The 42,910-nt window shown below is 50.4% G+C and carries 35 protein-coding genes and 2 tRNA genes (1 of these 37 running past the window's edge); 16 read left to right on the forward strand and 21 right to left on the reverse strand.

The genetic code is table 11. The features are described 5' to 3' along the window. The 6 genes from QUW60_RS10025 to QUW60_RS10050 all read right to left on the reverse strand — a co-directional run. Positions 1–265 carry the start of a 4-hydroxy-3-methylbut-2-en-1-yl diphosphate synthase gene (locus QUW60_RS10025; protein WP_289560201.1) on the reverse strand. 1,580 nt of this gene lie to the left of the window's left edge, so 265 of the gene's 1,845 nt are visible here — the first part of the coding sequence; its start codon is at positions 263–265; its stop codon lies off the left edge, out of view. Positions 266–273: 8 nt separating this feature from the next. Next, positions 274–783, reverse strand: coding sequence for a 5-(carboxyamino)imidazole ribonucleotide mutase (gene purE, locus QUW60_RS10030; protein ID WP_289560203.1), 510 nt, complete (start codon positions 781–783; stop codon positions 274–276). 19 nt (positions 784–802) lie between these two features. Next, positions 803–1,186, reverse strand: a complete 384-nt coding sequence (gcvH, locus tag QUW60_RS10035; protein WP_258337155.1) for a glycine cleavage system protein GcvH — start codon at positions 1,184–1,186, stop codon at positions 803–805. Positions 1,187–1,218: 32 nt separating this feature from the next. Further along, positions 1,219–1,815, reverse strand: a complete 597-nt coding sequence (locus tag QUW60_RS10040) for a hypothetical protein (RefSeq protein WP_289560248.1) — start codon at positions 1,813–1,815, stop codon at positions 1,219–1,221. Between the two features lie 100 nt (positions 1,816–1,915). Continuing rightward, positions 1,916–3,397: an RNA polymerase factor sigma-54 gene (gene rpoN / locus QUW60_RS10045; RefSeq protein ID WP_289560205.1), complete on the reverse strand. Its 1,482-nt coding sequence runs from the start codon at positions 3,395–3,397 to the stop codon at positions 1,916–1,918. A gap of 228 nt (positions 3,398–3,625) precedes the next feature. Next, positions 3,626–5,290, reverse strand: a complete 1,665-nt coding sequence (locus QUW60_RS10050) for a nucleoside kinase (RefSeq protein ID WP_289560207.1) — start codon at positions 5,288–5,290, stop codon at positions 3,626–3,628. A gap of 217 nt (positions 5,291–5,507) precedes the next feature. Between QUW60_RS10050 and QUW60_RS10055 the strand changes: the two genes are divergently transcribed. Both QUW60_RS10055 and QUW60_RS10060 read left to right on the forward strand, forming a co-directional pair. Continuing rightward, positions 5,508–7,415, forward strand: a complete 1,908-nt coding sequence (locus QUW60_RS10055; protein ID WP_289560209.1) for a tetratricopeptide repeat-containing sensor histidine kinase — start codon at positions 5,508–5,510, stop codon at positions 7,413–7,415. A 119-nt stretch (positions 7,416–7,534) separates the two neighbouring features. Then, entirely contained in the window at positions 7,535–8,947 is a 1,413-nt protein-coding gene (locus QUW60_RS10060; protein WP_289560211.1) for a BACON domain-containing protein, read from the forward strand. A 63-nt stretch (positions 8,948–9,010) separates the two neighbouring features. Here QUW60_RS10060 and fucP read toward each other — a convergent pair whose 3' ends face one another. The 4 genes from fucP to fucI form a co-directional block, all read right to left on the reverse strand. Continuing rightward, the gene (gene fucP / locus QUW60_RS10065) at positions 9,011–10,327 is read right to left on the reverse strand and encodes an L-fucose:H+ symporter permease (RefSeq protein WP_258337160.1); all 1,317 of its coding nucleotides are present in this window, start codon (positions 10,325–10,327) and stop codon (positions 9,011–9,013) included. Positions 10,328–10,432: 105 nt separating this feature from the next. Continuing rightward, on the reverse strand, positions 10,433–11,818 hold the full coding sequence (locus QUW60_RS10070; RefSeq protein ID WP_289560214.1) for a rhamnulokinase: 1,386 nt from the start codon (positions 11,816–11,818) through the stop codon (positions 10,433–10,435). Then, a complete protein-coding gene (locus QUW60_RS10075) occupies positions 11,815–12,450 on the reverse strand; it encodes a class II aldolase/adducin family protein (protein ID WP_258337240.1) in 636 nt (211 codons plus the stop codon). Before QUW60_RS10075 ends, QUW60_RS10070 begins: the two co-directional genes overlap by 4 nt. Positions 12,451–12,468: 18 nt before the next feature. Then, on the reverse strand, positions 12,469–14,241 hold the full coding sequence (gene fucI, locus QUW60_RS10080) for an L-fucose isomerase (RefSeq protein WP_258337162.1): 1,773 nt from the start codon (positions 14,239–14,241) through the stop codon (positions 12,469–12,471). A gap of 196 nt (positions 14,242–14,437) precedes the next feature. On the opposite strand from fucI, the gene QUW60_RS10085 reads away from it, so the two are divergent. Beyond that, complete coding sequence (locus tag QUW60_RS10085) at positions 14,438–15,301, forward strand: AraC family transcriptional regulator (protein WP_258337163.1); 864 nt, start codon at positions 14,438–14,440, stop codon at positions 15,299–15,301. Positions 15,302–15,382: 81 nt separating this feature from the next. Here the strand turns inward: QUW60_RS10085 and bamJ (QUW60_RS10090) are convergent, their stop codons facing one another. Both bamJ (QUW60_RS10090) and bamJ (QUW60_RS10095) read right to left on the reverse strand, forming a co-directional pair. Beyond that, positions 15,383–16,240, reverse strand: a complete 858-nt coding sequence (gene bamJ, locus QUW60_RS10090; RefSeq protein WP_258337164.1) for a BamJ family beta-barrel-assembly machinery protein — start codon at positions 16,238–16,240, stop codon at positions 15,383–15,385. Between the two features lie 20 nt (positions 16,241–16,260). Beyond that, positions 16,261–16,845, reverse strand: coding sequence for a BamJ family beta-barrel-assembly machinery protein (gene bamJ / locus QUW60_RS10095; RefSeq protein WP_258337165.1), 585 nt, complete (start codon positions 16,843–16,845; stop codon positions 16,261–16,263). Positions 16,846–17,075: 230 nt separating this feature from the next. On the opposite strand from bamJ (QUW60_RS10095), the gene QUW60_RS10100 reads away from it, so the two are divergent. Together QUW60_RS10100 and rd are read left to right on the forward strand one after the other, a co-directional pair. Further along, complete coding sequence (locus tag QUW60_RS10100) at positions 17,076–17,774, forward strand: SIR2 family NAD-dependent protein deacylase (RefSeq protein WP_258337166.1); 699 nt, start codon at positions 17,076–17,078, stop codon at positions 17,772–17,774. Between the two features lie 76 nt (positions 17,775–17,850). Next, positions 17,851–18,015: a rubredoxin gene (gene rd / locus QUW60_RS10105; protein ID WP_258337167.1), complete on the forward strand. Its 165-nt coding sequence runs from the start codon at positions 17,851–17,853 to the stop codon at positions 18,013–18,015. A 71-nt stretch (positions 18,016–18,086) separates the two neighbouring features. Here rd and QUW60_RS10110 read toward each other — a convergent pair whose 3' ends face one another. Next, on the reverse strand, positions 18,087–19,238 hold the full coding sequence (locus QUW60_RS10110; protein ID WP_289560218.1) for an acyltransferase family protein: 1,152 nt from the start codon (positions 19,236–19,238) through the stop codon (positions 18,087–18,089). A gap of 170 nt (positions 19,239–19,408) precedes the next feature. Further along, the gene (locus QUW60_RS10115; protein WP_289560220.1) at positions 19,409–21,250 is read right to left on the reverse strand and encodes a MutS-related protein; all 1,842 of its coding nucleotides are present in this window, start codon (positions 21,248–21,250) and stop codon (positions 19,409–19,411) included. A 191-nt stretch (positions 21,251–21,441) separates the two neighbouring features. On the opposite strand from QUW60_RS10115, the gene QUW60_RS10120 reads away from it, so the two are divergent. After that, complete coding sequence (locus QUW60_RS10120; RefSeq protein WP_258337170.1) at positions 21,442–22,257, forward strand: SDR family oxidoreductase; 816 nt, start codon at positions 21,442–21,444, stop codon at positions 22,255–22,257. 111 nt (positions 22,258–22,368) lie between these two features. Here the strand turns inward: QUW60_RS10120 and QUW60_RS10125 are convergent. The 5 genes from QUW60_RS10125 to QUW60_RS10145 all read right to left on the reverse strand — a co-directional run bounded on the left by QUW60_RS10125 (position 22,369) and on the right by QUW60_RS10145 (position 28,660). Continuing rightward, a tRNA-Leu gene (locus QUW60_RS10125) sits at positions 22,369–22,450 on the reverse strand. A 71-nt stretch (positions 22,451–22,521) separates the two neighbouring features. Then, positions 22,522–23,538, reverse strand: a complete 1,017-nt coding sequence (locus QUW60_RS10130) for a S41 family peptidase (protein WP_289560222.1) — start codon at positions 23,536–23,538, stop codon at positions 22,522–22,524. 13 nt (positions 23,539–23,551) lie between these two features. Beyond that, positions 23,552–24,406: a DUF3316 domain-containing protein gene (locus QUW60_RS10135; RefSeq protein ID WP_289560224.1), complete on the reverse strand. Its 855-nt coding sequence runs from the start codon at positions 24,404–24,406 to the stop codon at positions 23,552–23,554. 3 nt (positions 24,407–24,409) lie between these two features. Beyond that, on the reverse strand, positions 24,410–27,046 hold the full coding sequence (locus tag QUW60_RS10140) for a DNA gyrase/topoisomerase IV subunit A (RefSeq protein ID WP_289560226.1): 2,637 nt from the start codon (positions 27,044–27,046) through the stop codon (positions 24,410–24,412). Between the two features lie 243 nt (positions 27,047–27,289). Further along, positions 27,290–28,660: an MATE family efflux transporter gene (locus QUW60_RS10145; protein WP_289560228.1), complete on the reverse strand. Its 1,371-nt coding sequence runs from the start codon at positions 28,658–28,660 to the stop codon at positions 27,290–27,292. A gap of 240 nt (positions 28,661–28,900) precedes the next feature. On the opposite strand from QUW60_RS10145, the gene QUW60_RS10150 reads away from it, so the two are divergent. Together QUW60_RS10150 and bamJ (QUW60_RS10155) are read left to right on the forward strand one after the other, a co-directional pair. Beyond that, complete coding sequence (locus QUW60_RS10150) at positions 28,901–30,445, forward strand: glycine--tRNA ligase (protein ID WP_258337179.1); 1,545 nt, start codon at positions 28,901–28,903, stop codon at positions 30,443–30,445. A gap of 14 nt (positions 30,446–30,459) precedes the next feature. Continuing rightward, a complete protein-coding gene (bamJ, locus tag QUW60_RS10155) occupies positions 30,460–31,140 on the forward strand; it encodes a BamJ family beta-barrel-assembly machinery protein (RefSeq protein ID WP_289560230.1) in 681 nt (226 codons plus the stop codon). Positions 31,141–31,227: 87 nt separating this feature from the next. Here bamJ (QUW60_RS10155) and QUW60_RS10160 read toward each other — a convergent pair whose 3' ends face one another. After that, positions 31,228–31,989 carry a lytic transglycosylase domain-containing protein gene (locus QUW60_RS10160; protein WP_258337181.1) on the reverse strand — a complete coding sequence of 254 codons (762 nt, stop codon included), beginning with the start codon at positions 31,987–31,989 and terminating at the stop codon, positions 31,228–31,230. A 372-nt stretch (positions 31,990–32,361) separates the two neighbouring features. Between QUW60_RS10160 and QUW60_RS10165 the strand changes: the two genes are divergently transcribed. From QUW60_RS10165 to QUW60_RS10200, 8 genes are all read left to right on the forward strand, one after another. Beyond that, on the forward strand, positions 32,362–32,775 hold the full coding sequence (locus QUW60_RS10165; RefSeq protein WP_258337182.1) for a DUF6769 family protein: 414 nt from the start codon (positions 32,362–32,364) through the stop codon (positions 32,773–32,775). 113 nt (positions 32,776–32,888) lie between these two features. Continuing rightward, the gene (locus QUW60_RS10170; RefSeq protein WP_289560233.1) at positions 32,889–34,034 is read left to right on the forward strand and encodes an efflux RND transporter periplasmic adaptor subunit; all 1,146 of its coding nucleotides are present in this window, start codon (positions 32,889–32,891) and stop codon (positions 34,032–34,034) included. 26 nt (positions 34,035–34,060) lie between these two features. After that, positions 34,061–37,165: an efflux RND transporter permease subunit gene (locus QUW60_RS10175; RefSeq protein ID WP_289560235.1), complete on the forward strand. Its 3,105-nt coding sequence runs from the start codon at positions 34,061–34,063 to the stop codon at positions 37,163–37,165. Beyond that, positions 37,162–38,337: a TolC family protein gene (locus QUW60_RS10180; protein WP_289560237.1), complete on the forward strand. Its 1,176-nt coding sequence runs from the start codon at positions 37,162–37,164 to the stop codon at positions 38,335–38,337. The genes QUW60_RS10175 and QUW60_RS10180 overlap by 4 nt, the downstream gene beginning before the upstream one ends. Positions 38,338–38,540: 203 nt before the next feature. After that, complete coding sequence (gene metA, locus QUW60_RS10185) at positions 38,541–39,464, forward strand: homoserine O-acetyltransferase MetA (protein ID WP_258337186.1); 924 nt, start codon at positions 38,541–38,543, stop codon at positions 39,462–39,464. Next, a complete protein-coding gene (locus QUW60_RS10190; RefSeq protein ID WP_289560240.1) occupies positions 39,451–41,292 on the forward strand; it encodes a peptidase U32 family protein in 1,842 nt (613 codons plus the stop codon). The genes metA and QUW60_RS10190 overlap by 14 nt, the downstream gene beginning before the upstream one ends. Positions 41,293–41,306: 14 nt before the next feature. Beyond that, positions 41,307–42,251 (forward strand): hypothetical protein, encoded by a 945-nt coding sequence (locus QUW60_RS10195; RefSeq protein WP_258337188.1) that lies wholly within the window; start codon positions 41,307–41,309, stop codon positions 42,249–42,251. Positions 42,252–42,410: 159 nt separating this feature from the next. Beyond that, positions 42,411–42,486, forward strand: a tRNA-Lys gene (locus QUW60_RS10200). Positions 42,487–42,597: 111 nt separating this feature from the next. Here QUW60_RS10200 and QUW60_RS10205 read toward each other — a convergent pair. Further along, on the reverse strand, positions 42,598–42,910 hold a 313-nt coding region (locus QUW60_RS10205), incomplete at its 5' end, for a CatB-related O-acetyltransferase (protein ID WP_289560242.1).

The following is a 42,910-nucleotide window of genomic DNA, read 5'->3' on the forward strand; positions in this document are numbered from 1 at the left end:
CAATCAAAGGCGTGCTGTATCCCTGCGAACGGAGAGATATATTGATATTCCTCAGATTTTCAGCTTCGCGTACACCCTGAGTGGTAAGGCGCACATACTCGCCCCCCGCTTCGACAATGCGCTTGGCCTGTTCCACACAAGCATCCGTATCCATCGTAGACGTATTGGTCATGCTCTGCAGACGGATAGGGTTAGCGCCACCCAAAGGAGTGGCGCCAACATATACTTCAATCGCCTGACGGCGAAAATAATTGAAATAGTCCATCAATTGAATCAATTTGTCTTATAAGCGTATTTTACTTCCTTCAACTCTTCGTTGGCCTTTACGATCTTGTTTTTCAGCCCTTCCTTATAAGCCGCAAATTTCCCGGACAGTTCCTCGTCTGCCAAAGCCAGCATCTGGACAGCCAGAATAGCCGCGTTCATCGCTCCGTTGATGGCAACCGTAGCTACAGGTATTCCCGGAGGCATCTGCACTATCGAATAAAGCGCGTCCACTCCATCCAGCGCAGCTCCCTTCACAGGAACGCCGATAACCGGCAATGTCGTATTGGCTGCAATGACTCCCGGAAGTGCAGCTGCCATTCCGGCGGCCGCAATGATCACTTTGATGCCTCGTCCGGCAGCCTCTTTCGCAAACTTCTCCACCTCGACAGGAGTGCGGTGGGCCGAAAGAGCGTTCATCTCAAAAGGCACCCCCATTTCATCAAGCAGCTTGGCAGCCTTCTCCATAACCGGAAGATCCGACGTGCTGCCCATAATGATACTTACAATCGCTTTCATTCAGCAGTTTCTGTTTTTTTTATTGTTCGTTGATAATTCCTTTATATGCTTCCGCATCGAGCAATCCTTCCATTTCTGACACATCCGACGGACTGAGCTTGATCAGCCATCCTTCGCCATACGGATCTTTGTTCACGAGCTCCGGATGCTCTTCCAGTTCCGGATTCACTTCAAGCACCTCTCCTCCTACCGGAAGGAACAGGTCGGAAACCGTCTTTACAACTTCGATCGTTCCAAAGACCTCTCCTTTTTCCAAAGTTTCACCTTCGGTTGTTATGTCCACAAAAACAATGTCGCCCAACTGCTCCTGAGCATAATCTGTTATTCCGACATAGGCGACGTCACCGTCGATACGAATCCATTCATGTTCGCTGGTGTACTTGACATTGGTTGGAAATTCCATGATGATATAGTTTTTAAAGTTAATATTGACATTCAAATAAACAAAATTCCGATGACTCCACAAAACAATCCGATAAAAAATCCTCCGGCAACTTCATTCAGCGTATGCTGGCGCACGATAATCCGCGCCGAGCCAAGAAGCCCGGAAAGCAGAATGAAAAAGCAAAGCCAGCCGATGGGGTTGAAGCGGAAGATGAAGCTGTAAGACAGCAGTCCGCCCACCATCATGCCGCTGCTGGCCATGTGCGTGCTGATTTTCCAGCGGAAATTGACGGCCGAGCAGATAACCATGCAAATCAAGGTAGCCATCACAATCCCGCTCATGTAGCGCGGAAGATGAATCCTGTACATTGCTATAAGGCAGGCCACATAGCTGATTATCGTCATGAAGTAAGGCACGTAGCGTCTTTTCCGGGCGCCAAGCTCATACAAAGTCCATCCGTTGATCTTCTGGAACAGGTAGATGCCGAGCATCGGGACAAAAATGGTAAAACAATAGACAAGTCCCAAAACCGCCAGCTTATATTTCAGCGGCATGATGTTCAGGTATGTAAAGAAGAAGAGCAGCACAAAGGCAAGAAAAGGAACCATAAACGGCGTGAAAATGGCAGAAACAATCTGCGAAGCCATAACCAGCTTCCCGTCCGCTTCATGCCGTTCCCGCTCCCTGCCATGCTCATGATAGGTGAGTTCGTCAGGTATATTCGTTGTTACTCTTTCTTCCATAGGCTTATCTTCTCAACCGTGCCACCGGTATGTTCAGTTGCTGGCGATATTTAGCCACGGTACGCCGCGCGATAGGATATCCCTTTTCCTTCAGCATGTCTGCCAGTTCGTCGTCGGTATAAGGCTTCGCCTTGTTTTCTCCGTCCACGCATTCCTTCAAGATGCGCTTGATTTCGCGCACCGACAGTTCCTCGCCGCTTTCAGTCGTATACCCGTCGCTGAAGAAGAACTTCAGCGGATAGATTCCGAAGTTGGTCTGCACATACTTGCTGTTGCTCACCCGCGAAACGGTAGAAACGTCGAGTTTCGCCCTTTCTGCCACATCTTTCAGAATCATCGGCCTCAACAACGACTCGTCGCCTTCCTCGAAGAACGGCCTCTGCAAGTCGATGATCGCCTGCATGGTGCCCATCAATGTCTGCTGCCGTTGCTTCACCGCGTTGATGAACCCCTGGGCAGCGTCCACTTTCTGCTTGAGGAACATGAAGGCATCCTTCGACTCCTTGCTCTGGTTTGCCTTGTTGCGGGTATGCTCGTCAAGCATGTCTGCAAACTCCCGGCTCAGGCGCAGTTCAGGAACATTCCGGTTGTTCAGGCTTAAAGTGATCGAGCCGTCGTCCCCCGTTTCCACGATGAAGTCGGGCACAATCTGCTGCAGGTTTTTCCCTATAGCCTCTCCCATCGAGCTTCCCGGACGCGGATTCAGCTTGGTCAGTTCAGCGACCGCCTCGTTATATTGCTGCTCCGTAATGTTCAGCTTCTGAATGATTTTCTCCTTGTTCTTCTTGGTAAAGTCGTCACAGCACTTGCTGATGATGTCATACTCAATCTGCTTGAGCGGAGAATCCTCTTTCCGTTTGATCTGGAGCAGCAGGCACTCCTGCAGGCTGCGCGCTCCGATTCCCGCCGGGTCAAAATCCTGAATGACCGCAAGCACACGCTCCAACTGTTCCGGAGTTGTATAGACTCCCTGATAAATGGCCAGTTCGTCAGCAAGCGTATCGGTCGACTTGCGCAGCAGCCCGTCATCGTCCAGCGACCCGATGAGATACTCGCCCAACTGTTTCTCTTCCGGCGTGAGATGCTGCATGTCAAGCTGCTCTTTCAAGGTTTCATAAAAAGAAACCGTATCCGAGAAGGGTATGTCTTCTGCCTTGTCGTCCTTCGAGCGATTGTTCTCCTGAAGCTTGTAGTCCGGAATGTCATCTTCCGTGCGGTAATCGCCCAAAGAGATATCCTCGCCCATATCCGTATTGGGAGAGCCGTCTTCATCCTTCGTATTATAGTCTTCATCAAAATCGTCTTCCGTTCCGGATATTTCCTTGCCCTCTTCCAAAGCCGGATTGTCCAGCAATTCGGCATGTATGCGTTCTTCCAGCTCTACAGTGGGCAGCTCCAACAGCTTGACAGCCAGTATCTGCTGGGGTGAGAGTGTCTGCACCTGCTGCTGTGCCTGTGTCTGAATCTGACGTGAACTTTGTGCCATTTGGTTATTCCTGTTAGTTGGTAGTTGAATGCAAAAATAATAATTTAAAATGAATATCGGCATTCATGCGGACAAAAAGAAAAAAGCCCCCGTCATCGCAACCTCTTCACTGGAGTGATACGATCTCCTCACTGCAATGATACGATCTCTTCACTGGAGTGATGCGAACGTATCACTCCAGTGAAGAGATAAAAATGACGGGATATCGCCAAAGAAGTCCGGCAGAAGTCAATAATTGAAGCTGCTTCCGCCCAAAAACTCGCGCAACAGAGAGGTGGGAGGCAGCTCGCTGTCCTGCACAGAAACGAAGTAATCGAGGAAACGCAGCAAGCGATAAGCCTCCGAGTATTCCGGGCTGCGCTTGGGCACTTTCCGCAGCACCGGCTCCACATGGTCTTTCAGAACCGGAAGTTCGAAGAGCAGCGCCGAATTGAACATTGCGTCCGCATTTTCCTGGTAAGGGAATATCCATTTCTGCTCTCCGGCACGCACACTGGGCCAGCGGGCTATTGTGGCCTCGGCCGAGTAGTTGCGGTATTTATAGTCGCGGATGATGCGGCGCAGCAGGCGGTTGTCCGTCGTCGGTATGTAGTTGTGATTGTCCAGCAGAATGGTTGTCAGCGCCGACACATAGATCTTATACTTGTTTTCGGCCGGGATACGGGGAGTCAGGGCAGGATTCAGCGCATGAATCCCTTCCAGAATCAGAACCATGTTGTCGTCAACACGCAGCTTCTTTCCGCTCATCTCGCGCTTGCCCGTTGTGAAGTTGAAGCGCGGAAGTTCGATTTCCTTCCCTTCGATCAGCGCATTCATCTGCTCCTCAAAAAGAGGCAGGTCGAGGGCATAGAACGACTCAAAGTCGTGGTTCCCTTCTTCATCCAGCGGAGTGTCTTCGCGGTTCACGAAATAGTCGTCCAGCGAAATGGGATAAGGCCTCATGCCGTTCGTTATCAGCTGGATGCTGAGCCTCTTGCTGAACGTCGTCTTGCCGGAAGACGAAGGGCCTGATATGAGCACCAGCTTCACGCGCTTCCCGTTCTGGCTGCGGCCGGCTATCTCGTCCGCTATCTGAGCGATTTTCTTCTCCTGCAGCGCTTCCGAAACGTTGATAAGCTCGGTTGCCCGCCCCTCACGGCATACAACGTTCAAATCTCCCACGGTACTGATCCCCAGAATCTGGTTCCAGTGATGGTATTCCTGAAACACATCGAGCATCTTTTCCTGCTTCACCACGTCCTCCAGCTTTTCGGGGTCCGTCTTGTTGGGAATGCGCAGCAGCAGTCCGTCGTAATATTTCACGATATCGAAACGGCTGATAAAGCCCGTGCTCGGAACAAGGCTGCTGTAATAGCAGTCCACCGTATCGCCCAGACGGTAATAATAAGAGTAAAGCTGGCCCGAGGTGGCAAGCAGCTTCGCCTTGTCAAACATCCCCCGTTCTCCGAACAGACGGACAACATCGTCCGTATGGCATTCCGTGCGGACAAAAGGAATGTCGGCGTCAATAATCTCCTGCATCCGCTGCTTGATGCGGATGGCATCGTCCAGGCCGATGGAGCGGTCGATGTGAAGCTTGCAGAAATATCCCTTCGAAATGGGATGCTCCAGCGTAACGCTTCCGGCAGGATAGAGGTCGTCTACCGCCTTTGCCAGGATAAACACCAGCGAACGTACATACGTACGCATACCCGAATCGCTTGTGATGTCAAGAAACTCCACATCCTTATTGAAATAGACACGGAAAGTAAGGCTTTCCACTTTGTTGTTCACTTTCGCACTCACAGGCCCGTAAGGCATTTGCAGGCCGAATCCGTCATAGATGTCCAGCAGAGAGCTCCCTTCGGGGAATTCTTTGGTCTGACCGTTGTTTTTACAGTAAATCTGCAGCATAATTTTTTCCGTATTGCTATCAAGAGCACATTAATCGGGTGTCAAGTTAGTCATTTTTCTGCTGCCCGCATCAGCCTCCGCCCTCCTAATGGCACGCACGGCATCCATTTTATGTTTTTTTAGCGGAACGGGTTTTTCAGGCCGTCATTTGCACTTTGAAGAATCTTTCTTATTTTTGTCCCCGATACCATTCGAACACATTTTGTCAAGAGATATTATGAAAACAACATGCACCCTTTGCTGGCTATTGCTCTTTTTCTTGTCCGCCCGCGCCGACAATGCAAGCCTTGACCAGTTCCAAACACAGCTCAAACACGCGCTGGATGCCGGAAACAGCGACAGCATTGCCGCGGCATATTGCAGGATGAGCGAATATTATGTATACCGCAACTCCGACTCCGCGCATTTCTTCTGCAAGGAAGGACTGAAATATGCCGACAAGAACAAGCCCGAACCTTACCTGACACTGATAAACAATCTGGCAGACACCTACTTCTCTGCCGGAAAGATGGACATCGCCACCCAGCTCTTCCTTTCGGCAGACAAAGAAGCGGTGCGCCTCGCACACAGCCGCATGTTCCGCGTGTCTGTCCTCACATCAACCGGAGTGACCTACCGGAGGCGTGAAATGCCGGATTCCGCCCTGTTCTACTACAACAAGGCGCTCGGGCTGCTGGAAGGAGAGGAAAATTCCATTTCCGAAGAAATCCATCTGCTGACCAGCATCGCCGTGCTCTACGCCAACACATCCCGGCTTTCGGAAGCCGAAAACTATGTGCGCCGAGCCATGAAAAAGGCAGAGAAATGCGACGACATGGATATGACACTCTATGCGGCCGCAACCGCAGGAAGCATCTTCATCCTGCAAAAGAACTATGCGGAAGCGTCCCGGGTTATCCTTCCGGTTCTGGAGAAAGCCCGGCAGCAGCAGAAGCCGAAGTTCGAGCTGAAGTGCCTTACGTTCCTGCTGAGCATTTTCCGCCAGACAAACAATAAAGATTCGATCAATCACTACATGAAAGAAGCCGACAGGGCCGCGGCACTTCTCCCCGAAAATTCGACGGAGGTCATGGGATACCGTGAAACGCAGTTCCAGATTCTCTCTTCATTGGGAAAATATCGGGAAAGCCTGGCCATACAGCACCGCATCCTGAAAGAAGGAAGCCAGAACATACAGACTCCTGTCGACAACCTGTATAAGCTAATGGCACGCAACTATGCCAAACTGAACGAATACAGACAGGCCGCTGCATACTATGAGAAATGCATCGCCGCATCCGACAGCCTGCGGAAAGAAGCCATTGACGCAGAACTCTCGGAGCTGACCGTAAAATACGAAACACAAGAAAAAGAACTTGAAATAGCCCGGCTCAACGAAGAGCAGCTCAGCCAGAAAGCCCAAACGATGAGATGGACCCTCGCAGCCATCGGACTTTCCGGCATCTTGCTTTTACTCGCCTTATGGTATGCATTGAGCCGCCGGCACGCCAAAAGAAAAGAAGAGCTGAATGTGGCACGGAGCTATATCGAAGGACTGGAACAGGAACGGGCCAGACTTGCCAAGGAGCTGCACGACGGAGTGTGCAACGACCTGCTGGGCATAGGCCTCCAACTTCAGGCACTGCCCATACCCGAAGATTCCAGAAACTATCTGCTGAATCTTACCGAACAAATACGCGAAGACGTAAGGTCTGTGTCGCACGAACTTATGCCGCCCAAATTCCAGCACACAACACTCGATGAAATGGCGGAAGCCTATATTGCCCGGTTCCACATGCCTCATTCCATACAAGTAACGATGAACAAGGAATGCAAAGGAAAAGAATGGAACGAAATCCCGGAACGGACGGCTTACGAAACTTACCGCATCATGCAGGAACTGCTTTCGAACATCGTCCGCCACGCCAATGCCACCAAGATAGAAATCGGCCTGCTGCTTGAGGAGCATACGCTGACCCTTCGCATCAAAGACAACGGAAACAGAACCGGCAAATGCCCCGAAGCTGCAAATGCCGGCGGCATCGGACGGACAACGATTGCCGAGCGGATTAAAATTACCGGCGGAACGTTCGCGGAAGAAACGGATGCGGACATGCAGACTTTTACACTTACAATTCCCTTATAATCATCAAAATAAATCAAAGCCGACAAGCAAAATCACCGTTTTCCATGATTTCTGTTATAAGAAAATTAACGTTCTTTGCAATTGTATAAAAACCATTGTCTAACATAAAGAACAGAAACATGAAAAAGTTATTGCTACAGGGCATTTGCCTTATTTTAATGCTTGCCGGGGCAGGATGTTCGGAAGAAGAGGAAACAATCAAGAGTCTGATCCTTACAGAAGGAACGCAAACCACACAGACCGTCTATGCCGACCAGACATCCGGCACGGGAGGAGGAATAAGCTTTACGGCCACCACAGACTGGACGGCAACCGTAACTGACGTGACTTCAAGAGCAGAAACTGGTTCAGCAACGTGGCTTACATTGAGCCAATACAGCGGAGGACCGGGCGAGTATACACTGACGCTGACCCTCACAACGAATCTGACGGGAAGCACACGCAAGGCGCAGATTGAAATCCGTTGCGGCAACGATGTGATAACCATCACCGTAGAGCAGAGGGCGGAGAACGCTGACGGCAATATGCCGGAAGCACCCATCGAGAGCGTAACCTATCCGGCCAAAGTCAGCAAGATTTCCTACAGGCCGAGCTGCTGGAGCGAATACACAGGATCAGACGATGACCTTAATTTTGACCTTGAGTTCAAGTATGATTCAGAAGGACGCGTAGCTGAATACATCTATTCAATCAATGATTCGGACTATCTGGGAAAGATGACCACTTCTTTCGACTACAGCATCGTGGGAGAGATACGGGCAACAGAAAAGTTCAATGATAGCGATGAAGAGCATTACACGCTGGTATTGGGAAGCAACGGATATGTATCGAAAATGGAAACGAAAGCTACAGACTATAATCCGGCCATCACTTACAATTTCTCATACGATGATACTGACCATCTCTCGGAAATCACATGGGAAACATCGTATGGCTCTCAATACAGCTTGAAATATACTTACAAAAACGGAGCTGCCGAATACACCTACTTGTGGTATGATGACAGCACCAGCGGCCGTCGGGAAGAAAATGAGAACAAATACGGCACAACTCCAAACAACACGCTCAACATCGACCCGAACATCCTGTTTGAAAGTATGGAATATCCATCATACACTAGCGACGGGCCTGAATGCCTTGATTATCTGGCCTTGTTAAGATTCATCGGGAAACGGAGCGACTATTATGTATCTCACCACGAAGACGAAATAGCATATGAATCTGAAATGGCGCAAGGCTATCCGGCAGAAATGATCGGAAAAAAAATCCGTAAGACTTACAGTACATCCGATTTAGATACTGATGATCTGGCTTATGACTTAAGCGAAAACGGACGAATCAACTCCATTACAAAGACAGAGCATGTCACTAAGAAAGAATGGGAATACTATATAAAGGTATTAGACAGACTGCTCTATCCGGAAGATCCGGAAAGGGGATATGATTACGAAAGAGTAGAGGGAAGCGACAAGCTCATAAGCACCTCTAACGGAACGAACACCTATACCTATACATTCACTTACACCAACTAAAAAAATCCTTCTCCATCCTCTTCTTGAAAAGGGGATGGAGAAGAACAACTGCAGCCAATACTGCTATGACCATTTCTTCTGATAGGAACGGTGGCCATAAAAGACAACGATCACAAAGCAGATAAACGGCAATACAAACGACAAATTGACGGACGGCATCCCCCACAATTCATGCAAATCAATAATGGAAGCTTGAAGCGGAGGAAGTATTGACCCGCCCAAGATAGCCATAATCAGGCCAGCGGCCCCGAATTTGGCATCCTCTCCCAGTCCTTTCAAAGCAATCCCGTAGATTGTGGGAAACATCAAAGACATGCAGGCTGATACACCTACGATACAATACATGCCGAGAATGTTCTGAAAAAACATCACTCCAAGCGTAAACAGAGCCGCGCCAATACCCAACGCCCGCAACAGCTGCCCGGGATTGAAGAAACGCAGCAAAAAAGTGCAGACGAAACGGCTCACGCAGAATACCGCCATAGCAAGAATATTAAACTTCTGAGAACGCACCTCAGCCATCTGTTCGGCCATCCCCATATCCATAAACAAACGGGTTCCGTACTGAATGATAAACGTCCAGCACATAATCTGCGCACCCACGTAAAAGAATTGTACGATTACTCCCTCACGGTAACGCTGAACCTTGAAAAGACGTTTCAGCGTAGGGATGAAGTCTATCTTCCCCGAACCATCCCCATTCTTAGGCATTTTTATCAGACGGATCAGTATCAGCACGCAAAGCGTAGCCAACCCTATCACCAGATAAGGAGCAATAAGTGTAGACAAGTCTGCATCGCGTACGGCCTCAAATTCGCTGTCTGAAAGCAAGGCCCTTCCTTCCGTATCCAGCGGATGCAGCCGGCGCTGAATAAATTCCATCGCCACATACATGCCCAGCAAAGCCCCCATCGGATTAAACGCCTGAGCCAGATTAAGACGACGCATAGCCGTTTCTTCCGCCCCCATGGAAAGGATGTAGGGATTGCAACTGGTTTCAAGGAAAGACAGTCCGCAAGTCAATACAAAATAGGCTATAAGGAAAGGATAATAATCGCCGGTCATTTTGGCAGGGAAGAACAGGAACGCTCCCAAAGCATACAGCCCCAGTCCCAGCATGACACCGGCCTTATAAGAATAACGGCGTATGAACATGGCTGCCGGAAAGGCCATGGCAAAATAGCCTCCATAGAAGGCAACCTGCACGAGTGTACCTTCCGTGACGCTCATGCGAAAGATTTTGGAAAAAGCTTTCACCAAAGGGGTAGTAATGTCATTGGCAAATCCCCACAAGGCAAAACAGCTCGTGATGAGCACGAAAGGAATTATGGCTGCCCACGAGCCGTCCCCGACTACGGGTATTTTACGAGTGCTTTTCATGGTTTGTTTTCTTTTAGTTTAGATTTTATTTATAGAAAGAGGGGCTTCCCTGAGCCAGTTTGCCGGGAAACGACAGTCCTCAAAAGATATCCCTCCATCCGCCTGCTAATTTATCGCATGAACATCATTTTTGTTTTCAATCACTCCGCAGGCTTCAGCCTGTACCAGGATATTGCCTACAGCCGTCGCTTCTACCGGACCTGAAATGACCGGAATGCCCAACGCTTCTTCCGTAAGCCGGTTAAGCAAACGATTCCGGCACCCTCCGCCGATAATATGCAGGCATTCCACCGGACGGGGGAGCAACGCATTCAAACCGGCCAATCCCTCGCGATAGCGTACAGCCAGCGACTGCAACACGCAGCGCACATATTCTCCCTGCGTAACCGGCACCGTCAGGCCGTGCGACCGGCAATAAGAAACAATAGCAGCTTCCATATCATCCGGATGCCGGAAATCAGGAGCGTCTACATCAATACAAGGAACATCCGTCACTTTCTCTGCCTCAGCTATCAGAAAGTCATAATCAGCCTGCAATCCTTTGGCGGTCCATTGACGGACAAGACATTGCAAAATCCATAAGCCGGTAATATTCTGAAGGAAACAGATATTCCCGCCTACTCCGCCTTCATTGGTAAACCCTGCAACCCGAGCATTTTCGGTCAATAAAGGTTCATCCATTACGATGCCCAGCAACGACCATGTGCCGGAACTGAGAAACGCACTTACTTTCCCTTTCCGGAAAGGAACAGCATAAACCGCACTTGCCGTATCATGCGACCCCACCGATATGATCTTGACTGATGCAGGCAAGCCCACTTCTGCCGCGACATCCGGACATAAGGTGCCACGCACTGATCCAGGCATCAACAGTTTATCTTCGAAAAGATGAGCCGGAAGACCTAATCCTTCAACCAACGGACGGCTCCACTCACGCCGTTCAGCATCCAGCATTTCGGAAGTCGAGGCAATGGTATATTCATTCCCCGGAACTCCTGTCAGATAATAGGCGAACAAATCCGGCATAAACAAGAGGTGACGTGCTTCCTGCAGCCATGCCTTATTCTCCTTTTTGAGCGCATAAAGCTGGAACATTGTATTGATCGGCATCACTTGAATGCCCGTTTCCGCATAATGCGCTGCAACATCGATCCGACCAAACACCTCCTCCGGCACATGCTCCGTAAACGCATCCCGATAGCAAACCGGATTTCCCATCAGGTTACCGGCAGCATCTACCAGGCCGAAATCCACTCCCCACGTATCAATGCCTATGCTCAAGATATCCGTATATTTCGCGGCGGCCCGGCGCAAGCCTTCCTTCATTTCTTCAAATAGAGCCGGGAAATCCCAATACAAATGACGGCCGATGCGTATCTGACGGTTGGAAAAGCGATGCAGTTCGTCCAGCACCAGCTGACCGTCATTCACCACACCCGCAATCACGCGGCCACTCCCGGCTCCAAAATCAACTGCTAAAAAAGTACTCATTGCTTCTTGTTCAGAATGTAATTTTCCAAATCTTCGATTTCAGCCTGGTTCAGCACCTCATAAGAGCCTCCAGACAAAACGATGATACGGCAAGCCATCTCAAAGAACATGGCCCGTTCGAACACCTCGTCAAACCCTTTTCCGCATACAACCTGTCCATGCTTGCGCAACAGGCAAGAATTATGATTTGCCAAAGCTTTCTTTACATGCTCTGCCAGTTCGGGCGAACCCGGACGGAAATAAGGAATGACCGGTATTTCGCTGCCCACATGGCAAGGTATCTCCGCCGTGACATTGAAGTCTGCCGGCATGTCTTTCATACAAGCCACAGCCGTTGCATAAGGTGACTGAAAATGCAGCACTACGTCTACATCCGGACGTTCGCGCATGATTCCCAGGTGAAAGCCGCTTTCCATAGAAGGCCTCACGCCGTTCAGCACCTCTCCCGTAGACACATGGCACACAGACACCTGGTCTTTCCTCAATGAAGGCACCCACGAACCGGTTCCCGAAACGAGAGCCTCATCTCCAATGCGCCATGAAATATTGCCGCTGCTGCAAATTGTCAACCCTGCATCACCCACACGGTGTGCCTGCTGTATGAACTGTTCAATCTGTTCGTTAGAAATCATCTTCATCTCCTCCTTTCATTACTTGTAAATGGGTCCGTATGCAGCACATGCGCGATAATCAGCCCCTTCCTTATCCATTCCAAAAGCATTCCATGCAGCCGGACGGAAAATCTTGTCGTCCTCTACATTGTGCATACATACCGGTATACGAAGCATGGAAGCCAAGGTTATCAGATCCGCTCCGATATGTCCATAGCTGATAGCACCATGGTTAGCCCCCCAATTGTTCATTACAGAATAAACATCACGGAAAGCCGGCTTGCTGCACAAACGCGGAACAAACCAGGTTGTAGGCCACGTAGGATCTGTACGTTTGTTGAGCACCTCAAATATTTCAGGATCTACATCAGCCGTCCATCCCTCGGCTATTTGCAGCACCGGTCCAAGTCCCTTTATCAGATTCAGGCGCGACATGGTGACAGGCATTCCACCTTTCGACAAGAAATTGCTGGAGAAACCTCCTCCACGGAAATAGTCACGGTCGGCCGGAAGCCAGTTCGTTGCTTTCAGACAAGCCTCTGCGTCCTGTTCCGTCATCTCCCAGCAAGGCTTCATGCAAGGTTTCCCGGCTGCATCCGTACTTGCTCCTGTGGCGTCCAGCGTTGTGGCACCCGAATTGATCAGATGAATCATACCGTTCGAGGCAATACCCGTCAGTTCCTTTCCCGTTACGCGTTTCACGGCTTCCGGACTCCAATAGGTACGCACATCGCTGAACATCTGCCCGCATCCTGTCAGCAAATTGCCAAACAGCATTGCTACGGCATTGCAAGAATCATTCTCTGTAGCCAACACATAAGCCTTTCTTATGCCGTTCCAGTCAAACGTGCTGCACATCAAAGCCTCCGTAAAGTCACCGTTCGGCTTCCAGTCCGTCCACTGGCGCTGTCCCTGGAAACCGGCAGCAATGGCATGATGGCCGATAGCCTCCTCTTTAAATCCCAGTTCACGCAGTTTCGGATTGCCCTGCATCAGATCTCTGACAATCAGAGTCATTTTCACGACAAATTCCCAGTCGGCATCCTTCTGTTCCCGAGTCTTCTGCCGTTCAGGACGATTCTTGTCCCATCCTTCGTTCGACTTGCAGTACTTTTCAGTCCAGGCCATCGCCTTTTCAAACTCTTCATGATCATAAATGCCTTCGTCCATACGGCGCAGGATTTCCGTTTCATCCACGCTTTCGTTCCGCATGCCCAAATATTCCTGGAAGAAGTTCTGGTCTACAATACTTCCCGCAATGCCCATACACTGGCTTCCGACAGACAGATAGCTCTGGCCGCGCATTTGTGCAACGGCAATGGCTGCACGTGCCCAACGCAATATCTTCTCCGCCACATCATCCGGAATCGAATTGTCATCTGCATCCTGTACGTCATGTCCATAAATGCCAAATGCAGGAAGTCCCTTCTGGGCATGGCCAGCCAACACTGCCGCAAGGTATACAGCTCCCGGACGTTCCGTTCCGTTAAAACCCCACACGGCTTTCGGCCAGTAAGGATTCATATCCATCGTTTCTGATCCATAGCACCAGCAAGAAGTGACAGTAATCGTTGCACCGACACCCTCACGCTCAAACTTCTCGGCGCAAGCGGCACTTTCACCGACACGGCCTATCGTTCCATCGGCTATTACACACTCTACCGCCTTGCCATCGGCATACTTCACCTGAGATGAAATCAAATCAGCCACGGCCTGAGCCAACTTCATTGTCTTTTCTTCCAGACTCTCGCGGACACCTCCTTGCCGACCGTCTATGGTCGGGCGGATTCCAATTTTAGGATACTTGCTCATAATATAAGAGATTTGTTGTTAATTTTGAACTGTAATGCAAAATTAGACGTTCCAGCCATTTACGAATGACACGAATCCGACATTCAATAGGACAATATCGACTTCCTGCTTTTTCTTTGCCGAAAAAAAGCGCACCCGCTTATGCATGGGCAAAAGCCTTTTGACTATCTTTGCATATCACCAGCGGAGAAACAAAATGAACAACGACATAGACCAGATGCATTTTCTTGTTCTTCACATAGGAGAAGCCTACTGCCTGAACAACTGGAACTACAAAAACATATGCAGTCCCTTTACGCGCATGTATTACGTAACGGAAGGACATGCCCAGATCGTATTGCCCGACAAGACACAGGACTTGTATCCGGACTTCATGTATATTGTGCCGGCCTTCACTCCGCACAGCTATATCTGCCGGGAGGAATTCCGGCACTACTACATCCACATTTACAACGAATCGGGGCACGATATCCTTGAAGACTGGATACTGCCGACAGAAATAAAAGCCGAGAAAGGGATACTTTCCCGCATCAAGAAACTGCATGAGCTATGCCCGGAAATGGAACTTACGCAGACAGACCCGAAATTCTATGACAACAATTCCACACTGAACAAGAACATTCTGAAGAACAAGCAGAGGGAATTATACGCAAGAGTGGAGTCGCGCGGAATAATCTACCAGCTTCTGGCACAGTTCCTGCATCTTGCCCAGCCCAAACAATACGTAAGGGACGAGCGCATCACCAAAACGCTGGAGTATATCCGCATGAATCTGAACAGCCATCCCGACCTCGATGCGCTGGCAGCCGTTTCGTGCCTTTCGAAAGACCACTTGATCAGACTGTTCAAAAAAGAAATCAACATGACTCCACTGGCATACATCAATAAAAAGAGAATCGAAAATGCCCAGCTCAAACTGGTAACTGAAACCACACCGATAAAAGAAATCGCCTACCAGCTGGGATTTGAAGACCAGACCTATTTCAACCGCATGTTCAAGAAAATGACAGGACTGACACCCATGAACTACCGCAAAAGCTTCCATGACACCGGACTGTAAGAGCTGCTTCCGGGGGCAACATAAAAAAATCCTCCGCCCGTGAGGACGAAGGATTCTTGCATCTACAATATATCTGTCGGTTTATTTCTCGATGCTCACCAGTTCCACTTCAAAAATCAGCGTAGAGAACGGCTTGATCTTGCCAGTCTGACGAGTTCCGTAAGCCAGTTCCTGCGGAACATACAGTTCCCACTTAGATCCTACAGGCATCATCTTCAGCGCTTCCTGCCAGCCTTTGATCACACCTCTTACAGACATCGTTGCCGGTTTGTCCTTAGAGCTGTCGAACTCTGTTCCGTCAATCAGCGTACCTTTGTAGTTCACTTTCACTCTTGACTTTTCGGTCGGCTTTTCACCGTTGCCCATCTTGATCACTTTATACTGGAGTCCGCTCTCTGTAGTCTGGATTCCTTCCTTCGACTTGTTGCTTGCCAGGAAGTCTTCGTTCTGCTTCTTGTATTCGCCGAACTTTTCTTCCAGAGCCTTCACGCGGATAGCTTCAGACTTAACTTCCACATACGCATTGGCAGAGTCAGCTGTAGCCATACCGTGTCCCTTCACCGTTGCGATGAATCCTGCAAGGAAGTTATCCTTGTCAATAGTCTTAGTTGTGTCTTCGCCAAAGATACGTTTGTTGGTATAGTCAAACATTTCGTCGTTGCTGATCTGCTGGCCAATCTGAATACCTGCCAGATATGCCTTTTCTTTCGCGTCAGTTTCCTTGCAGCCCTGTTCCAGACCTTTGATGAAGTCTGCCACGTGAGCCGAGTCAATGCCCAGACGTCCGTGAACGAAATCCATCAGGCCGCGTGTGTTTGCTGCACCCAACATATAAGAAAGCGTGTCGACATCAGTTTTCAGGTTCGCTTTCGGACCCTGCGCACATGATGCAAGTCCCGCAGCAGCGGCAAGCACCATAAAGAATGTTCCTTTTTTCATTTGCTTTTTCTAATTTTTTATTATAAAACTTCGATTAATTCCACTTCAAAAATCAGTGTGCTGTAGGGAGGAATCATATCGCCTGCTCCCTGCACGCCGTATGCCAGTTCCGAAGGAATATAGAGTTTCCACTTCGCTCCTTCCGACATCAACTGCAGAGCTTCCACCCATCCCTTGATGACCTGGTTTACGCCGAACACGGCCGGTTCGCCGCGCTTGATGGAGCTGTCGAACAGTGTGCCGTCGAGTAGCGTGCCCTCATAATGGCAGCGCACGCGGTCAGTAGCTTTCGGCTTCTTCCCGTTTCCTTCCCTGATCACTTCATACTGCAATCCGCTGGGCAAAGTCACTACATTGGGATTGTTCCGGTTTGCATCGAGAAAAGCCTTTCCCTGCGCTATATTTTTTTCGTTGACGCTTTTTTCAAGCTCAGCAAAATAATTGTTCACAATCTCACGCGCCTCATTGTGCGTAATGGCTGTCTTGTTACCTTCCAGCACATCTTTTACAGCCTGGGCGAAATCATCGGCATTCAAGTCTTTCGCTCCCATACTTAACAAGTTCTGACCGATTCCAAGGCCAATGGCATAACTGAATTTGTCCATACGATAGATTTAAATCTTTACATTATTTTATTCTTGCGCGGCAAAGGTATCCTTTTTCCATGAATATGAGGAATTTTGACTGATAAAATTTCTTATTTCAGAAGATATGCATCCATCCCGCAGAAAAGAGCCTTCATCTTTTTTCCATAAACTGAAAGCACTTCCGGACACATGCATTCATTTTTATCGCTACATTTGTAAAGTCAAACAAAACATTAGGAGGAACTAAAATGAAGAATCTGGTTGTACTGACGGGAGCCGGAATGAGCGCTGAAAGCGGCATCAGCACGTTCCGCGATGCGGGAGGACTTTGGGAGAAATATCCTGTGGAACAAGTGGCCACACCCGAAGGCTATGCCGCCAACCCGGAACTGGTCATCAATTTCTACAATGAGCGGAGAAAGCAGCTGCTCGACGTGAAGCCCAACAGGGGACACATCCTGCTGGCCGAACTGGAGAAGGATTTCAACGTGACAATCATTACGCAGAATGTAGACAACCTGCACGAACGCGCCGGGAGCAGCCATGTCATCCATCTTCACGGAGAACTGACAAAAGTGACATCAAGCCTGCAACCGAACAATCCGAAGTGCATCAAGGAGCTGAAGCCGGACGAATACTGCGTGAAGATGGGCGACAAAGCCGCCGACGGATCCCAGCTGCGCCCGTTCATCGTATGGTTCGGCGAACCTGTCCCGATGATCGAAACGGCCATCGACCATGTGATGAAAGCCGACATCTTCGTCATCATCGGCACATCGCTGAACGTCTATCCGGCCGCAGGCCTGCTGAACTACGCTCCGGCCGATATACCTGTCTATCTGATCGACCCTAAAGAGGTGCATATCGGCTCCGGAAGAAGGGTGAACGTAATCCGCATGGGAGCTTCGGAAGGTGTTGAAGAATTAAAAAAAATGTTATTGCAATAATCAGTTGAACAAATTCTTTTTATATTTGTTTTTGATTTAAACGAACAATGATTACTAACTTAAAACAAAGCAGATTATGAAAAAATACGTTTGCACTGTTTGCGATTGGGTTTACGATCCTGAAATAGGCGATCCGGATGCAGGAATCGCTCCGGGAGTTGCTTTTGAAGACCTTCCCGAAGATTGGGTTTGCCCGGTTTGCGGCGTAGGAAAAGAAGATTTCCAACCGGTAGAAGAGTAAAAGAACGGAGTCTGGAACTCCACCTAAGCATAGGAGGATGCCGCGCTGCGGCATCCTCTTTTTTATTCCGGTCAACGGTAAAACCGTTTCAGCCACCTCCTTACCGGCTCGTCATAAAACTTCAGACAGAGATATGCCAGAAGAATATTCCCGATGAACAGGCCCGCGGCAGCCGGCCATACCTGTCCGAAGGTCAGACCATTGTTCCACACCCACGCATAGAACAGATACATCGAAGGATAATGCACGATATAGATGGGATAAGAAATATCTCCCAGAAACTTGCATATCCTCGAACTGGTCCTGTCGGTAGTACATCCGGACGCTCCCAGCCAGACAAGTACGGGAAAGACAAGAACCACGCATACGGTGTCATAAACGCCGTTCATCCAAGGCGCACCGCTTCCTCCCACATGAGGCACGGAGAGCAAAAGGGCAACAATGAGGCTGCACAGCCAGAAAGCGCCACGGATATGAACCGGCCTGAACACACGCGACATCAGCAACCCCATAGGAAATGCAAAAAGCAGGCGCAGCATTCCGCCCGGCAGATTGGTTCCGGCAAGCGTCCAGCCCACCCCGAGATGGCCGTAACCCGAACCGTTTCCCACAGCATATCCGGCCAGACCCAGCGCAGAGGCACCGACCAGCACGGCCAGCCAGCGGACAGAAAGACGGCGGATAAAAAGCGCATACAAAATATTACCTACATACTCAAAAAACAACGACCAACTCGGCCCGTTCAAGGGATACATCTCTCCGTTGCCTCTAACCTCCGGACCCGTACCCAGCAAAACAGGCAAAAGCAGACAGCCCATCACCAGAGCCACACCGACCCATGGAAGAGATACAGCCGTATGGTCCCACTTCTCGCATCCCTGCATACAGAAAGCAACAGCGCCCAGCACCGCTCCCATCACCACCATGGGATGAAGGCGGATCAGACGGCGCTTGAAAAAGCTTTTCAATGTCATCTTGCCGCTCGGCCAGCGGTCATCGTAGGCATACCCGATAACAAAACCGGAGAGAATGAAAAAGAAGTCAACGGCCAGATAGCCGTGATTGAACCGCTGGTCGTAAGGGCTCGTGGCGAATCCCTCGAACACGTGATACCAGATAACCAGCAATGCCGCCACTCCGCGCAGCCCGTCAAGCAGTTCATAGTGCGGCTTGGTATCCGCAAAAGCAGCAGAAGACGCCTTTTCTACAACAGTGTCTTTCATAATAACATCACAATATAATATTTCATAATAACATCACAATATAATAAATTAATAAAACTCGCCGGATCCCCGGATAAAGCATGTCTTCAGTTTGGAGATACACATCTTTAAGCTAGAAACAGCCATCTTTAGGCTGAAGATTTATATCTCCAGCCTAAAGATACAGTTTTTCACGAACAACCATACTTTTTTTGCCGGTCGTCCGCACTTTTTTCATCCGCTATGGTTATGCCCATCTTCTTCATCAGGAAGCAGGCGTTCATGTTCTGTGCCACCCCTTCACGCAACCTGTAGGAAAACGTGAGTTCATCATCCGTGATGTCAGCCTCAAAGCAATAGTTCCGTATATATTCGGGAAACTGGTCTTCCAGCTTTCCGAGAAGCAGGTCATGAGTAGCGATGATTCCGTTGGCGCGCAGACGCATGAACTGGCGGATCAGATCAAAAGACCCCTTCTGCTTGTCGGCCGAATTAGTTCCTTTCAGAATCTCGTCAAGAATGATGAAGAGTTCGTTCCCTTCGTCCAGCAGATCTATAATCCGCTTCAAACGCTTCAGTTCGGCAAAGAAATAAGATTCATTATCCGAAAGCGAATCGGAGGTGCGCAAGCTGGTGACCAACTGGCTGGGACAAAGAGTGAGCGACCTGCAACAGACAGGAGCGCCGATACATGCCAGCAAATAGTTCACGCCGATGGTGCGCAGATAGGTGCTCTTACCAGCCATGTTCGCGCCGGTTATAATAAGGAAATAAGGTCGGGAAGGTATGGCCGCATCATTCTTCACGCATTGCTGCTCCGGCATCAGAGGATGTCCCATTTCCGAAGCAAGGAAACAGAAGGGGGTGTCGGTCAGGACGGGATAAACATAATGAGGGCGGTTGTAGGCAAACGTACCCAACGAACACAGCGCATCAAGCTCTCCCACCGCTTCCAGCCAGTCCATCACATACCTTCCGTAACGCTCTTTCCAGCGTTCGATGCGCACAATCTGCTGCAACTGGAAGAATATGCTTCCTTCAAGAAGGACATAAAGCAACTGGTTGTTGCGCAAGTCCAGGCGGTCGAGTTCATTCGAGAGCTGTAGCAGTGCGTCCACCGGCGACTTCCCGTCCATATCCAAACGCTCCATCAGGCGGTTCATGCCTTCCGATTTCCACTCTTCCTTCTTGGCAAGCGCAATCAGCCGGGCATATCCGTTGAGTGTTTTCAACTGCTTGCCGTAGTCTTCCTGAATCCGTGTGGCACGCTTGATGATACCGAAGCTCACTATAACAAAACAGATGAATGACAGGCCGAACCATTGGACGGAAATCAGGCCGAACAAAGAAGTTATCAACAGGAGGCTGTTAATAAGTGGCACTCCCCAAATGCAGAGTTTCACCCAAAGGGCATTCACATATTGGCAGGGAGCCTGAATCCAGCTCTGTATATTTTCCTCGTCATCCGGATTGCCCTGATGCACAAGTCCCGTTATCCGGAACTGCTCACGAAAGTCCGCACGGACGCTCAAGTCCTTGACAATCTCCTGCCTGCACTCAATCTCAGCCTTTGTCTTGAGATGTGCCTGCATCCAGTGTGCCAGACGTTTCTTTCCGAAACAGGTGCAAGTGCGGCAAACGGCCTGAAACAAAGAGCGACGGCCGAAGAGGTCAAGGTCGAAAGAATAGAGATGCTCCGGATCAACAAATTCATCTCCCCTGTCAAAGCAACTGTAATCACCTTTCAGTCCGGCAAGTTCTTCCATATTGACACGCTTTTGAACTTCGAGCCAGGCCTTGCGGTAAAAAAGCCGGTTATGGATCTTTACCAGCACAAAGAAAGGAACAAACGTGCAGCATGCCCATAGCCACAAAATCCAACTGTCGGTCGGATACAGCCAAATGATTCCAACAATACCTGCAACAAACAATATCACACGCAGCATGCTCACCCGCATGATCCGTGCTTTCACTTTCCCCAATTCCAGCTCTGTGGACGAAATTCTCTGAGCGTAATGCTTTTCTGGCTCCATATCTGTTTTTTTGTTTGCGGCAAAGGTAAAGAAAAAGGTTTAAAATACTGTTAAATGGCAATGCATGTTTGCTTTTTTACCGATAAAATCGCTTCTTTGCAGCCAGTTAGATAGCGTGTACGACAACTCCGTGTTCGCACACAATATAATATAAGGACAGATATTCAATTCAATAAACAAATCTAATCATTATGGCAAACGAACTGTTTAACGTAAAAGACAAAGTAGTAGTAGTGACCGGTGGAACCGGTGTGTTGTGCAAGAACATTTCAAAGTACCTTGCTGAACAAGGTGCCATAATCATCGCGCTCGGGCGCAAAGAAGAAGTGGGGAACGCACTGGTAAGCGACATCAAGAGCCAAGGCGGTGAAGCCATGTTTCTGAAAACGGACGTGATGAGCAGAGAAGCTCTGGAAGCCGACAGAAAAACAATCCTGGACAAATACGGACGCATCGACGTGCTTCTGAACGGTGCGGGAGGCAACATGGCCGGAGCAATCATCCCGCCCGACAAGACTTTCTTTGACCTCGACATCGACGCTTTCAGAAAAGTTGTCGACCTGAATCTCTTCGGAACGGTATTGCCTACAACTGTATTCGCTTCTGCAATGGTTGAACAGAAGAAAGGTGTAATCGTAAACTTCTGCTCCGAATCGGCTTTCCGGCCCTTGACCCGTGTCGTAGGCTACAGCGCGGCAAAAGCTGCAATCGCCAACTACACCAAATACATGGCAATCGAAATGGCTACGAAGTTCGGCGAAGGCATCCGTGTCAATGCCATTGCTCCGGGATTCTTCCTCACGGAACAAAACCGCTCCCTAATGACTAACCCTGACGGCACGCCGACCCCACGCATGCAGTCTGTTATCGCGCATACGCCTTACGGCCGTTTCGGAAAGCCGGAAGAACTGTACGGCACCATCCATTATCTTATCAGCGACGCTTCAAGCTTCGTAACGGGTGCTGTTGTGGTTGTTGACGGAGGATTTGACGCATTCAGCATCTAAATCAGACAGAATACTAAAAAGACACCAGGCTGCGGGTTTCTCTCATAGAGTTTCAATCACCCTCCAGCCTGGTGTCTTTCGTTTATGCCGTTTGGCCGGCACGATAGTCTGTGCGCCTGATAGGACTCGAACCTACACGTCTCACGACACCAGATCCTAAGTCTGGCGCGGCTACCAATTACGCCACAGGCGCGCACAACGATTGCTAAAAATCTTTTGCGGCTGCAAATATAACGTTTCTTTTTCTTTCAGCCAAATTTTATTTTAGTTCTTTAACACACCACAGGCCTCCTCAATCATTGTATCCTTGCCTTCCTGCATGTCTTCGCTCAACATGTCAACTCGAATATCGGGCTCAATGCCAAACTCCAGCTGGTTCATATCGGGATCAAACATCGGACTGGCGGAAAAACGGATTGACCATCCGTTGGGAAGTTCCGAACTGAACGGCAGCCCTGAACCTCCGCCCGTCACATCGCCCATTACCGTAACATTGGGCAACTGCTTCATGGCATTCACAAAATCATTCGTTGCGCTATATGAACGGCGGTTGGTCAGCACGACACATTTTTTCTGCCACCGGATGCCGTCCGAAGGCTCCAGATAGACTTCTTGCGGCTCTGAGAAGTCGTTATGGCCAGGGCCGGTCTTATGAGACATGTAGCCGACCAGCACCTTTTCGTTGGTAAAGCGCGCCGCCAGCTTTTGCGCTGTGGTCAGCGCACCTCCTCCATTATTCCGGACATCTACGATCAGGCCGTCGCATACACTCATCTTATACAGCATCTGATCGAGATTCCCGTCACCGATACCGTCAGAGAAACTCTCGCAATACACATAACCTATATTGTTTTCCAATATCTGATAAGTAAGCCCTGAAGAGTTGATATAGTCTTTTTTCAAATAATTGCTCTGGATGCTGTCGCTGAAGTTTCGGGGATAGTTGTCGAACCATGCGCGATATTGTGATGTTCCTATCGAACTGCTCAGGTTGACATGTCCGTCGCGCAGCTCGTTGACCATTTCTGAAAGCACTTCAAACAAAGCCTCAGACCCCATCGACGATGTGATGCGCTCGGCATAGCGCGTATGAACCTCGCTCCAGTCGAGTCCGTACTCCTGATTCTTGTATTCGAGGAAGCAATACTGCTCGTCGATTATCTTCCAGAGCGCTTCGAAATTGTCTTGAGGGGAGTTTCCGGAAAAATCCTCCCGGATGCAGGACGTGGATGCAAACAGCCATCCGCAACATATAAACAGCATCAGCAACAAACGTTTCATTTCTTTTTGTCAATTAAAAGGGAGTTACACGATTAGGCATACTGACCTTGCGTCTGCCCTTCAGCAGATAAAGATTCTTTACAAACCCGACCATAAAGTCATGCGAATAGACATGCGACTTCAAGTGGTTCACCTTCGCCTGCTGGATATTGCAGACATAACCCACCCTCATCACCACCTTCCGCACGGGAAAGTCAAGCGTAAGCATCTGTCTGAGTGAAGGGTTGTTGTGGAAAGACGTGAAAGCCACATGCCGCCCGTCGTGTCCCAAAGAAAACATTTCATAATAGGATTCGCCGAATTCCGGAGAAAACATTGCTCCCAAGACGGGCAGATCGGCCTGATAGCGCAGCACCATCGGATAGTGCGCGATGCGGAACTTATAAACAAGCATGCCCGAAGCGTCAATGCTTCCGTATGCTTTTGCCTGGGCCGGATTGTTAGAGTTCCGCACATTATAGATTCCTCCTACAGTAAGGTCAAGCATCGGCCCGAAAAGAATCCTCAGATCATCATTGATACGGAACTGGTAATGAAGCCCGCAAGTCCAGTTGAAAAAGCCTGAATACATCTCACCTGTCCCGGAACGATTTTTCGTATACGAGCCGCTGGCCTGCACCAGATTCTGCACCGACACGTTTCCGTCCATAAGCCGTGTCATCCGCATGCTCTCGTGGAGAATGCGCACTTCCGGCCCCTTGTATTCTACCGGAGAAAGATATGTTTCAAACACATTCGACTTCCCCGCTCCAATCATCGTCGAACGCATCACATAGCGAGTGGCGCGCAGGCTGTCTTCCTGAGCCGAGGCCCGCAGCACACACAGCATGCAAGCCAATATCGCGGATAACAATACGATTCGTTTCATTTGCTAAAAGAGATGCATTTGTCCGTCATTATCTTCGGCCGTGACATCATTGTCAACAGCTTCGTCAATCTCTTCCGGATCCGTTTCCGGCTCCGGCACGCGTGTCGGCTCAAGCTCCTCAATGCGCTCCACCGTATAGGTTGTCAGACGCTTGCCTTTCGCCTTAAAGCCCTTCACTCCCACAAAGTCGCTCGCCTCAACCACAAGCGGTTCGCGGAACTGGTCGTGCCCGCCGAACACCACCTGTATGCGAGGATAAACCTCCCCGCTCAGCAACACCAGCTGGGAGTGCTTGTTGTCGCCCAAATAACTCTGACGCTTTGATCCAGCCTCAAAAGCAAACCGCTTCAAATAAGGATAGTTCTGCTGGTCTGCATCGTAAAGTACAGCCGTCCATACTTTTTCCGGATCAAATTTTTCAACAAAGCGGATGCCTGCATCATAATGATTGTTCAGGTCGAAATCGGTCGTATAGAATTCGCCGTTTTCCATAACTACCAGTATATTGTCACCGCTTTGAAACTCTCCCAGATACTGTCCCCGCCCGTCATAGTTCAGACGAAGCACATCATGGTCAAACCACACCTTGCGTCCGCCCAGCGTAGAGCCTCCGCGCTGTTTCAGGCTGATTTTATGCACATCGAACTTGGTCAGCAGATTTCCCATCGACTGGCGTCCCTTGATATTGATTTCACTGAAATCCCTTTCAAACACCAGCTTCTTGATACGCGGATTGGGGCGCAGAGTGACCTTAATCACTTCGGCCTCCCCATTCGGGTTAGCCGTGAAATAGACAATCTTTGAGCCGGGATTCCCCTGCGTCACATCATATTCACGGTCACGTATCATCGAAGTCACGTTGAAACGCTTGATATAATAATAACCTTCTTTTCCGTCACGATAAATGACATTATATATGGTACGCTTGTCGTTCTTCTTGAACACGTTGACATACAGGATATTCTTGCCTACAAAAAGCTTGTCGGATATACGGACGATCTTATATTTCCCGTCTTTATAGAAGATTATCACATCATCGATATCCGAGCAGTTGCACACAAACTCGTCCTTCTTCAGCCCCGTACCGATAAAGCCCTCTTCGCGGTCTATGTAGAGCTTTTCGTTGGCTTCGGCAACCTTTGTCGCCACGATTGTATCGAAGTTGCGGATTTCGGTGCGGCGCGGATAATGCGCGCCGTACTTCTCCTTCAGGCGTGCAAACCAGTCGACCGTATACTCCACTATATGCGCCAGATGATTGTCGATTTCCTCCAGGTCAGCCTTCATACGGGCAATGAACTCGTCCGCCTTGTCTTTATTGAACTTCAGAATACGCGCCATCTTGATTTCCATCAGCTTCAGGATATCCTCCTTGGTCACTTCACGCACCATCTGCGGATAGAACGGAGTCAGCCGTTCGTCAATGTGCTCGCAAGCCGCATCCATCGTTTCAGCCTGTTCAAACTGCTTGTCCTTATAGATCCGTTCTTCGATGAAGATTTTCTCCAGCGAAGCGAAATGCAAGGTTTCCAGCGTTTCATCCCGCCGGATATTCAGTTCCTTGCGCAGCAAGTCGAGCGTATTGTCCACAGACCTCCGAAGCACGTCGCTTACCGAAAGGAAATGCGGCTTTTTGTGGTCGATGACACAGCAGTTGGGCGAGATGTTCACTTCACAGTCTGTAAAGGCATACAGCGCGTCAAGCGTCTTGTCTGAAGAAACGCCCGGAGCCAGATGGACCAAGATCTCCACCTTTCCGGCCGTATTGTCGTCCACTTTGCGGACCTTTATCTTTCCCTTTTCAATCGCTTTCAGAATTGAGTCGATAAGCGAAGAAGTAGTCTTTCCGTAGGGAATCTCCGTGATGCAGAGCGTCTTGTTGTCAATCTTCGATATCCTGGCGCGCACCCTCACCACTCCTCCTCTCTCGCCGTCATTGTAGCGCGACACATCGATCGCCCCTCCTGTCTGGAAGTCAGGATACAGCCGGAACTCTTCTCCCTTGAGGTACGCTATTGCCGCATCGCATATTTCGTTGAAGTTATGAGGCAGAATCTTCGAAGAAAGTCCGACGGCAATGCCTTCCACTCCCTGGGCAAGCAGAAGCGGGAACTTCACCGGAAGAGTGACCGGCTCGCGGTTCCGTCCGTCATACGAAGCCTGCCACTCGGTTGTCTTCGGATTGAACACCACATCAAGAGCGAACTTCGACAGACGGGCCTCGATGTAACGCGGAGCCGCGGCGCTGTCGCCGGTAAGGATATTCCCCCAGTTTCCCTGGCAGTCTATCAGCAAGTCCTTCTGCCCCAACTGCACCAAGGCATCGCCGATGGAAGCATCGCCGTGCGGATGAAACTGCATGGTATGGCCCACAATGTTTGCAACCTTATTGTAACGCCCGTCATCAAGCCGCTTCATGGAGTGCAGGATACGCCGCTGGACAGGCTTCAGCCCGTCGTTGACATGCGGCACCGCACGTTCCAGAATGACATAAGAGGCATAATCCAGAAACCAGTTCTGGTACATGCCTGTCAGCTGGTGCTTCACATCGCCGTCGGCAGCCGCAGCAGGAGTATAGTCTGAATGCTCTTCGTTAGGGGAATTGCTTGTATCTTTCTTGTCAAGGATATCTTCGCTCATAGGTGGTTTTTAGTCTGTCGCTTGCAAAGATACAAAATAAAATTCAAAATCAAAAGCCGCTTCCCTCCATGAAAATCAGGGCGCGGGCCATACGATCTTACAATTCTTACAAATTACAATTAACAAAAGTAATTTCCACGACAGGCGGACCGGAACGGACCCTCACCCGCAGAGGTCCGCACAATCCGTGCGCCCAGATTCCCGGACTTATGCGCCCGGCACGAACAACCTGAGCGTTCAGATTCATCTTCCTTGCGGCACAGATCCGGGACGCTTCTTAAACGAATTGAGCACCGGGATGGTCAGCGGCAAAGCCAGCAGAAACGAGCAGAGATCGGCCGCGGCCTGGCTCACCACCACTCCTCCCAGCCCGAAGAAATGAGGAAGAATCAGAATGAAAGGTATGAAGAACAGCCCCTGACGGGAAGAGGCCAGCGTGACGGCGCGCGCCGGACGGCGGATAGTCTGAAGCATCATGTTGCACAAAATCACCCACGCCCCGAGAGGAAGCGTCACAAGCTGCCAGCGCAAGGCGCGGGCTCCCACGGCTATCACCTCCGCATCGCCTTCGCGGAACCACGCCACCACCTCGGGCGCATAAATGTAGCCTATAACCGAACAAACCAAGAGAAACACCACTCCCACACGCACGCAGAACCAGAATCCCTGGCTGACCCGCGAATAAATCCCCGCACCATAATTATAGCCGCACACAGGCTGGAATCCCTGCCCGAAGCCTACCACAAACGAGTTGATGAACATGCAGATACGTGTCACGATAGACATGCCGGCGATAGCGGCATCGCCATATCTTCCGGCGGCAACATTGAGCAGGATAGTAGCCACGCTCGACAGTCCCTGACGGCAGAGCGAAGGGCTTCCGCCATAAACAATTTCCTTGAAAAAGGCAGGCTTCGGAGTGAAGTTCCGGAAACGGATGCGGATGTTCTCGCCCCGGCTGTCCATATAGAGCAGAATGAAGAAACTGCACACCTGCCCGCAGATTGTCGCCCATGCAGCTCCGGCAATGCCCATGCCGCAAACAAAAATCAGCAGCGGAGCAAGCCCGATATTCAGCACGGTTCCCGTCGTAATGCCGACCATCGCATAGAGCGCATTCCCCTGAAAGCGCATCTGATTGTTGAGCACCAGCGAAGAAGCCATAAAAGGCGCACCCAGCAGGATGATTCCAAGATAAGTTTCGGTATAGGGCAGAATGGTGGGAGTGGAACCGAGCTCACGGCAGATGAACGTAAGAAAAGACTCGCCCACAGCCGTAATGACGCACCCCATGGCAAACGCGCTGAAAAACCCCGTGGCCGCCATCTTCTCGGCGTTCTTGTAGTCCTTCGCTCCCAGCTTGCGCGAAATGTAGTTTCCCGACCCGTGCCCGAAGAAAAAACCGAAAGCCTGGATGATGGCCATGACAGAAAACGAAATACCCACGGCCGCAGTAGCCTGCGTGTTGATTTTCCCCACAAAATACGTGTCAACCATCACATAGATAGACGTAACCATCATGCTGATGATTGTAGGAACGGCCAGCGAACCGATGAGCGGCGGAATCGGCGCAGTGGTCATCTGGGTAAACTTGTCCTTATGCTCGTGTTTCATCATATGGAATTTTCTCCCGCAAATTTAGGGATTTTTGCCGAAGCGAAACGCCCGGACGGAGGAGATTCATATAAATTAATATACTGACATGCTTCGTTTTTCCTCATAAATGCGTATCTTTGTGCGGTTTTACGAACCACAGAGGATACAGAGGCACACTGAGTCTTTTTTATTTATCATCCTCTGTGGCAGCCTGTAACCTCTGTGGCGAAAAGTAACAAAATATAAACTAAAAGTAAAATGGCACAAGAAGACGTTTTCAAAAAACTGGTTTCACACTGCAAAGAATATGGATTTGTGTTTCCTTCAAGCGAAATCTACGACGGACTGGGAGCCGTATACGATTACGGACAGAATGGTGTGGAACTGAAAAACAATATCAAGCAATACTGGTGGCAGAGCATGGTGCTGCTGCATGACAATATCGTTGGAATCGATTCGGCCATCTTCATGCACCCTACCATCTGGAAGGCTTCGGGGCATGTGGACGCGTTCAACGACCCGCTCATCGACAACCGCGACTCTAAAAAGCGTTACCGTGCGGATGTGCTGATTGAAGATCAGATTGCCAAATACGACGAGAAAATCAACAAGGAAGTGGCGAAAGCCGCAAAAAAATACGGCGATGCGTTCAACGAACAGGAATTCCGTTCAACAAACGCACGCGTGCTGGAGCATCAGGCAAAACGCGATGCCCTGCACGAACGCTACACCAAGGCGATGAATGCCGGACCGGATCTGAACGAACTGCGCCAGATTATTCTGGACGAAGAAATCGTATGCCCGATTTCGGGAACAAAAAACTGGACTGAAGTACGCCAGTTCAACCTGATGTTCTCCACCGAAATGGGTTCCACCGCCGACGGAGCGATGAAAGTGTACCTGCGCCCGGAAACAGCACAAGGTATCTTCGTGAACTACCTGAACGTGCAGAAGACAGGCCGCATGAAGATTCCGTTCGGCATAGCGCAGATAGGCAAAGCGTTCCGCAACGAAATCGTGGCACGCCAGTTCATCTTCCGCATGCGCGAATTCGAACAGATGGAAATGCAGTTCTTCGTGAAGCCGGGAACAGAGCTTGAATGGTTCAAGAAATGGAAAGAAACCCGCTTGAAGTGGCACAAGGCTCTGGGATTCGGAGATGACCACTACCGCTACCATGATCACGAGAAACTGGCTCACTATGCCAACGCAGCCACAGACATCGAGTTCCTGATGCCTTTCGGATTCAAGGAAGTAGAGGGTATCCACAGCCGCACTAACTTCGACTTGAGCCAGCACGAGAAGTATTCGGGAAAGAGCATCAAGTATTTCGATCCCGAAATCAACGAATCATATACTCCGTATGTCATCGAAACGTCAATCGGCGTAGATCGCATGTTCCTGAGCGTGATGAGCGCGGCCTACTGCGAAGAGAAGCTGGAAAACGGAGAAACACGCGTCGTATTGAAGCTGCCCGCAGCACTGGCTCCGGTGAAACTGGCCGTGATGCCGCTGGTAAAGAAAGACGGACTGCCCGAAAAGGCGCGCGAAATCATGGACGACCTGAAGTTCCACTTCCACTGCCAGTATGACGAAAAAGACTCCATCGGCAAACGCTACCGCCGTCAGGATGCCATCGGAACTCCCTACTGCGTAACCGTCGACCACCAGACGCTGGAAGACAACTGTGTGACGCTGCGCAACCGTGACACCATGGAACAGACACGTGTGCCCATTGCCGAGCTGAACAACATCATCGCGGACAAGGTAAGCATCACAAGCTTGCTGAAGACGCTCCAATAAAATAGACTGAGCGCATGAAAAAAAACATTTTTTTGCTGATAGCCGCTTTTACCATTCTCTCATTGGGATTCACTTCGTGTGCGGAAGACACGGAAGCGGTTGATCCTTATGCCGACTGGCAGGGACGCAACGAACATTATTTGGATTCGATTGTGGACGTAGCGCGCACCAATGCGGACGGAAGCTGGGAAATTTATCGCAACTACAAAGTGCAGACCGACAATTCTACGGCAGGAGGCGGCATAGGCGGAACATCAATCACCAATCCGTACGAAACTCCGGCCGACGAAACAGACTCTGTGTATGTAAGAGTGATCAAAGCCGGAGATGGCATCACTCCCTTATATACAGACAGCGTGACCGTTTATTACCGCGGTTCGCTCATCAACGGAACCGTATTCGACCAGAACTTTCAGGGAGAACTTGATACGGATGTGCATACGCCTACCACTTTTGCATTGCAGTCTTCAGGCTATGACGGACTGGTAAATGGCTGGATTACCGCCTTGCAGCACATGCAGGAAGGCGAACACGTAATGCTTTATATACCGTCTGACCTGGCTTACGGCGCATCCGGACGCGAAAATGTCCCCGGACATTCAGTCCTCATCTTCGAAATGCTGCTTGAAAAGGTGATTCACCCGAAAGGCATAGAAGACAGAAGCCGCGTTGCATCTCAGCAGGAAAATGAATGACAATATCTTTATTGAAGGCAAAAGCACGGAAGCACAGAGCAAAAAACGAAGAAGCTCTGCGTTTCCGTGCTTTTCCATTCAACGAACTTACCTTCTCCGCAACTTCTTATAACGGATTTCTTTCAGCCCGAAGTTATCGGGATGCGTGAAGATTATCTTTATAGCCATCAGCCTGTAAATATACCGGTTAGTCTCTTCCACCAACTGCAGGTCGATAGCCTCATCCACACGCTGGCGCTTCAGTTCCGAACGGATACGGTTCTGGCCGATATTATACGACTGGGCTACGGCCACCCAATCGTTGAACTTTGAATAAGCATCCAGCAGATAACGGCACGCCGCATGAGTGGACTTCTCCGCATCCAGGCGTTCATCCCTCTTCCGGTCAACCTGCAAACCGTAGTCCAAAGCCGTTCCCTTCATAAACTGCCACAAGCCCAGCGCTCCCGCAGGCGAACGTGCCTCAGGATTCATCCCGCTCTCAATCACCATCAGGTACTTGAAATCGTCGGGCACCTTGTGCTCCTCAAGAATCGGCTCCACAAGAGGAAAGAAAATATCGGCACGCTCCATCAGAACAGAAGAAAACCGCGACAGAGAAGCCAGTTCCCTGCGCAGCTTCCGCTGGCGGTCCATCGGGTCCAGATTGACAGGCTGTCCGCAGAACAACAGCACATTGGGAGCGAGCAGGCTGTCCGCCACCTCAAACGCATTCAGCCCCTCATAAGCCGGAGTTCCGGGAACTTCTACTTCCGGAAGGGCACGGCGCGGCCTGCGGTCAGGTCCCTGCGCATCAACCATCCGCCAAGAAAACCAGCAGAGAAGCACGATAAGAATAAACTGTTTCATATATAACACCAGCTACAATACAAAAGACAAATGTAAAAATAAAACCACCTCTTCACACAAACTGCGGCAAGCCTGCACAAGAAAAGGAACCTCTCGCCCGAAAAAGACCGTCTTCAGGCTAAAGACATGCATCTTCAACCTGAAGATGTGTATCTTTAGCCTGGAGATTTATATCTCTAAGCTGGAGATACAGACCGTGCCGGCATCTGTCCGGCTTTTCTGCGGACAAGAAAATATTTTCCGCCCGCACACGGCTCCTTTTCTTCCGCATCAAACACGGCATTAAAATTATAACATCCTCTCCAATCCGCGATACAGGTTTGGATGTTTTTAAATATTATTCTATCTTTGCCTCCGAAGAATAATCCGAGGATGAAAAAAAGTCTGAAAACATATATCCTGCTTTCAGTCAGCATACTGATGCTGGTGGCCGGTGCCTTCCCGCACCACCACCACAACGAGAGTCTGTGCCTGAACGAAGACATCGAAACCTGCACTCCCCCATCCCATTCTTCCGACAACGCCAAGCATCATCCGGGAGATGCCGACAATCACATGTGCGACACGACATGCATCACGCATTTCTCGTTTTCCACATCGCACCACCACACGGACTGCACTCCCTGCTACTCATTCTTCACCCTGATCTATTCTCTGTCCGGAATCATATCCGAAGGAACCGATGCGCCCGGCTCGTCCGATGAAATCGCCTACTATATAGAATCACTCCATGCCCGGCATTTCAGTGCCGTGCGCAACTTCCGTGCCCCTCCTTTCCAAGGATAAAGGCGGAGTCGTCTGACACTCCACAAACAACCGTTTGAATCAGAAAAAGAGAAACATTGCAACCCGGTTGTGACGCTTTCTCCCCAATTTTGTGGCACAGAAAAAAACATCACATGAAAAAACAGATCTATATCGGAGCATTCGCAATGCTCCTGCTGGGCGCATGCGACGCCCACCGTCATGGAAGTGAGGGGCACGACCATGAAATCGAAATGAAAGGAGAGCAGCACGCTCATTCCGACAAAATCATCCTTACTCCGGAAAAGGCGAAGGCTGCCGGAGTGAAAGTAAGCACAATCCGTCCGGACTCGTTTGCCGAAGTGATAACCACCGGCGGGCAAATCATGTCAGCGCAAGGAGAAGAAACCACCATTGTGGCCGGTACATCGGGGGTGGTGTCTTTCTCGCGTACGGTAACCGAAGGAATGCAGGCAGGCAAAGGCATGGAAATGATGAGCATCTCTGCCGAGCACCTGCAGGAAGGCGACCCCGTGGAACGGGCGAAAGTTGCTTACGAAAAAGCGAAAGACGAATACGAACGCGCCCGCAAGCTGTCGGAAAGCCGGATAGTCGCTCAAAAAGAGCTGAACGCCTTATATGAAACTTACGAAAACGCCCGCCTGGCATACGAGGCGCTCACACCGAGCAAGTCGGGAAAAGGAGCGGCGGTAAAATCCCCCATGAACGGATACGTAAAGTCGTGTCTGGTAAAAGAGGGCGACTATGTAACTACCGGACAGCCGCTGATGACCGTTTCACAAACTCGCCGGCTGATGCTGAAGGCTGAGGTGTCCGAACGCTACTATCCGGAGCTGGGCCGGATAAATTCTGCCAACATCAAGACACCCTACGACAACAAGGTATATCGGCTGAGCGAACTGAACGGACGTCTGCTTTCATACGGAAAAACCTCGGGCGACGCATCCTACTACATTCCTGTCACCTTCGAGTTCGACAACCGCGGCAATCTGATTCCCGGCTCGTTCGTAGAGGTCTATCTGCTGGCGGCAAAACGCCAGGGAGTGATATCCGTCCCCGTTTCGGCGCTCACAGAAGAGCAGGGGCTGAACTTTGTCTACATCCAGGTGGATGCGGAAGGATACAAAAAGCAGGAGGTCAAGCTCGGAGGAAATGACGGCACCCGTGTAGAAATCCTCTCCGGACTGAAAGGCGGGGAAAAGGTGGTAACCGAAGGAGCCGTCCACGTAAAACTGGCCGCAGCATCAAACGCTATCCCGGCGCATACGCACAATCATTAACCACGGACTGATAAAACAGAGAACTTATGCTGAATAAAATCATACACTTCTCATTGCAGAACCGGCTTCTGATTCTCGTTGCGTCGGTTCTGCTCCTGATAGGAGGGCTTTACACCACGATACACACCGAAGTCGACGTATTCCCCGACCTCAATGCTCCTACGGTGGTAGTAATGACAGAAGCGAACGGGATGGCAGCCGAAGAGGTGGAGCAGCTCGTAACTTTCCCGATAGAAACCGCGGTAAACGGCGCGACAAACGTGCGCCGTGTCCGCTCGTCTTCAACCGCCGGATTTTCAGTCGTATGGGTTGAGTTCGATTGGGATACAGATATTTACCTGGCGCGACAGATCGTGTCCGAGAAACTGACCACGGTCGGCGAAAGCCTGCCGGACAATGTGGGGAATCCGACACTCGGCCCGCAGTCGTCCATCCTCGGCGAATTGCTGATAGTAGGGCTGACCGCCGATTCTACATCCATGCTCGACCTGCGCACACTGGCCGACTGGACCATCCGTCCCCGCCTGCTTTCCACCGGAGGCGTGGCGCAAGTAGCCGTACTGGGAGGAGATATAAAGGAATACCAGATACTCGTTCATCCGGAACGGATGAAGCACTACGGCGTGACATTGGGAGAAATCATGGACGTTACCCGCGGAATGAACCAGAATACCAGCGGAGGCGTAATCTATGAATACGGGAACGAATACATCGTGCGCGGAGTGATTTCCACCAATGACGTAAAAGAAATGGGACGCGCCGTCATCAAGACAGCAGGAGGCGCACCGGTCACTCTGGAAGATGTGGCCGATGTAAGGATCGGTGCCCAACAGCCCAAGCTGGGAGTGGCCTCAGAAAAAGGAAAGCCTGCCGTATTGATTACAGTAACCAAACAGCCGAACACAGGTACCATCGAACTGACTGAACGGCTGGAAGAATCGCTGAAAGATTTGCAGAAAAATCTCCCCGCCGACGTAAGAATCTCAACCGACACTTTCCGTCAGTCGCGGTTCATCGAAAGCTCCATCAGCAATGTGCAGAACTCCTTATACGAAGGAGCCATCTTTGTGGTTATCGTGCTTTTCCTTTTCCTTGCCAACGCACGCACCACCGTCATCTCACTGGTTACACTTCCCCTGTCGCTGCTGGTCACGATCCTTGTCCTGCACTATATGGGACTGAGCATCAACACCATGAGTCTGGGAGGTATGGCCATAGCCATCGGCTCGCTGGTGGACGATGCAATTGTAGACGTAGAAAATGTATGGAAACATCTGCGCGAAAACCGGATGCTTCCGCTTGCGGAAAGAAAACCCGTGCTCGAGGTTGTGTTCAACGCTTCGCGCGAGGTGCGTATGCCCATCCTGAACTCTACGCTGATCATCATCGTAAGCTTCGTCCCCCTGTTCTTCCTGAGCGGAATGGAAGGGCGTATGCTGATGCCGCTGGGAGTGGCTTTCATCGTTTCGCTCTTCGCCTCCACCATAGTGGCCCTCACGCTGACCCCTGTGCTTTGCAGCTACCTGCTGGGAGGACAGACCGGAAAAGAGGGCGGAGTGCCTAAAGAAGCATTCGTGGCCGTATGGATGAAAAAGCATTACGAACGCGCACTCCTTTGGGCATTGGGACACAAGAAAGGAGTCCTGGGAAGTGCGGCCGTATTGTTCGTGTCCGCCCTGTGCCTCTTTTTCACACTGGGACACAGCTTCCTTCCGGCATTCAACGAAGGCTCGTTCACCATCAATATCAGTTCCATGCCCGGAATATCTCTGGAAGAGTCGGACAAGATCGGACGGCAGGCAGAAGAACTCCTGCTTTCCATTCCGGAAATACAGACCGTCGCCAGAAAAACCGGACGCGCCGAACTCGACGAACATGCGCTGGGCGTGAACGTATCGGAAATCGAAGCTCCCTTTGAGCTGAAGGACCGTTCGCATCAGGAGCTATTGAACGAGGTGCGCAAAAAACTCTCGGTCATCTCCGGAGCAAACATCGAAATCGGCCAGCCTATCAGCCACCGCATCGATGCCATGCTGAGCGGTACGCAGGCAAGCATCGCCATCAAGCTTTTCGGCGATGACCTGAATCGGATGTTCGCTTTGGGAAACCAGATAAAGGAAGTCATCGCCGATGTAGAAGGGATTGCCGACCTGAACGTGGAACAGCAGATTGAGCGTCCGGAGCTGAAAATCATTCCCAAACGTGAGATGCTGGCAAAATACGGAATCTCACTTCCGCAGTTCAACGAATTCGTTACGGTCAACATGGCCGGAGAGGTGGTTTCCCAAGTGTACGAACAAGGAAAGTCATTCAATCTGGTGGTACGCTCAAGCGAATCCAACCGCGGGTCGATGGAACACATAAAGAATCTGATGATAGACGATGCCCAAGGACAGAAGATTCCGCTAAGCTATGTGGCCGACATAGAATCGTCTGCCGGACCGAACACCATCAACCGGGAAAACGTGAAACGCAAGATAGTCATTTCGGCCAACGCAAGCGGGCGCGACCTGCGGAGCGTGGTGAACGACATCCGAAAACGGGTGGACGAGAGTGTCCGTTTGCCCGAAGGATACCATGTGGAATACGGAGGGCAGTTTGAAAGCGAGCAATCGGCCAGCCGCACGCTGCTCCTCACATCGGCCATGAGCATCGCCGTGATCTTCCTGCTTCTCTATATGCAGTTCAAGAGCGGCGCGGAAAGCGGAGTAATCCTGCTCAACCTCCCGCTGGCTCTGATCGGAGGAGTGTTCACGCTGATCTTCACCACCGGAGAACTCAGCATCCCGGCCATCATCGGATTCATCTCTCTCTTCGGCATCGCCACACGAAACGGCATGCTCCTTATCAGCCACTACAAGCTGCTGAAGGAGGAACAGGGCATGGATCTGCGCGAATGCATCGTACACGGCTCGCTCGACCGGCTGAATCCGATCCTCATGACGGCGCTCTCATCGGCGCTCGCCCTGATTCCGCTGGCGTTGAGAGGCGACCTTCCGGGAAATGAAATCCAAAGCCCGATGGCGAAAGTCATCCTCGGCGGACTGCTGACATCCACATTCCTCAACGCATTTATCGTGCCCGTGGTATACGAACTGATGCACAACAACCATAAAAACAGAAAATCATGAAACTAAGATACATCCTATTGGCCGCATGTACCCTGGCCACGGCCGGCATGAGGTCGCAGAGCATAGAAGACGTACTCCGGCAGATCGAACGCAACAACAAGGAACTGCAGGCGCAGACTCAGGCAACGAATGCCGCCAAACTCGAAGTGCAGACCCAAAACAACCTGGAAGACCCTTCGGTGGAATACAGCCCTTTTTATACAAGGGGAATTACCGGAATGTCGAGTTCGGAGCTCGTGGTCACACAGGGATTTGACTTTCCTACCCTGTATGCGGCCCGTCGCCAGTCGGGAAAATGGAAGCAAGAATCTCTCGACCGCCAGCAACTCGCCTCACGCCGCGAAATCCTGCTCACGGCCAAGAATATCTGCCTTGACCTGATCATGCTCAACCAGCAGCAGAAGCTATTGGACGAACGGATGAGAAATGCCGACGAACTTCTTGAGCTGTTCGAGAAACGCCTTCAGGAAGGGGATGCAGGCATTCTGGAAGTAAACAAGATAAAGATGGAGCGGATGAATGTCCGGACCGAAGCGGCTCAGAACAATGCCGCACACCGCACGGCACTCCAGCAACTGCTCGCCATGAACGGGAACATGCCTCTGACATTCAGTTCGGACACTTACCCCGATGTGCAAGAACTGAAAGACTATAGCGCACTGTATGATGAAGTGATGCTGACGGATGCCGGACTTCTCGCAGCGGATGCCGACGCGCAGGCCGCTCAGGAAGAGTTGAAAGTGAACCGCCAGAGCTGGCTACCGAAAATAGAAGTGGGCTACCGGCGGAACACCTCGCTCGACGAAAAAAGCAACGGCTTCCTGATAGGCGGAAGCCTGCCCATCTTCTCCAACCGGAAAAAGGGAAAGATTGCCCGCGCCCAGGCACTCAGCGCCCGGCTCCGGCTGGACAATGCACGCCTGCAGGCAGAAGCCCAGACACAGAGCCTGTTCAACGAGATGCAGCAATTGCGCGAGGCGATGAAGGCCTACGATGTCGTTCTGATGCACAAGACACTGCGCCTGCTTCAAGATGCGGTACGGGCAGGACAGTTGTCTATCATCGACTTTTATGTAGAAGCCGATAACGTATACAAGAATCTGCAAGCCTATATGGAAGTGGAAAACCGCTACCAGAAGCTGATGGCGGAAATCTATAAGAACAGGCTGTAGCCACCTGCATCATAACCTGCGGAACCGGCCGCCCGACCTTACCGGTCCGACCGCCCATCTCCATCAAGATGAACGCCCGTTCCAACCCGGACAACGGCTCATCTTCGCGGAGATGGGCGGCGATTTCAAATCAGACAAGTTTTTACACAATCATGGCGGAATTTTATTAACTTTGCTCCGGACAAAATAAACAAGGAGAACATATGCCATTAAACTTACCAGATAGACTTCCGGCCATAGACCTTCTGAAAGAAGAAAACATTTTCGTCATCGATACGTCACGCGCCAAAACGCAGGATATCCGTCCGCTGAAAATCGTGATACTCAATCTGATGCCGCTCAAGATAACCACGGAAACAGACCTCATCCGCCTGCTCTCAAATTCGCCTCTCCAGATTGAGGTAAGCTTCATGAAACTGAAAAGCCATACGTCGAAGAATACGCCTATCGAACACATGAAAGCGTTCTACCGTGACTTTGAGGACATGAGCGACGAGAAGTTCGACGGAATGATCATCACGGGAGCGCCGGTGGAACATCTGGACTTCGAGGAGGTGAACTATTGGGACGAAATCCAGAAGATATTCAACTGGACCCGCACGCACGTCACCTCGACTCTCTACATCTGCTGGGCCGCCCAAGCCGGACTTTACCATCACTACGGCATCCCCAAATATCCGCTGGAGAAAAAAATGTTCGGAATATTCGAGCACCACGTGTGCGAAGGCTTCCAGAAACTGCCCATCTTCCGGGGATTCGACGACGTGTTTTTCGTGCCTCACAGCCGGCACACGGAGATCAGAAGAGAAGACATCGGAAAGAACCCGGCGCTGCAGATCATTTCCGAATCAGAAGATTCGGGAGTGCATATCGTGATGGCGCGCGGAGGACGCGAATTCTTCGTCACAGGGCACTCGGAATATGCTCCTTACACGCTGGACACGGAATACCGGCGCGATCTGGGAAAAGGCCTTCCGATAAACATGCCCCAAAACTATTACCGGGACAACGACCCGGAAAAAGGTCCGCTGGTACGCTGGCGAAGCACCGCCAACCTGCTCTTCTCCAACTGGCTGAACTATTACGTATACCAAGAAACTCCATACGACATCAATGAAATCAGATAACGCTCTTCCCCGTCCGATCGAACTGCTCGCGCCGGCCAAAAATCTGGAATGCGGAATCGAAGCCATCAATCACGGAGCGGATGCCGTATACATCGGCGCACCCCGCTTCGGGGCCAGAGCCGCAGCCGGAAACTCGCTCGAAGACATAGCCAGGCTGGTGCGGTATGCCCACCTGTTCGGGGCACGCATCTATGTCACCGTCAATACCATCCTCCGCGACGAGGAACTGGAGGATACGGAACGGATGATCGGCGAACTCTATCGCATCGGAGTCGACGCGCTGATTGTGCAGGACATGGGAATCACCCGGCTGGACATCCCACCCATTCCGCTTCATGCCAGCACGCAGACAGATAACCGGGACGTGCAAAAGGTACGTTTTCTTGCAGAAGCCGGATTCCGCCAGATTGTGCTGGCGCGGGAGCTGAGCATCGATGAAATCAGCGAAATCCACGAAGCATGCCCCGATGTCCTGCTCGAAGTTTTCATCCACGGGGCCTTGTGCGTAAGCTACAGCGGGCAATGCTATGTAAGCCAGGCATGTTACGGACGAAGCGCCAACCGGGGAGAATGCGCGCAGTTCTGCCGCCTTGGATTCGACATGATCGATGCCGACGGAAAGACTATAGCCCGCAACAAGCACCTGCTTTCGCTGAAAGACATGAACCAGAGCAGGAATCTGGAAGCCCTGCTTGATGCCGGAGCCTCATCGCTGAAGATAGAAGGAAGGCTGAAAGACGTATCTTACGTAAAAAACGTAACCGCCTATTACAGGCAGAAGCTTGATGCCATCTTCAAATACAGGAAAGAATACTGCCGGGCATCGTCCGGGACTGTCGAACTTACCTTCCGTCCGCAACTCGACAAGAGCTTTAACCGGGGGTTCACCGAATACTTCGCCCACGGACGCAATCCGGAGATATTCTCGTTCAACACGCCCAAATCGCTCGGTGAGGAAGTGGGAACCGTCAAGGAAATCAAAGGAAACTATCTGACCGTAGCCGGAACGAAATCTTTCAGCAACGGTGACGGCATCTGCTATCTTGACGAAAACGGAAAGCTTCAGGGCTTTCGCGTAAACCGGGCGGAAAACAACAGACTTTACCCACAGGAGATGCCTGCCATACGTCCGAAAACGAAGCTTTACCGCAACCTCGACCAAAGCTTCGAGCGCATGCTGCAAAAGAAGTCAGCCGAGCGGAAAATCGCGGTAAACATATCGCTGGAAGAAAACAGCTTCGGATTCACGCTGGCTTTCTGCGATGAAAACAGCAACCGGGTTTGTGTAACCTTGTCGCAGGAAAAGACACCGGCACGCACACCTCAGGACGAAAACCAGCGGATGCAGCTGGCCAAGCTGGGCAATACGCCGTTTAAGGCAGAAAGCATCAGCCTGCAGCTTAGCGACAACTGGTTTATTCCTTCTTCCGCTTTGGCTGAACTGCGCCGGCAGGCCGTAAATGCTCTTGCCAGCCTGCGCCATATCAATTACAGACAAGAACGGAACCGGATGCCCGAAACCCGCCATTCATTTCCCAAACAAGAGCTGACTTATCTGGGAAATGTCATGAATGCCCGTGCTGCAGCCTTCTATCACGACCACGGGGTGAAGCATATCGAACCTGCTCTTGAGAAGAAACAGCCCGAACATGCCATACTGATGTTCTGCAAGCATTGCCTGCGCTACAGCATGGGATGGTGTCCCAAACACCATCAAGCCCGCTCCCCATTCCGCGAACCTTATTTTCTGGTCAGCTCAGACGGACGGAAATTCCGGCTGGAATTCGACTGTAAAATATGCCAGATGAAAGTGCTTGACGAAAAATAAACGATAAAAGAAATATGCGCCTGATCCATCATTTGTTCTGCCTCCTGCTTCTGTCATTTCTGGCAACAGCATGCCACTACTCTACTCAGCAGCAGTCCGCCAGCGGGAACGACTCGCTTCAAACTGCACATGAGCACCCCTATGCCTTGAACAGCAATTTCAAGGTAACGGCCGACACACTATGGCTGCACCGGCTTCCGTTCACCGATTCCCTTCCGGTAAAGGAGGGAGATGAGCTTGTAGTGGCAGAATTCGCTGTACATCCCCAAGACTCTGTCGACTCACTGTGGGTGAAGGTAGCGCGCGACCAGGAAACGATCGGATGGATACAGGAGAAAAATCTCCTCAAGCACATCGTACCCATTGATCCCATCTCTCAATGCATCAGTTTCTTCAGCAATTCACACACCTTGATATTTCTGCTGGTACTGGCAACATTCTTTCTGGCTTTCATCTACAGAGCCATACGGAAAAAGCAAATCAGACTGATCTGGCTGAACGATATAGACAGCATATTTCCTATCACCCTTTCGTGGCTGCTGGCAACGGCTGCGGTAATCTACAACAGTATCCAGCACTTTGTGCCTGAAACATGGGAGAAATACTATTATGCGCCAACTCTGAATCCGTTTGAACCGCCGGTCATACTCGGATTGTTCATTTTATGCATATGGTTCATCCTTCTGTTAGGCATCGCCTTGCTTGATGATCTTTTTCACCAGACAACGCTGGAAGTAGCCTTTTTCTACCTGATAGGGCTTGCCGCCTGCTGTATCATATTGTATCTCTTCTTTACCTACCTGTGGGTCTATGCATCTTACATTTGCTTTGCAGGGTATACAGTCTGGTGCATCAGACGCTTGAAAAAAGCCAACAGTTATCCGTATGCATGCGGATCGTGCGGAGCCAAAATGCGGTCGAAAGGAATCTGTCCGCATTGCGGCGCACTCAACGAATAAAAACGGCACACCAATCTCTCTGACAATTTCCGGACAGACAGACCAATATCGAGATGGATTCTGCAAAAACCGAAAAGTTTTCAGCTGAAAATTTGGTCATTTCAAATAAAACGTCTACCTTTGCACTCGCAATCAGGAAATGATAGCAAAAACAGGTTTGATTCGCTAGCTCAGTTGGTAGAGCACAACACTTTTAATGTTGGGGTCTTGGGTTCGAGCCCCAAGCGGATCACCAGAAAATCAAGCGGTTATCTAAAACAGGTAATCGCTTTTTTCGTGTTTATACGTTGGTTTTTAACGTCTGATGTAAAGCAAGATGTAAACCAAGAGTTCTCCGCAACTGTTCTCATGTCATTCTACATCTTTCATTCTTTAATAACCTATCAATATCTCCAGTTGTAAGATAAGGCAAACTTTGCTTGATTTTCTCAAAAGGCCATTCCCACCATTTTAGCGTTTTGAGTTTCTGTATCGTTTCTTCATCGAAACGCTTCCTTATCAATCGGGCGGGAACACCGCCGACTATCGTATAAGGTGGCACGTCCTTCGTAACAACGGCACGGGCGGCAATGATCGCCCCGTTTCCGATGTGAACGTCTGCCATTATCACCGCTTCATAGCCTATCCATACATCATTGCCTATCACGATGTCGCCTTTC

It is taken from the genome of Bacteroides gallinaceum (assembly GCF_030373775.1).
Lineage (GTDB): Bacteria > Bacteroidota > Bacteroidia > Bacteroidales > Bacteroidaceae > Phocaeicola > Phocaeicola excrementipullorum.

Coding starts and splice junctions, on each gene's coding strand:
- purE (WP_289560203.1), bottom strand. CDS start 783: ATGAAAGCGATTGTAAGTATCATTATGGGCAGCACGTCGGATCTTCCG.
- gcvH (WP_258337155.1), bottom strand. CDS start 1,186: ATGGAATTTCCAACCAATGTCAAGTACACCAGCGAACATGAATGGATT.
- QUW60_RS10040 (WP_289560248.1), bottom strand. CDS start 1,815: ATGGCTTCGCAGATTGTTTCTGCCATTTTCACGCCGTTTATGGTTCCT.
- rpoN (WP_289560205.1), bottom strand. CDS start 3,397: ATGGCACAAAGTTCACGTCAGATTCAGACACAGGCACAGCAGCAGGTG.
- QUW60_RS10050 (WP_289560207.1), bottom strand. CDS start 5,290: ATGCTGCAGATTTACTGTAAAAACAACGGTCAGACCAAAGAATTCCCC.
- QUW60_RS10055 (WP_289560209.1), top strand. CDS start 5,508: ATGAAAACAACATGCACCCTTTGCTGGCTATTGCTCTTTTTCTTGTCC.
- QUW60_RS10060 (WP_289560211.1), top strand. CDS start 7,535: ATGAAAAAGTTATTGCTACAGGGCATTTGCCTTATTTTAATGCTTGCC.
- fucP (WP_258337160.1), bottom strand. CDS start 10,327: ATGAAAAGCACTCGTAAAATACCCGTAGTCGGGGACGGCTCGTGGGCA.
- QUW60_RS10070 (WP_289560214.1), bottom strand. CDS start 11,818: ATGAGTACTTTTTTAGCAGTTGATTTTGGAGCCGGGAGTGGCCGCGTG.
- QUW60_RS10075 (WP_258337240.1), bottom strand. CDS start 12,450: ATGATTTCTAACGAACAGATTGAACAGTTCATACAGCAGGCACACCGT.
- fucI (WP_258337162.1), bottom strand. CDS start 14,241: ATGAGCAAGTATCCTAAAATTGGAATCCGCCCGACCATAGACGGTCGG.
- QUW60_RS10085 (WP_258337163.1), top strand. CDS start 14,438: ATGAACAACGACATAGACCAGATGCATTTTCTTGTTCTTCACATAGGA.
- bamJ (WP_258337164.1), bottom strand. CDS start 16,240: ATGAAAAAAGGAACATTCTTTATGGTGCTTGCCGCTGCTGCGGGACTT.
- bamJ (WP_258337165.1), bottom strand. CDS start 16,845: ATGGACAAATTCAGTTATGCCATTGGCCTTGGAATCGGTCAGAACTTG.
- QUW60_RS10100 (WP_258337166.1), top strand. CDS start 17,076: ATGAAGAATCTGGTTGTACTGACGGGAGCCGGAATGAGCGCTGAAAGC.
- rd (WP_258337167.1), top strand. CDS start 17,851: ATGAAAAAATACGTTTGCACTGTTTGCGATTGGGTTTACGATCCTGAA.
- QUW60_RS10110 (WP_289560218.1), bottom strand. CDS start 19,238: ATGAAAGACACTGTTGTAGAAAAGGCGTCTTCTGCTGCTTTTGCGGAT.
- QUW60_RS10115 (WP_289560220.1), bottom strand. CDS start 21,250: ATGGAGCCAGAAAAGCATTACGCTCAGAGAATTTCGTCCACAGAGCTG.
- QUW60_RS10120 (WP_258337170.1), top strand. CDS start 21,442: ATGGCAAACGAACTGTTTAACGTAAAAGACAAAGTAGTAGTAGTGACC.
- QUW60_RS10130 (WP_289560222.1), bottom strand. CDS start 23,538: ATGAAACGTTTGTTGCTGATGCTGTTTATATGTTGCGGATGGCTGTTT.
- QUW60_RS10135 (WP_289560224.1), bottom strand. CDS start 24,406: ATGAAACGAATCGTATTGTTATCCGCGATATTGGCTTGCATGCTGTGT.
- QUW60_RS10140 (WP_289560226.1), bottom strand. CDS start 27,046: ATGAGCGAAGATATCCTTGACAAGAAAGATACAAGCAATTCCCCTAAC.
- QUW60_RS10145 (WP_289560228.1), bottom strand. CDS start 28,660: ATGAAACACGAGCATAAGGACAAGTTTACCCAGATGACCACTGCGCCG.
- QUW60_RS10150 (WP_258337179.1), top strand. CDS start 28,901: ATGGCACAAGAAGACGTTTTCAAAAAACTGGTTTCACACTGCAAAGAA.
- bamJ (WP_289560230.1), top strand. CDS start 30,460: ATGAAAAAAAACATTTTTTTGCTGATAGCCGCTTTTACCATTCTCTCA.
- QUW60_RS10160 (WP_258337181.1), bottom strand. CDS start 31,989: ATGAAACAGTTTATTCTTATCGTGCTTCTCTGCTGGTTTTCTTGGCGG.
- QUW60_RS10165 (WP_258337182.1), top strand. CDS start 32,362: ATGAAAAAAAGTCTGAAAACATATATCCTGCTTTCAGTCAGCATACTG.
- QUW60_RS10170 (WP_289560233.1), top strand. CDS start 32,889: ATGAAAAAACAGATCTATATCGGAGCATTCGCAATGCTCCTGCTGGGC.
- QUW60_RS10175 (WP_289560235.1), top strand. CDS start 34,061: ATGCTGAATAAAATCATACACTTCTCATTGCAGAACCGGCTTCTGATT.
- QUW60_RS10180 (WP_289560237.1), top strand. CDS start 37,162: ATGAAACTAAGATACATCCTATTGGCCGCATGTACCCTGGCCACGGCC.
- metA (WP_258337186.1), top strand. CDS start 38,541: ATGCCATTAAACTTACCAGATAGACTTCCGGCCATAGACCTTCTGAAA.
- QUW60_RS10190 (WP_289560240.1), top strand. CDS start 39,451: ATGAAATCAGATAACGCTCTTCCCCGTCCGATCGAACTGCTCGCGCCG.
- QUW60_RS10195 (WP_258337188.1), top strand. CDS start 41,307: ATGCGCCTGATCCATCATTTGTTCTGCCTCCTGCTTCTGTCATTTCTG.